50 protein-coding genes, 3 tRNA genes and 1 pseudogene (2 of these 54 running past the window's edge) are annotated in these 56,130 nt (G+C 70.6%); 17 read left to right on the top strand and 37 right to left on the bottom strand.

Features of this window, described 5'->3' with window-relative positions; genetic code table 11:
- Positions 1-479, top strand: a pseudogene (locus MQN93_RS06735) (long-chain-fatty-acid--CoA ligase) (it extends 1,259 nt beyond the left edge of the window).
- Between the two features lie 221 nt (positions 480-700).
- Here the strand turns inward: MQN93_RS06735 and MQN93_RS06730 are convergent.
- From MQN93_RS06730 to ehuB, 6 genes are all read right to left on the bottom strand, one after another.
- Positions 701-774: transfer RNA gene (locus MQN93_RS06730), tRNA-Lys, on the bottom strand.
- Between the two features lie 82 nt (positions 775-856).
- Positions 857-1,615 carry an IclR family transcriptional regulator gene (locus MQN93_RS06725; RefSeq protein ID WP_016434953.1) on the bottom strand — a complete coding sequence of 253 codons (759 nt, stop codon included), beginning with the start codon at positions 1,613-1,615 and terminating at the stop codon, positions 857-859.
- A gap of 233 nt (positions 1,616-1,848) precedes the next feature.
- A complete protein-coding gene (gene ehuA, locus MQN93_RS06720; RefSeq protein WP_242708728.1) occupies positions 1,849-2,625 on the bottom strand; it encodes an ectoine/hydroxyectoine ABC transporter ATP-binding protein EhuA in 777 nt (258 codons plus the stop codon).
- A 10-nt stretch (positions 2,626-2,635) separates the two neighbouring features.
- Entirely contained in the window at positions 2,636-3,286 is a 651-nt protein-coding gene (gene ehuD / locus MQN93_RS06715; protein WP_242708727.1) for an ectoine/hydroxyectoine ABC transporter permease subunit EhuD, read from the bottom strand.
- Complete coding sequence (gene ehuC / locus MQN93_RS06710) at positions 3,283-3,999, bottom strand: ectoine/hydroxyectoine ABC transporter permease subunit EhuC (protein WP_242708726.1); 717 nt, start codon at positions 3,997-3,999, stop codon at positions 3,283-3,285. Before ehuC ends, ehuD begins: the two co-directional genes overlap by 4 nt.
- Positions 3,996-4,901, bottom strand: coding sequence for an ectoine/hydroxyectoine ABC transporter substrate-binding protein EhuB (ehuB, locus tag MQN93_RS06705; RefSeq protein ID WP_242708725.1), 906 nt, complete (start codon positions 4,899-4,901; stop codon positions 3,996-3,998). The genes ehuC and ehuB overlap by 4 nt, the downstream gene beginning before the upstream one ends.
- A gap of 47 nt (positions 4,902-4,948) precedes the next feature.
- On the opposite strand from ehuB, the gene MQN93_RS06700 reads away from it, so the two are divergent.
- On the top strand, positions 4,949-5,443 hold the full coding sequence (locus tag MQN93_RS06700; protein ID WP_242708724.1) for a DUF3830 family protein: 495 nt from the start codon (positions 4,949-4,951) through the stop codon (positions 5,441-5,443).
- Here the strand turns inward: MQN93_RS06700 and MQN93_RS06695 are convergent.
- The gene (locus MQN93_RS06695; RefSeq protein WP_242708723.1) at positions 5,424-6,836 is read right to left on the bottom strand and encodes an amidase; all 1,413 of its coding nucleotides are present in this window, start codon (positions 6,834-6,836) and stop codon (positions 5,424-5,426) included. The genes MQN93_RS06700 and MQN93_RS06695 overlap by 20 nt on opposite strands.
- A 32-nt stretch (positions 6,837-6,868) precedes the next feature.
- Positions 6,869-7,816, bottom strand: a complete 948-nt coding sequence (locus tag MQN93_RS06690) for a D-2-hydroxyacid dehydrogenase (protein ID WP_242708722.1) — start codon at positions 7,814-7,816, stop codon at positions 6,869-6,871.
- 143 nt (positions 7,817-7,959) lie between these two features.
- Between MQN93_RS06690 and MQN93_RS06685 the strand changes: the two genes are divergently transcribed.
- The 3 genes from MQN93_RS06685 to MQN93_RS06675 all read left to right on the top strand — a co-directional run bounded on the left by MQN93_RS06685 (position 7,960) and on the right by MQN93_RS06675 (position 10,667).
- Positions 7,960-8,757, top strand: a complete 798-nt coding sequence (locus tag MQN93_RS06685) for a maleate cis-trans isomerase family protein (protein WP_016434961.1) — start codon at positions 7,960-7,962, stop codon at positions 8,755-8,757.
- Positions 8,754-9,485, top strand: coding sequence for a maleate cis-trans isomerase family protein (locus tag MQN93_RS06680; RefSeq protein WP_242708721.1), 732 nt, complete (start codon positions 8,754-8,756; stop codon positions 9,483-9,485). The genes MQN93_RS06685 and MQN93_RS06680 overlap by 4 nt, the downstream gene beginning before the upstream one ends.
- A 90-nt stretch (positions 9,486-9,575) precedes the next feature.
- On the top strand, positions 9,576-10,667 hold the full coding sequence (locus tag MQN93_RS06675) for an LLM class flavin-dependent oxidoreductase (RefSeq protein WP_242708720.1): 1,092 nt from the start codon (positions 9,576-9,578) through the stop codon (positions 10,665-10,667).
- Positions 10,668-10,828: 161 nt separating this feature from the next.
- Here MQN93_RS06675 and MQN93_RS06670 read toward each other — a convergent pair whose 3' ends face one another.
- On the bottom strand, positions 10,829-12,688 hold the full coding sequence (locus MQN93_RS06670; protein WP_016434964.1) for a putative bifunctional diguanylate cyclase/phosphodiesterase: 1,860 nt from the start codon (positions 12,686-12,688) through the stop codon (positions 10,829-10,831).
- 313 nt (positions 12,689-13,001) lie between these two features.
- Here MQN93_RS06670 and MQN93_RS06665 point away from each other — a divergent pair, with 313 nt between their 5' ends.
- The gene (locus MQN93_RS06665) at positions 13,002-14,288 is read left to right on the top strand and encodes a M6 family metalloprotease domain-containing protein (RefSeq protein WP_242708719.1); all 1,287 of its coding nucleotides are present in this window, start codon (positions 13,002-13,004) and stop codon (positions 14,286-14,288) included.
- A 660-nt stretch (positions 14,289-14,948) separates the two neighbouring features.
- Here MQN93_RS06665 and MQN93_RS06660 read toward each other — a convergent pair.
- The 7 genes from MQN93_RS06660 to MQN93_RS06630 all read right to left on the bottom strand — a co-directional run bounded on the left by MQN93_RS06660 (position 14,949) and on the right by MQN93_RS06630 (position 21,197).
- A tRNA-Lys gene (locus MQN93_RS06660) sits at positions 14,949-15,022 on the bottom strand.
- The gene (locus tag MQN93_RS06655; protein ID WP_242708718.1) at positions 15,013-15,606 is read right to left on the bottom strand and encodes a bifunctional DNA primase/polymerase; all 594 of its coding nucleotides are present in this window, start codon (positions 15,604-15,606) and stop codon (positions 15,013-15,015) included. The genes MQN93_RS06660 and MQN93_RS06655 overlap by 10 nt, the downstream gene beginning before the upstream one ends.
- Positions 15,607-15,727: 121 nt before the next feature.
- Complete coding sequence (locus MQN93_RS06650; protein ID WP_242708717.1) at positions 15,728-16,093, bottom strand: DUF8844 domain-containing protein; 366 nt, start codon at positions 16,091-16,093, stop codon at positions 15,728-15,730.
- Between the two features lie 110 nt (positions 16,094-16,203).
- Positions 16,204-17,541: an AAA domain-containing protein gene (locus MQN93_RS06645; protein ID WP_242708716.1), complete on the bottom strand. Its 1,338-nt coding sequence runs from the start codon at positions 17,539-17,541 to the stop codon at positions 16,204-16,206.
- The gene (locus MQN93_RS06640; protein ID WP_242708715.1) at positions 17,538-19,127 is read right to left on the bottom strand and encodes an amino acid adenylation domain-containing protein; all 1,590 of its coding nucleotides are present in this window, start codon (positions 19,125-19,127) and stop codon (positions 17,538-17,540) included. Before MQN93_RS06640 ends, MQN93_RS06645 begins: the two co-directional genes overlap by 4 nt.
- On the bottom strand, positions 19,118-20,302 hold the full coding sequence (locus MQN93_RS06635) for a hypothetical protein (protein WP_242708714.1): 1,185 nt from the start codon (positions 20,300-20,302) through the stop codon (positions 19,118-19,120). The genes MQN93_RS06640 and MQN93_RS06635 overlap by 10 nt, the downstream gene beginning before the upstream one ends.
- Positions 20,253-21,197, bottom strand: coding sequence for a phosphatase PAP2 family protein (locus MQN93_RS06630; RefSeq protein WP_016434971.1), 945 nt, complete (start codon positions 21,195-21,197; stop codon positions 20,253-20,255). Before MQN93_RS06630 ends, MQN93_RS06635 begins: the two co-directional genes overlap by 50 nt.
- A 207-nt stretch (positions 21,198-21,404) precedes the next feature.
- Between MQN93_RS06630 and MQN93_RS06625 the strand changes: the two genes are divergently transcribed.
- A complete protein-coding gene (locus MQN93_RS06625) occupies positions 21,405-22,001 on the top strand; it encodes a histidine phosphatase family protein (protein WP_242708713.1) in 597 nt (198 codons plus the stop codon).
- 19 nt (positions 22,002-22,020) lie between these two features.
- Here MQN93_RS06625 and MQN93_RS06620 read toward each other — a convergent pair whose 3' ends face one another.
- The gene (locus tag MQN93_RS06620) at positions 22,021-23,487 is read right to left on the bottom strand and encodes an NsdA family TPR-like regulatory protein (protein WP_242708712.1); all 1,467 of its coding nucleotides are present in this window, start codon (positions 23,485-23,487) and stop codon (positions 22,021-22,023) included.
- Between the two features lie 299 nt (positions 23,488-23,786).
- Here MQN93_RS06620 and MQN93_RS06615 point away from each other — a divergent pair, with 299 nt between their 5' ends.
- Positions 23,787-24,167: a hypothetical protein gene (locus tag MQN93_RS06615; protein WP_242708932.1), complete on the top strand. Its 381-nt coding sequence runs from the start codon at positions 23,787-23,789 to the stop codon at positions 24,165-24,167.
- A 47-nt stretch (positions 24,168-24,214) separates the two neighbouring features.
- Entirely contained in the window at positions 24,215-25,102 is an 888-nt protein-coding gene (locus MQN93_RS06610; RefSeq protein WP_242708711.1) for a spermidine synthase, read from the top strand.
- A gap of 32 nt (positions 25,103-25,134) precedes the next feature.
- On the opposite strand, the gene MQN93_RS06605 is transcribed toward MQN93_RS06610, so the two are convergent.
- Entirely contained in the window at positions 25,135-25,644 is a 510-nt protein-coding gene (locus MQN93_RS06605) for a hypothetical protein (RefSeq protein ID WP_242708710.1), read from the bottom strand.
- Positions 25,645-25,755: 111 nt separating this feature from the next.
- Here MQN93_RS06605 and MQN93_RS06600 point away from each other — a divergent pair, with 111 nt between their 5' ends.
- From MQN93_RS06600 to MQN93_RS06590, 3 genes are all read left to right on the top strand, one after another.
- Positions 25,756-26,460 carry a response regulator transcription factor gene (locus tag MQN93_RS06600; protein WP_016434977.1) on the top strand — a complete coding sequence of 235 codons (705 nt, stop codon included), beginning with the start codon at positions 25,756-25,758 and terminating at the stop codon, positions 26,458-26,460.
- A complete protein-coding gene (locus MQN93_RS06595; protein ID WP_016434978.1) occupies positions 26,457-27,833 on the top strand; it encodes a sensor histidine kinase in 1,377 nt (458 codons plus the stop codon). Before MQN93_RS06600 ends, MQN93_RS06595 begins: the two co-directional genes overlap by 4 nt.
- Positions 27,834-28,049: 216 nt before the next feature.
- Entirely contained in the window at positions 28,050-29,516 is a 1,467-nt protein-coding gene (locus MQN93_RS06590; protein ID WP_242708709.1) for a glycoside hydrolase family 18 protein, read from the top strand.
- 188 nt (positions 29,517-29,704) lie between these two features.
- On the opposite strand, the gene MQN93_RS06585 is transcribed toward MQN93_RS06590, so the two are convergent.
- From MQN93_RS06585 to MQN93_RS06570, 4 genes are all read right to left on the bottom strand, one after another.
- Positions 29,705-31,144, bottom strand: a complete 1,440-nt coding sequence (locus MQN93_RS06585; RefSeq protein WP_242708708.1) for a GH1 family beta-glucosidase — start codon at positions 31,142-31,144, stop codon at positions 29,705-29,707.
- A gap of 182 nt (positions 31,145-31,326) precedes the next feature.
- Entirely contained in the window at positions 31,327-32,220 is an 894-nt protein-coding gene (locus MQN93_RS06580) for a carbohydrate ABC transporter permease (protein WP_016434981.1), read from the bottom strand.
- A complete protein-coding gene (locus MQN93_RS06575; protein WP_242708707.1) occupies positions 32,217-33,245 on the bottom strand; it encodes a carbohydrate ABC transporter permease in 1,029 nt (342 codons plus the stop codon). The genes MQN93_RS06580 and MQN93_RS06575 overlap by 4 nt, the downstream gene beginning before the upstream one ends.
- Complete coding sequence (locus MQN93_RS06570; RefSeq protein ID WP_016434983.1) at positions 33,242-34,567, bottom strand: ABC transporter substrate-binding protein; 1,326 nt, start codon at positions 34,565-34,567, stop codon at positions 33,242-33,244. The genes MQN93_RS06575 and MQN93_RS06570 overlap by 4 nt, the downstream gene beginning before the upstream one ends.
- Positions 34,568-34,893: 326 nt before the next feature.
- Between MQN93_RS06570 and MQN93_RS06565 the strand changes: the two genes are divergently transcribed.
- On the top strand, positions 34,894-35,949 hold the full coding sequence (locus tag MQN93_RS06565; RefSeq protein WP_016434984.1) for a LacI family DNA-binding transcriptional regulator: 1,056 nt from the start codon (positions 34,894-34,896) through the stop codon (positions 35,947-35,949).
- 75 nt (positions 35,950-36,024) lie between these two features.
- On the opposite strand, the gene MQN93_RS06560 is transcribed toward MQN93_RS06565, so the two are convergent.
- The 5 genes from MQN93_RS06560 to MQN93_RS06540 form a co-directional block, all read right to left on the bottom strand.
- Positions 36,025-36,522, bottom strand: a complete 498-nt coding sequence (locus MQN93_RS06560) for a GNAT family N-acetyltransferase (RefSeq protein ID WP_242708706.1) — start codon at positions 36,520-36,522, stop codon at positions 36,025-36,027.
- A 76-nt stretch (positions 36,523-36,598) separates the two neighbouring features.
- Positions 36,599-36,671, bottom strand: a tRNA-His gene (locus MQN93_RS06555).
- 104 nt (positions 36,672-36,775) lie between these two features.
- Positions 36,776-37,378, bottom strand: a complete 603-nt coding sequence (gene orn, locus MQN93_RS06550; protein ID WP_016434986.1) for an oligoribonuclease — start codon at positions 37,376-37,378, stop codon at positions 36,776-36,778.
- Positions 37,379-37,486: 108 nt separating this feature from the next.
- Entirely contained in the window at positions 37,487-38,728 is a 1,242-nt protein-coding gene (locus tag MQN93_RS06545; protein WP_242708705.1) for a helix-turn-helix domain-containing protein, read from the bottom strand.
- 378 nt (positions 38,729-39,106) lie between these two features.
- The gene (locus MQN93_RS06540) at positions 39,107-39,439 is read right to left on the bottom strand and encodes a hypothetical protein (RefSeq protein ID WP_242708704.1); all 333 of its coding nucleotides are present in this window, start codon (positions 39,437-39,439) and stop codon (positions 39,107-39,109) included.
- A gap of 351 nt (positions 39,440-39,790) precedes the next feature.
- On the opposite strand from MQN93_RS06540, the gene MQN93_RS06535 reads away from it, so the two are divergent.
- On the top strand, positions 39,791-40,318 hold the full coding sequence (locus MQN93_RS06535) for a universal stress protein (RefSeq protein ID WP_016434989.1): 528 nt from the start codon (positions 39,791-39,793) through the stop codon (positions 40,316-40,318).
- A gap of 150 nt (positions 40,319-40,468) precedes the next feature.
- Positions 40,469-41,035, top strand: a complete 567-nt coding sequence (locus MQN93_RS06530; RefSeq protein WP_242708703.1) for a GPR1/FUN34/YaaH family transporter — start codon at positions 40,469-40,471, stop codon at positions 41,033-41,035.
- A gap of 124 nt (positions 41,036-41,159) precedes the next feature.
- On the opposite strand, the gene glmS is transcribed toward MQN93_RS06530, so the two are convergent.
- Together glmS and MQN93_RS06520 are read right to left on the bottom strand one after the other, a co-directional pair.
- Positions 41,160-42,977 carry a glutamine--fructose-6-phosphate transaminase (isomerizing) gene (gene glmS / locus MQN93_RS06525; protein ID WP_016434991.1) on the bottom strand — a complete coding sequence of 606 codons (1,818 nt, stop codon included), beginning with the start codon at positions 42,975-42,977 and terminating at the stop codon, positions 41,160-41,162.
- 30 nt (positions 42,978-43,007) lie between these two features.
- Positions 43,008-43,265: a hypothetical protein gene (locus MQN93_RS06520; RefSeq protein WP_016434992.1), complete on the bottom strand. Its 258-nt coding sequence runs from the start codon at positions 43,263-43,265 to the stop codon at positions 43,008-43,010.
- A gap of 174 nt (positions 43,266-43,439) precedes the next feature.
- Between MQN93_RS06520 and MQN93_RS06515 the strand changes: the two genes are divergently transcribed.
- Positions 43,440-45,005 carry a purple acid phosphatase family protein gene (locus MQN93_RS06515; RefSeq protein WP_242708702.1) on the top strand — a complete coding sequence of 522 codons (1,566 nt, stop codon included), beginning with the start codon at positions 43,440-43,442 and terminating at the stop codon, positions 45,003-45,005.
- A gap of 49 nt (positions 45,006-45,054) precedes the next feature.
- On the opposite strand, the gene MQN93_RS06510 is transcribed toward MQN93_RS06515, so the two are convergent.
- On the bottom strand, positions 45,055-45,939 hold the full coding sequence (locus MQN93_RS06510; protein ID WP_242708701.1) for a DUF4429 domain-containing protein: 885 nt from the start codon (positions 45,937-45,939) through the stop codon (positions 45,055-45,057).
- Positions 45,940-46,022: 83 nt separating this feature from the next.
- Between MQN93_RS06510 and MQN93_RS06505 the strand changes: the two genes are divergently transcribed.
- Positions 46,023-47,612 (top strand): beta-N-acetylhexosaminidase, encoded by a 1,590-nt coding sequence (locus MQN93_RS06505; RefSeq protein ID WP_372504295.1) that lies wholly within the window; start codon positions 46,023-46,025, stop codon positions 47,610-47,612.
- Positions 47,613-47,716: 104 nt separating this feature from the next.
- On the opposite strand, the gene MQN93_RS06500 is transcribed toward MQN93_RS06505, so the two are convergent.
- The 7 genes from MQN93_RS06500 to MQN93_RS06470 all read right to left on the bottom strand — a co-directional run.
- Entirely contained in the window at positions 47,717-49,489 is a 1,773-nt protein-coding gene (locus tag MQN93_RS06500; protein ID WP_242708699.1) for an IucA/IucC family protein, read from the bottom strand.
- Positions 49,486-50,016, bottom strand: a complete 531-nt coding sequence (locus tag MQN93_RS06495) for a GNAT family N-acetyltransferase (protein WP_242708698.1) — start codon at positions 50,014-50,016, stop codon at positions 49,486-49,488. Before MQN93_RS06495 ends, MQN93_RS06500 begins: the two co-directional genes overlap by 4 nt.
- Positions 50,013-51,299, bottom strand: coding sequence for a lysine N(6)-hydroxylase/L-ornithine N(5)-oxygenase family protein (locus MQN93_RS06490; RefSeq protein ID WP_242708697.1), 1,287 nt, complete (start codon positions 51,297-51,299; stop codon positions 50,013-50,015). Before MQN93_RS06490 ends, MQN93_RS06495 begins: the two co-directional genes overlap by 4 nt.
- A complete protein-coding gene (gene desA, locus MQN93_RS06485; protein WP_242708696.1) occupies positions 51,283-52,725 on the bottom strand; it encodes a lysine decarboxylase DesA in 1,443 nt (480 codons plus the stop codon). The genes MQN93_RS06490 and desA overlap by 17 nt, the downstream gene beginning before the upstream one ends.
- A 121-nt stretch (positions 52,726-52,846) precedes the next feature.
- Complete coding sequence (locus tag MQN93_RS06480) at positions 52,847-53,680, bottom strand: siderophore-interacting protein (RefSeq protein WP_242708695.1); 834 nt, start codon at positions 53,678-53,680, stop codon at positions 52,847-52,849.
- A gap of 100 nt (positions 53,681-53,780) precedes the next feature.
- Positions 53,781-54,824 (bottom strand): ABC transporter substrate-binding protein, encoded by a 1,044-nt coding sequence (locus tag MQN93_RS06475; RefSeq protein ID WP_242708694.1) that lies wholly within the window; start codon positions 54,822-54,824, stop codon positions 53,781-53,783.
- Positions 54,825-54,993: 169 nt separating this feature from the next.
- Positions 54,994-56,130 carry the 3' portion of an acyl-CoA dehydrogenase family protein gene (locus tag MQN93_RS06470; RefSeq protein ID WP_242708693.1) on the bottom strand. It continues 24 nt past the right edge of the window, so the window shows 1,137 of its 1,161 coding nt (coding positions 25-1,161); its start codon lies off the right edge, out of view; the stop codon is at positions 54,994-54,996.

Here is a 56,130-nt window from a genome sequence, read left to right as displayed (position 1 = left end):
CGGCCGCACCGACGACCGGCTCCGCGTCGACAGCGAGAACCTGGCGGCCGCGATGATCGAGAACATCCTCGCCCGCTACGAGGGGGCCGACGCCGTCGCGGTCTACGCGGTACCGGACCCGGTCACCGGCGACCAGGTGATGGCGACGATCGCCGGTACCTTCGACCCCGCGACCTTCACCACGTTCCTGTCCGCCCAACCGGACCTGGGCACCAAGATGACCCCGAGCTACGTACGAGTCGTGCAACACATGCCGGTCACGGCCACCAACAAAATCCACAGATCCCAACTAAGACGAGAGGGCCTGCACTGCACCTAAGACGAGAGGGCCTGCACTGCACCGACCCACTGTGGTGGCGCCCACCCGGAGAACAGACCTACCAACGCCTGAGGTGACAACGACAAAGGCCCCCCGCGCCTGCGAGGGACCTCTGTCAAAATGGTGCGCCGCCAAGGGACTCGAACCCCGGACCCGCTGATGCTGCGTTTTCTGGGGGATAACCCCCAGACCCCCAGCCGCCCCTGCCGAGCCGCGCGGGGTCCGGGCGCCGAGGAAGGGTCCCGTCATCGACGCGGGGGCCGACCCTCGCAGGGGGGTGTGGGTGGCGAAGCCCCCACCGTGCGCGGCGCAGCCGCGCAGAATACGACGATAGCGAGACCGGTTCGCGCTTTCCGCGAACATGCCTCGCCATCGTCATCGTGCGCCGCCAGGGACTCGAACCCCGGACCCGCTGATTAAGAGTCAGCTGCTCTAACCAACTGAGCTAGCGGCGCGTGACTCTCGCCGCCCGGTTGGGGCGACGGGGAAAATAGTACCTGGTCCGTGGGGGTGGTTCTGACCACCGGCCGGTTGCGGCTAGATCGCCAGGGAGAGCAGGACCGGGGTCGCGTTGCGGTTGAGGGTGTCGGCGGCCTGGCGCAGGCGGTGGGCGTGTTCGACGGGGAGGGAGAGGGCCAGGCAGCCGACCGAGGTGCCGGCGCTGACCGGGACGGCGGCGCAGACCGTGCCGACCGCGTACTCCTGGAGGTCGAGATGGGGCACCGTGGGCGGCTGGGTCTCCAGGCGGGACAGCAGGAGCTTGTCGCTGGTGATGGTCCGCGAGGTGAGCCGCGCCAGCTTGTGGCGGGAGAGGTGGTCGCGCCGGCCGTTGTGGTCGAGCTGGCCGAGCAGGCTCTTGCCGATCGCGGTGGCGTGCGCCGAGGAGCGGAAGTCCACCCACTCGTTGACCACCGGGGTCGTGGGCCCGTCCGCGTACTGGGCGATCCTGACCTCGCCGTCCACATACCGGCTGAGGTACACCGCCGCGCCCACCGAGTCCCGCAGCCGGTCCAGCGTCCGCTGCAGCTTCTCGCGCACCGCCTGCTCGCGCCCCTGCGCGGACCCGAGCCGGGAGAGGGCGTCACCGGTGACGTACGCCCCGTCGGTGATCTGCTCGACGTAGCCCTCGCGGCGCAGCATCCGCAGGAGGGTGGTCAGCCGCTCCGGGGCGAGTCCGGTGAGTCGGGCGAGCTCCGTGTCGGTGACACCTGTGGTGTGCCGCGCCACGGCCTCCAGGACGCGCAGGGCGTCCTGAGCCGAGTGGTACGGCGCGGTCGGCTCGTGCTTCAGCGCCACGGTGCTTCCCCCTGCGCTTGCTCGGTCGCTCAACTACTGGGCCGTAATCCGGACAGAGAACCGGTTCCACGATAACGGCCAAGAGGCTTGTTGTGAGCGGCTGTTGACGAGATTCGAACCCCGTCGCACCGCTCTCAACAGCGGCGCAGGCACTCTGGCACATGCCAACGGCACGATCCGACGCCCGGACCTCGGAGGTTGAACCGCGTTCAACCTCCGAAGCCGGAGACACGTCAGAGGACCGCGCTGAGAAATTCTCGCGTGCGGTCGTTCTCGGGCTCACTGAAGATCTTCTCCGGCGACCCCGACTCGATGACCCGCCCGGAATCGAACATCAGCACCTGGTCCGAGATGTCCCGAGCGAAGTTCATCTCGTGGGTCACACAGAGCATCGTGATGTCCGTGCTGCGGGCGATGTCACGCAGCACGTCGAGGACACCGGCGACCAGCTCCGGGTCGAGCGCGGAGGTCACCTCGTCCAGCAGCAGCACCTGCGGCCGCATCGCCAGCGCCCGCGCGATCGCCACCCGCTGCTGCTGACCACCGGAGAGCTGGGTCGGACGGGCGTCGCACTTGTCGGCGAGGCCCACCATCTCCAGCAGTTCGCGGGCCCGCGCCTCCGCCTCGTCCTTGGACATGCCGAGGACGGTGACCGGGGCCTCGGTGATGTTGCGCAGCACCGACATGTTCGGGAACAGGTTGAACTGCTGGAAGACCATCCCGATCTTCTTGCGGACCTCACGGACCTGCTTCTCCGGGGCCGGGAAGAGCTGGTCCCCGGCGACCGTGATCGTGCCCTCCTCCGGCTTGGTGAGGGTCATCAGCAGCCGCAGGATCGTCGTCTTGCCGGAGCCGGACGGTCCGATCAGGGTGACGTGCTTGCCGGAGTCGACGGAGAAGTTGAGCCGGTCGAGCACCGTGTTCGACCCGAACCGCTTGGTGACGTCGTCGAAGCGGATCAGCTCGCCGCCGTCCACCGGCGGGTTCGCGTCGGCGTCGGGTTCTTTCATCAAGGGCGTGTCAGCGGACAAGGCGTCGCTCCAGGGCTCGTACGAGAAGGGAGGCCGGATAGGCGATGACGATGAAGGCCACGCCGATCACCGTCAGGGGCTCGGTGAACTGGAAGTTCTGCTGCGAGAACAGCCGCGCCTGGCCGAGCATCTCCAGGACCGTGATCGTCATCAGGATCGGGGTGTCCTTGAGCATCGAGATGACGTAGTTGCCGAGCGCCGGGACCACCCGGCGGATCGCCTGCGGCAGGATCACCGCGGTCCAGGTGTGCCGCAGCGGCAGGTTCAGCGCCGTCGCGGCCTCCCACTGGCCGACGGGGACCGCCTCGATACCGGCCCGGTAGACCTGCATCGTGTACGTCGAGTAGTGCAGCCCGATCGCGCAGATACCGGTGGTCAGCGCCGACCAGGTCAGGCCCCACTCGGGCAGCACGTAGAAGAAGAAGAAAAGCTGGACGAGCAGCGGAGTGTTGCGGATGAACTCCGTGACCACCCCGACCGGCCAGCGCACGAAACGGGTCGGCGTCCGCATCAGCAGCGCCCACACCAGACCCAGCGCGAACGAGATCAGCGAGCCGAGGGCCAGGATCTGCAGGGTGACCAGCAGTCCGTCCCAGAACTTCGGCATGAAGTCGGCGACAACGCCCCAGTCCCAGGTCATGAGGTACCTCCCGCGCCCACGCCCGTCGGCTCGGGCCGCAGCTCCTGCTCGGGCGTGCGCCCGACCGGCTTTCCGAGTCCCGCCTTGAGCTTGCGTTCAAGGCCGCGCATCCCCCGCGTGAGCACGAAGGCGATGACGAAGTAGATCAGCAGGACGTACGTGTAGATCTCCGCGCTCTGCTGCAGCGCGAGACGTACCAGGTTGGCGCTGAAGGCGAGATCGCCCATGCCCATGATCGACACCAGCGCGGTGCCCTTCAGCAGCTCCACCAGGAGGTTGGAGAAGGGCGGGATCATCTCCGGCACGGCCTGCGGCAGCAGGACCAGCCGCATCCGCTGCCACGGCGTGAAGCTCAGGGCGATGCCGCCCTCGCGCTGTGCCGGGTCGACGGAGTTCAGCGCGCCGCGCACGATCTCGGCGCCGTAGGCACCGTAGGTCAGTCCGAGCGCGAGGGTGCCGGCCCACAGCGGGACCAGCTGCCAGCCGAAGGCGATCGGCAGCACGAAGAACACCCAGAAGATCATGATCAGCGCCGAGGTCCCGCGGAAGATCTCGGTGTAGAGGCCCGCGAGGAAGCGGACGATCCACAGCCGGTGGGTGCGGGCGATGCCGATGCCGAAGGCGACCGCCGTGGCCAGCAGGCCGCTGAGGACCAGCAGCTGGATCGTGACCCAGATGCCGTGCAGTACGAGTTCCCACAGTCCCGAGGTCATCCGCCGCACAGCTCCTTCGCGGTGAGGTCGGTCATCTCGGCCTTGGTGAAGCCGAAGGGCTTCAGGATGCGGAAGAGCTCCCCGCTCTTCTTCATCTTCCGCAGCTCGACGTTGAAGGCGTCGCGCAGGCCGGTCTCGGTGGGCCGGAAGGCGAAGGCGCCGCCGTCGACGTGCGGCTTGCCCTTGACGAGGGGCGCGAACGCCTTGGTGGACTCCGTCTTGCCGGACTTCTTGACCACCTCGCGGACGGTCAGCGCCGTACCGGCGAAGACGTCCACGCGTCCGGCCTCGACGGCGTTCAGCCCCGCGACCTGGTCCGGGACGATCAGGATGTCGCTCTCCTTGTACCCCGCGTCGACGGCGTACTGGATCTCCGCATAGCCCGTGCCGGTCGCGAACTTCGCCTTCTTCGCGACGATGTCCTTGTAGTTGTGCAGCCCCTTCGGATTGCCCTTGCGGACGATGAAGGCGTCGAGCATCTGGTAGTCGGGGTCGGCGAAGATGACCTGCTCACAGCGCTCGGCGTTGACGTACATCCCCGCCGCCACGACGTCGAACTGCTGCGAGTTCAGGCCCGGGATCAGCGAGCCGAACTCCGTCGGGACGGGCTGCACCTTGTCCACGCCGAGCCGCTTGAAGATGACCTTGGCCAGTTCCGGCGCCTCGCCGGTCAGATCGCCGTTCTTGTCGATGTACCCGAAGGGGATCTCGCCGGCGATGCCCAGCCGTACGACACCGGCTGCCTTGAGCCGGTCGAGAAGATCGCCGCCCTCCTTGGTCGAAGCGGTGGCCACGCGACTGCATCCGGCGGCGCCCAGCGCACCGAGCGCCGCCACCCCCGCGAGCAGCGTTCGGCGGGAGGGCCCGGGTGTGTGTCTGTCGTTCCCAAAAGGTGGAGCCATGGCGGCGCGGCTACCCGAGTTCATGCGATGTATGCACTATGGATTTCATGGCCGATCGATACATCGAAGTCTCCCTGGTCAAGCGTGGAATCACCTGCACGGCGCGGCTGCTGGACGACCGCGCGCCCGTCACCTGCGCGGCTGTGTGGGACGCCCTTCCACTGGGCAGCGACGTCTATCACGCAAAATACGCCCGAAATGAGATCTACGCCCTTTTCCCACCTTTCGCGGAGGCGGAGCCGCCCCTGGAGAATCCGACGGTCACGCCCATTCCCGGGGACCTCTGCTATTTCTCCTTCGCGGGGACGGAACTCGGCACCAAGTCCTACGGCTACGACCGCGAGGTCCGCTCGGGCACCACGGTCGTCGACCTCGCGCTGTTCTACGAGCGCAACAACCTCCTGCTGAACGCCGACGTGGGCTGGGTGCCCGGGATCGTCTGGGGTCAGGTGGTGGAGGGGCTCGCGGAGATGGCCGAGGGCTGCAACGATTTGTGGCGGTCGGGGGCGGCGGGGGAGACGCTCAGCTTCCGGCGGGCGTGAGGCCGGCCGCCCCGATGCCGGCTTCGTAGAGCGTGTGGGCCGCCCGCAGCACCAGATCGTCCCGGTGCCGGGCGGCCACCAGCTGCAGACCGATCGGCAGTCCGTCCCCGTCGGTGCCCACGGGCACGGTCGCCGCCGGCTGCTGGGTCATGTTGAACGGGTACGTGAACGGCGTCCATCCCGTCCAGCGCCGGTGCCCCGAGCCCTTCGGCACCTCCTCGCCCGCCTCGAACGCGGTGATCGGCAGCGTCGGCGTGACGAGCAGGTCGTAGGAGTCGTGGAAGCGGCCCATGCGGCGGCCGAGCTCCATGCGCACGTCCACCGCGGCGAGATAGTCGAGCGCGGAGCGACGGGCGCCCTGCCCGCAGATCTCCCGCAACCCCGGATCGAGCAACTTGCGCTGGTGCGCGCCGAGTTGCTGGGTCACCCGGGCGGCCCCCGCAAACCACAGGGTGTGGAAGGCCTGCACCGGGTCGGTGAAGTCGGGGTCGGTTTCCTCCACATACGCGCCGAGCCCGGCCAGCCGCTCCACCGCCCGCCGCACCGCGGCGGCGACCGCGGGACGCACCGCGACCTGGCCGCCGAGCGAGGGCGAGTAGGCGACCCGCAGGCCCTTCACCCCGCCGGACAGGCCCGTCGTGAAGGATCCGGGGGCGGCGGGCAGCCCGGACCAGTCACGGCTGTCGGGCGCGGCGATCACATCGAGCAGCAGCGCCGCGTCCGCAGCGTCCCGGGTCATCGGGCCGACGTGCGCGAGCGTCCCGAACGCGCTCGCCGGATAGAGCGGCACCCGGCCGTACGTCGGCTTCAGCGCGAAGATGCCGCAGAAGGCGGCCGGGATACGGACGCTGCCGCCGCCGTCCGTGCCGAGCGCGAGCGGGCCCGCACCCAGCGCCACGGCCGCCGCCGCGCCCCCGCTGGAGCCGCCCGCGGTGCGCGTCGGGTCGTACGGATTGCGGGTCACCCCGGACTGCGGCGAGTCCGTGACGCCCTTCCAGCCGAACTCCGGGGTCGTGGTCTTGCCGAGGAAGACGGCGCCCTGCTCGCGCAGCCGGGCGACCGAGGGGGCGTCCTCGTCCCAGCGGCCGTTCTCGGAGATCGTCTTCGAGCCCTTGAGCGTGGGCGCGCCGCGCAGCAGCAGGATGTCCTTGACCGTCGTGGGGACCCCGTCGACCGGTCCCAGCGGCGCACCGCGCCGCCAGCGCTCCGTCGACTCCCGGGCCTGCGTCAGCGCCTCGTCGGCCAGCAGCCGCACGAAGGCGTTCACATCCGGCTGGATCCGGTCGGCCCGTTCCAGCGCGGCCCGCGTCGCCTCCTCCGGACTGAACTCGCCCTTGCGGTAGCCCTCGACGAGTCGTACGGCGGTCAGTCCGGTGAGTTCGAGGTCCGTCATCTGCCCTCCAGCGTTGGGACCTGCCCGGCGGTTCAGCGTCCTGGTACGTACCCGCGTTTCTTGTCCACCACGTTGAGCAGAGGTCTGCCCGCCGCCCAGCGCTCGTACAACTCGACGAACTGAAGTCCGAGCTGATCACGCCAGCCGATCGTGTCGCCGCTCATGTGCGGGGACACGATCAGTCCCGGAACGTCCCACAACGGGCTGTCCGGCGTGAGGGGTTCGTGCTCGAAGACGTCCAGCGCGGCGCCCGCGATCCACCGCTTGGCCAGCGCCTCGGCGAGCGCGTCCTCGACGACGAGAGGGCCGCGCCCGATGTTGATGAAGCGCGCCGACGGCTGCATCACACCGAAGCGGCGCGCGTCGAACATGCCGTACGTCTGATCCGTCAGCGGCGCCGCCGCGATCACCCAGTCCGCGCGGGCGATCAGTCGGTCCAGCTCCTCCGGGCCGTGGACGCCGGTGCCCGCGGCGCGCCCGACGATCGCCGGCGTCACGTCGAGCGCCTGCAGCGTGCGGGCGATCGTACGGCCGATGGGCCCCGATCCGACGATGCACGCGCGCGTGCCCGCGACCCGCTGGGTCTCGCGGTGCCGCCAGGTCCGCTCCCGCTGCAGCTCCAGAGTGCGCGGCAGATCCTTGGCCATGGTCAGCACGAGGGCGGCGACGTACTCCGCGATGGGCTGGTCGAAGATGCCGCGCGCATTGGTCACCACCGTGTCCGAGGCGACGAGTTCCGGGCACATCAGATGGTCCACGCCCGCGCTCGCCGTGTGCACCCAGCGCGGCCGCGGGCCCTCGCCGGGCCAGGCCGAGCGCACGGCCCGGGAGGTGAAGTCCCACACCAGGAGTACGTCGGCGTGCGGCAGCCGCTCGGCGAGCGCCGCCTCGTCGGTGTGCTCGATACGGGCGCGTCCGGTGAGTCTGCCGAGGCGGGGGAGGGGATCGGCGTCCAGGACGAGAAGCGTCGGGGTGGTCATGCACAAGCCGTTTCTGAGGGCGGTGGCGGCCGTCTGACATGCGAGGTTTGACCACGCTCGCACCCGAACCTACCTTCGTCAACACGGGCGTTGCACACGGCCGGTTGCTCACCTCATCTCTCGCTGTGAGGGCGGTGCCCGTCATGGACGTTTCCTTCCTCGGTGGACCCCAGCCGCAGCGCGGCGTCGGGGTGGTCGCCCCCTTCGACTTCGCGCTGGACCGGGAGCTGTGGCGCTGGGTCCCGGACGACGTCTCCCTGCATCTGACCCGCACCCCGTTCGTGCCCGTCGAGGTGAGCCTCGACCTGGCCCGTCTGGTCAGCGAGCACGAGACGCTGGCGGACGCGGTCCGCACGCTGAACGCGGTCTCGCCCGAGGTCGTCGCCTACGCCTGCACCTCCGGCAGCTTCGTCGGCGGGATCGCCGGCGAGCGGGCGATGTGCGAGGCGATGACACGCGCCGGCGCGGTCCCCTCGGTCACCACCTCCGGTGCGCTCCTGGACGCACTGGCGGCGCTCGACGTACGGCGGGTGGCGCTCGTGACCCCGTACACCGTGTCCGTGACCCGCGCGCTGCAGGACTATGTCGCCGAGGCGGGCGTGAAGGTCACCGGCTGTGTGTACATGGGGCTGACCCGGCACATCTGGAAAGTGCCGTACCGCGACGTGGTCGCCATGGCGCGCCGGGCGGTGCGGCGCCCGGCGGACGCCCTCTTCATCAGCTGCACCAACCTTCCGACGTACGACGCCATCCCCCAGCTGGAGGCCGAGCTGCGCATGCCGGTGATCTCGGCCAACCAGGTGACGATGTGGGCTGCCCTCGCCCGGCTGGGTACCCGAGCGGTGGGGCCGTACCAGGCGCTGATCGATCCGGCGGCGCGCACCCGTCCCGTGCTGCCGGACCTCCCGAACGGTGAACAGCAGCAGGAAGGCAGGTCATGACCGCACTCGGATTCCTCTACCCGGGACACTCCGCCGAGGACGACTACCCGCGCATCGAGCAGCTGCTGGGCAGTGACATCCGCCTCGACGTCGTCCACACCGACATCGGTACGGACGCGCACCGGGTGGACGCGCTCCTCGAGATGGGCGCGGCCGACCGCCTCGCGGCAGGCGTCGAGGAACTGCGCATGGGCGGCGCGGACTCGGTGGTGTGGGCCTGCACCAGCGGCAGCTTCGTCTACGGCTGGGAGGGCGCCCACGAGCAGGTGCGCTCCCTCGCCGTCGCGGCCGGACTGCCGGCGTCGTCCACGTCCTTCGCCTTCGTGCACGCGCTGCGGGAGCTGGGCGTGCGCACGGTGGCGGTGGGCGCGACCTACCCCGAGGACGTGGCCGGGCTCTTCGCGGACTTCCTGCGGGCCGGCGGCATGGAGGTGACCTCGGTGCGCGGTGCCGGGATCATCACGGCGGCCGAGGTCGGCACCTGGGGCGAGGCGGAGGTGTTCAAGCTGGCGCGGGCGGCCGACCGGGCCGACGCGGAGGCGCTGCTGCTGCCGGACACGGCCCTGCACACCGCGGCCCACATCCCGGCCCTGGAGAAGGAGCTGGGCAAGCCGGTCCTGACCGCCAACCAGGTCACGGTCTGGGAGGCGCTGCGGCTCGCGGACCGCAGGGTGAACGCGCCGACGCTGGGCGCGCTGTTCAGCAGGGAGCCGCTCGTCCAGGTCTGAGGTGTCCTCCGGCGAACCGGGAATAAAGCGGAGAGTGCCTCCTGTTAATCGGCCAGGACAGCGCACGGCCGAATCCAGGAGGCACCCACCGTGACGGCAGACGACGAGATCCGGGGCACCGCACAGGGCACCGCGCCCGTACCCCTCTCCGTACTGGACCTGGTGACCGTCGGCGCGGGCCGCACCGCGAGCGACGCCCTGAGCACCAGCGTCGCCCTGTCCCGTCTCGCCGAGTCCCGCGGCTTCAACCGGTACTGGGTCGCCGAGCACCACTCGATGCCGGGAGTGGCCTCGTCCTCGCCCGCCGTGATCCTGGCCCACCTCGCCGCCCACACCGAGCGCATCCGGCTCGGCTCCGGCGGCGTCATGCTCCCCAACCACGCCCCGCTGGTCATCGCCGAGCAGTTCGGCACGCTGGAGGCGATGGCACCGGGGCGCGTCGACCTCGGGCTCGGCCGCGCGCCCGGCACCGACGGCGCCACGGCGGCGGCCCTGCGCCGCACCGACACCCTGAACGAGGGCGCCGACGACTTCCCGCAGCAGCTCGCCGAGCTCACCCGCTTCCTGGACGACGACTTCCCGGACGGCCACCCCTACCGCCGTATCCACGCCGTCCCCGGGCCGGTGCAGTCCACGGCGCCCGGCGGCGTCCAGTCCCCGCACCGCCCGCCGATCTGGCTGCTCGGCTCCTCCGGCTTCAGCGCGCGGCTGGCCGGCGTCCTCGGCCTGCCGTTCGCCTTCGCGCACCACTTCTCGGCGCAGAACACCGTCCCGGCGCTCGACCTGTACCGCGAGTCCTTCCGGCCGAGCGAGGTCCTGGACGCCCCGTACGCCCTCATCGGCGTCTCCGCCCTCGCCACCGACGAGGAGCGCGAGGCCCGCCGCCAGGTCCTGGCCGCCGCCCTCAACATGGTCCGGCTGCGCACCGGCCGCCCCGGCCTGGTCCCCACCCCCGAAGAGGCCGAGGCCTACGAATTCAGCCCCATGGAACGGGACTTCATCACCTCCTGGAACGCCAACGTCATCCACGGCACCCCGGACGAGGTCCGCTCCGGCCTCGACGACCTCCAAAAGCGCACCGGCGCCGACGAGTTGATGATCACAGCCAACGCCCACAGCGGAGAGATCCGACTGCGCTCGTACGAACTCATCGCAAACGCATACGGCCTGCCGGCAGCTTGACCGGACAACTGGCCGACCGACGCCAGGAGTTGCCGATCGCCGAGCGCTCGGGGTCGTTTTGAGCAGTTCGGAGCTATGCCGCGTTCGGCGCTGACGGCCGGGCCGAGGCGGTGAGTGAACGGCCGGCCGGCGGCCTGACCGGGACAACTGACCGACCGGCGTTACGGGTTGCCGATCACCGAGTCGCTCGGCTGTGGGGTGCGGAGTTCGGCGATGCGGTCCGGTGACACCGGGCGGGAGTAGAGCCAGCCCTGGCCGGTGTCGCAGCCGATGCGGCGGAGGCGGGTGGCCTGGGCGGAGGTTTCGACGCATTCCGCGGTGACCGTGAGGCCGAGGCGGTGGGCGAGTTGGATCATCGCCTCGACCACGACCTCGTCGGCCGGGTTCGGCGGGACGGAGTGTTCCTTGTCGCTCTCGTACTGGAAGCCGCGGACGAAGGAGCCGTCCAGCTTCAGGACCGACACCGGCAGCCGGCTGAGGTAGGCGAGGTTCGAGTAGCCCGTGCCGAAGTCGTCGATCGCGATGCCGACCCCCATGTCGCTGAGCGCCTGAAGGGCCTGCAGCGGGCGGCCTGCCGAGCCCATCACCGCCGACTCCGTCAGCTCCAGCTGCAGCAGGTGCGGCGCGAGGCCCGTCTCGGCGAGGGTCTCGGCCACGTCCGCGACCAGATCCGAGTCCCAGACCTGACGCACCGCCACATTGACGCTCACGAACAGCGGCGGCTCGTCCGGGTGGTCCAGCTGCCAGCGGCGCGCCTGCCGGCAGGCCGTGGTGAGCACCCAGCGGCCCAGCGGCACGATCGAACCGTCCTCCTCCGCCAGTCCGATGAACCGATTCGGCGTCAGCACACCGAACTGCGGATGGTTCCAGCGCACCAACGCCTCGACCCCGCGCAGCCTGCCGTCCTCCATGCCCACCAACGGCTGGTACTCCAGCACGAATTCCCCGCGCTCGATGGCCGGGCGGAGCGTGGAGGCGAGCGCCTGCCGGGTCATGCGGTGGGCGTTGCGCTCCGGGTCGAAGAGCGTCCAGCGTGCCTTGCCGTCCGCCTTCGCCCAGTAGAGCGTCGTATCAGCCGCCTGCATCAGGGCAGTTGGCGTCGTCCCGGCGGCACGCCGCTCCACGACGCCGATCGACGCCGACACCGACAGCCGCCGCCCCGAGAGGTCGAAGGGCGCCTGCACCGCCTCCAGCACCGACTCCGCAAGGTCCGCGAGCTGGTCCGTGCCCGTCGAGTCCTCCACCAGCAGGGCGAACTCGTCGCCGCCCAGTCTCGCCACCAGCGGCGCGCTCGCTCTGGCGTAACCCGCCTCGTCGGCACAGCGCGTGAGGCGCTCGGCGACGGCGGCCAGCAGCCCGTCGCCGACGCGGTGCCCGAGCGTGTCGTTGATGGCCTTGAAGCCGTCCAGGTCGAGATAGCACAACCCGATACGCCCGGTGCCGCTCTTCTCGTACGACTCCGCCTCCAGCGCGGTGGTCAGCCGCTCGAAGAAGAGCGTGCGGTTGGGCAGCCGGGTCACCGGGTCGTGCATCTGCAAGTGCCGCAGCCTGCCCTGGAGTTCGCGGTGGACGCTGATGTCGGTCAGCGACATCAGGACGCCCTCGTCCTGAGCCGACAGCGGCGAGACGGTGACCTCGACCCACACCGACTGACCGTCGCGGTGCTTGAGCCGGCGCGTGCAGCGCAGCGGTGCCTCGCGACCGCGCAGCACCTCGCGGTACGCGTGCCAGGTGCGGGCGTCGGACGACAGATCCACCAGATCGGCGGCGACCTTTCCGGCCAACGCGTCCGGGGAGCTCCCGAACAGCGTGCCGAACCCGTCGTTGGCGCTGACCACCAGACCCTCGCGGTCCACCACCGCCATCGCGAGCGGCGCAGCCGCGAACACCGAGCGGTACGCCGGCGGCTCCGTTCGAGTCGTCAGCGGCTCGGTACGAGGCGCCGCGTACGCGTCACTCTCTGTAACGGCGACCCGGTCGAGGTCTGCCGTGGGCGCCGGCCCTTCGGACGTTCCGCTCACCGCTCGCTCCCGCAGTGCACTCGATCTCTGTCCGTGCAGGAAAGTGTGCCGATCATAGAGGCAGAACCAGGGGCCTTCCAGCTACTCTCCAGTGTCCCGGATCGACCGGCACTTCAGACAGATCGTTTCTGCCCGCAGGTGGACGGCTTCTTGAGCCGCTCGATCACTTGTGACGTTCCGTGAGGGCTCCGGGGGTGTCGGCCCCGGTCGTCCGCCGGGCCCCTCACTCATCCGGGTCAGGCAAACAGGACGTAGTACTACAAATACACACAGGCTGGGTGCGGAGTCCCGCGTACCGCACCCGGAGGTCCCTGTGCCGCGTCCGTTTCCCCTCAAGGGGTGCAGGGGCCCCCGACTGCGCAGCACCGCCGCGGTGTTCAGCACCCTGTCCGCCGTCGCCGCGACCTCGCTGGTGACCGGACCGTCGGTGGCCGAACCGTTCTCGGCGGTGCCGTGCGCGCTGCAGCGCACCTCGGCTCATCACTCGGAGGGCCTCGACACCTGGAACGCCGCCTATCCGCGGCCGGCCCGTGCGCTGAACGCCGTGATGGTCTTCCTGTCCTTCCCGGACTCGGCTCCGCGGACGAAGCCCGCCCAGCTGGCCGCCGACCACTTCCCGGCCACCAGCCGCTTCTTCGAGCGTGCGTCGTACGGCAGGTTCACCCTGCACCCGCATCCGCTGAAGCACTGGATCCGGATGCCGCGGCCGTCAACGGCGTACGCCATACAGCGCGACTGGAGCGCGCGGAGCCGTGCCACGTATCTGCGCGACGCGCTCGCCGTGGCCGACCCGCAGGTCGACTTCTCCCGCTACGACGTCGTCTACTTCGTGGCCGACCCGGACGCGCCCGGGGTGGACTCGGACGCGACGAAGGTCGTCAATCTGGACACGCCGCTGCGGGCCGATGGCACCGATCTCCGCCGCATCGTCACCGTCTTCGAGAAGCATCCGCCGGACCGGCTGGTGCTCGCGCACGAGACGGGGCACGTCTTCGATCTGCCGGACCTCTATCACCGGCCGGACGACGGCAAGGGCGACTGGGACACCTACGTCGGCGACTGGGACCTGATGGGCAGCCAGTTCGGGCTGGCACCCGACTTGTTCGGCTGGCACAAGTGGAAGATGGGGTGGCTGGATCCGCGGCAGGTGGTGTGCGTACGGGAGTCCGGGGTCACGCGGCTGACGCTGGAGCCGCTGGGGGCCGGGCCGCCGTCGCCGGTGACGGGCGCGGCGGGGCCGCCGGCCCTCGGGCTCGGGCAGGGGGTGAAGCTCGCGGTGGTGCGGACCGGCCCCGACAGCGTGCTCGCCTTCGAGGCGCGTGCTCCGCTCGGCAACGACACGACGACCTGCCGCGCCGGCATCCTCGTCTACCGCGTCAAGAGCACCACCCAGTCCGGCACGGGCCCCATCCAGGTCCTCGACGCCCACCCCCACACCGAGGCCTGCTGGGAGAACTCGGTCTACCCACCCCTGGCAGACGCCCCGATCGCCTTGGGCGAAACCTTCACGGTGCCGAACGAGAACATCCGCATCCAGGTGAAGAGCCGAACGGCAACGGGAGCCTGGACCGTGAAGATCACAGCGGGCTCGCCGACCTGAACGACCGGGCATCTGACCAGTCGCGGTGCGTTGGGGTCCGCCGGTGCCCGGGCAGATGCGTCGGCGCCGAGATGGGTGCCGCAACCAACGCCACGGGCGACCGCCGCACGGGGTGCGGCTGACCAACCCTCCGCGGCAGTCGGGCACAGCCGCACAGTTCGGCCAGAGCGGCCGACGCCTCATCCATGGCGTGGCGTCGCGACCACAGGCGGGCGCGCAGCGCCGCGCGGGGTGCCGTCTTCACGCCGGGGCGTCTGTCGCAGGGGGGCGCGCCGCCAGGAACTCAAACCCCGGCCCCCAGCCGCCCCTGCCGAGCCGTGAGGGGGTTTCGGGCGCCGAGGGTGCCGTCATCAACACCGGCGCCGACCCTCGCAGGGGGGTGTGGGTGGCGAAGCCCCCACCGCGCGCGGCGTAGCCGCGAAGAGGCCGCGCACCGAAGGCAGGTGCCGTGACCAACGCCAGAGCGGCTGGGCCCGTGGGCAGCAGCAGTGCTTTGCGGCTGCGTAAGCGTCGAGAAGGGTGCCGTATCACCGCCGGCGCCGGCCCTCGCAGGGGGGTGTGGGTGGCGGAGCCCCCACTGCGCGCGGCGTAGCCGCGCAGAATACGACGATGGCGAGACCGGTTCGCGCGTTCCGCGAACATGTCTCGCCATCGTCATCGTGCGCCGCCAGGGACTCGAACCCCGGACCCGCTGATTAAGAGTCAGCTGCTCTAACCAACTGAGCTAGCGGCGCCTGCTGACGTCGTAGACCTTAGCATCCTGATCGGCCGGGGGAAAAATCGATATGCGCACCGCGGAGCGGGCCGCGCGGATGGCTGCCCAGATGAGGATCTCGGGGCCCGGCAGCCAGGGGTGGCGGGTGTCGGGGGCGACGAGCCAGCGGGAGTCGCCGGAGGTCGGGGGGTCGGTCGAGAGCAGGGGCGGGACGGTCACCGCGTCGCCGTTGCCGTGGCACAGCAGCGGCGGGATCGCGGCCGTACGACTCAACTCCTCCCAGCGCAGCAGCGAGGGCAGCCGCTGGGCCGTGCCGGGCGCGGCGAACAGCAGCATCCGGCCCCGGAACGCCGCCACCGGACCCGAACCCGGCCCCTCGTCCCACAGCCGGTCGACCATGCGGCGCCCGAACACCGCGGGGACGCTGACAACGTCGAAGGCGGCGCCGCAGGGGAGCACGACCGGGGCGTCGGGCCGCTCCCTCCAGAGGGTGAGCGTGGAGCGGGGGTACGTCCCTGCCGAGGCGAGCCAGGCGGCTCCGTCGGCGGTGACTCCGCTGACGTCGAAGCGGTCGGCGAAGGGCTCGTTCCGTGTGCGGCTCATGCCAACTACATCTACCGGCTGTGAACGTACCGTTTCGAGGAGTTGCCGGAATCCGGGACAGATATATGCGGGAAGGAGTATTTTGCTCGCCTGGCATATGCCAAAGCGAAGCGGCCCGTTTTCACACCGGGTCCGGGGACCCCGGCCCCTCGGCCCCGCTCATCAGGCCCCGCCCGAACTCCACCATCTTCTTGGCATAGTCCTCGGTCCACTCGGCCCGTTCCGCGATGTCCGCCGCGGTCAGCCGGTCGAACCGCCGCGGATCCGCCAGCTGTGCGGCCGCCATCGCCTGGAACTCCACCGCACGGTCCGCCGCCGCGCGGAACGCGTGCGTCAGCTCCGTCGCGCGCGCCAGCAGCGCCCGCGGATCGTCGATCGACTCCAGATCGAAGAAGTGCTCCGGGTCGGAGGCCGCCGCCGCGGGCTCGAAGAGCAGGGGCGCGGGGCGTAGCCGCGGTTCGTTCCGACGCGGCGTGGGCTCCGCCATGTCTTCTCCTCCTCGTACGTCGCACACGACCCGTCCCAGAAACGGGCCACCGTCCATTGTCCCGCGCCCGCGCAAGTGGGCCTGCGGCGTCCGGCGGGGGCACCCCCTTCTCAAGGCCGCCAGGACACCCGGTGTTCCCGGAGGCGGGCGAGGACCGCGTGATTCGCCTCCCAGCCGTCCGGGAACTTCACCAGCGTTCCCAGCTGGACCGGCTCCGTGGACGGGTAGTCGTCGAGGAGTTCGCTCACCCCCGCGCGGCAGACCACGATGCACGCGTGCCGGTGGCGCGAGGTGAGGACGCACAGGCGGCCCGTCTCCAGATGGAAGGCGGTGGCGTCGGGGCGGCCGGAGAGGGGATGCAGGACGACCGTGACGTCGTACTCCCGTCCCTGCAGACGGTTGGCCGTGTCGACGGTGACCTCCGTGACGCCCAGCTCCGCGAGCGCCGCGCGCACGGCCGCCGCCTGGTCGCGATGGGCCGTCCCGACGGCGATCCGGTCGGCCGTCAGCGGCTGCGGCTCCCCGGGCGCGCGCTCCGACGTCGCCGCCCCCACCCGGTCCAGCAGCCTCCGTACGATCGTCGCCACCGCCCGCACCGCCTCCGGATCCGTCCGCGGTGTGTGCCGCGCGGGCAGCTCCAGCAGGCCCCAGCCGGACTCCGCGGCCTCGTCGATGACCCGGTCGGGACCGCCGCCGTCGGACGGGACGGCGAAGGCCAGCCGGCGGTCGCCGTGGCCGGTGCCGCTGCGGAAGGGCGTGAACGGGTAGAAGGCGTCCGACACCAGCGGCGCCGCGGAGGCGGGCAGCCGCCAGGACACCGGCAGGCGGTGCTGCGGCAGCTCGGGGTTGTGGGCCAGGAGGGTGGTCACGGCCGAGGCCGAGGGGTCGTACGACAGCCCCGCCCACTGCTCGCTGCCCACGATGGAGAACGGGTCGAGCTGGCCCGGGTCGCCCACGAACAGGGCCCGCTCGAACAGCCCGGCCACGGTGAGCAGCGCGTCCGAGCGCATCTGGTACGCCTCGTCGACGATCGCGTGCCGCCACGGCTCGTCGACCTTCACATGCGCCCACTTCGCGGCCGTGGAGACGACGACCGGCAGGCCCGTCAGCTCGCCCGCCTTCGCCGCCTTGCGGACGTTCGGCAGGTCGTCGAGCGCCTTGTCGTACGGGTCGGCGTCACTGCTGTGCAGCCGGCCCACCGGCAGCTCGGGGCTCTTCTCCGCGAGGCGCAGGACGAGATCGTCGACCTGGGCGTTCGTCTGCGCGACGATCATCAGCGGGCGGCCCGCGTCGGCCAGTTCGAGCGCGGCCCGCACCACCAGCGTGGACTTGCCGGCGCCGGGCGGGGAGTCGACGACGACGCCGCGGTGGGCGCTGTGCAGGGTGTCGGCGAGGATCGCGCCGGTGGCCTCGGCGGCCGCGGCACCGGGGTCGAACACGGTGGTCACAGGACGTCCTCCGCGGTCAGGGGATCGGCGGCCTCGGGCACGGCCTCACCGGGCGGCCCGCCGTGGGTCCACGGTGTCGCCTCCGGGTCGGGCAGCTTCGGACCGCCCCGCTGCTCGTGCTCGAACGTCGTGAAGCACAGCAGATCGCCCTTCTCGGGGACCGAGCCGGCCTCGGGGACCTTGCCACGGCCCATCTTGTCGACGATGCGCAGGACGAACAGGTCGTCCGCCTCCCGCCCGACGAACTCCGCCGCCTGCGGCTTGCCGCCCAGCGAGCGGTACACCTTGGCGCGCTCGCCCAGGTGCGGGCGGTCCTGTGTCCGTACCGTGACCAGCGGGCGGGGGCTCGGCCGCTTGCCCTCGCTGTACGCCATGACGACGTCCGTCACCTCCCCGGCGAACGCCTCCCCGGACAGCCGCCGCGCCGCCATCACCAGCGGGTCGTCCAGGGCCTCCTGCGCCTCAAGCCGGGCCTGTTCGCGCTCGCGTGCGGCCAGCTTTCCGGCCGCCGTGACGGCGTCGTCGCGGCGCGGCTGCGGGGGCTCGCCCGCGGCGATCCGGTCGCGCTGGCCGGTGAACGACCAGCGGTCGCGCGTCCACCGCTCCTCGACATGCGCCCCCTCGGGCAGCGCACGCAGCAGGTCCAGGCCCCGCCAGACCTTCTCCCAGGTGGGCAGGGTGCGGCTCAGCACCAGCTCGCGGATCTCCCGCTCGGCGGCGGTGAGTTCACCGAGCCGGGTGTCCGCCTCCAGACCGTCCTGGGCGGCGGCCAGGGCGGTGCGCGCGCGGTCGTGGCGCTCGATGGCGGGAGCGAGCAGCTTGTTGTCGAACGCCGGGTCGGTGGCCGGTCCCGCGGGCGGGCACTCCAGCTGGCCGTGCGCGTCCCGGGCGAGCTCGGCCGCGCGGGCCGCGTCGGCGCCGGAGACGCCGTCCGGCGGGTCGATCCAGGCGAGCAGCGCCCCGAGGTGCTGGTCCTCCAGGGAGGACTGCCCGGTCGCCCAGTGCCGGGCCAGGACGTCCGTCGCCGCCAGCAGCAGCGACGAGCCGGGCACCCGGGCGCGCTCCCCGAAGTGCGTCAGCCAGCGCCCGAGCAGCGGCACGCGCGCAGGCGCCGGATACGGCGTCTCCGGGTCCTGCTCCGCCGTACGCCGAAAGCGCATGGAGCGGCCCAGCAGCCGTACGAAGTCGATGCCCGCGCGGCTCGGCACGATCAACTGCGGGGCGTCCGCGCACAGTTCGACCTCGACCTTGACCCGCTTGCCGCTCTCCGGGTCGGTCTCGGTGCGCTCCGCGGCCTCCACCTCGGCGCCGTACGCCTCCATGTACGGCAGGACGACGTCGGCCAGTTCGGCCAGGAAGGCGAATCTGAGGTCGCGGTCGCGCGGCTGCGGCACCGCCAGCAGACGCGGGGCGTCGCGGTCGGTGCCCACCAGCGCGCCGAGCGGGGCGCCGGCCTCGCCCGCGGTGGTCAGCGGCACGAAGACGAGAGGCCGCTCGGACAGATGCCGGTGCCGGACGGTGGCGGCCGGCTGGGCGTGGCCGGTGCTTACGGCCTCGAGACGGGCGAGGGTGGAGATCAGCGACACGGTGCGGCCTCCTCGCCGGAGGGCGCGGACGCGTGCGGGGCCGCCGCGACGGGCCGGTGCGGGACGGTCGCCAGGGCCTCCGCCCGCAGCCGGGCCGCCCTGCGCAGCGCCGCGACCGCCGGGTCGTCCGGGTCGCCGCTCATGCCCTCGGCCGCCGCCAGGACCTCGTCGACCGTCGTCAGAGAGCCCAGCTCGGCGCGGACCGGGCGGCCCAGGGACGTCACCGCCCCGGCCGCGCGGGACCGCTCCCGGCAGTGGAAGGCCAGCTCACAGGCGGACAGGCACTCGGGCGCATACGTCGCCGGGACCGACTCCACGGCCTCGGTCAGCTGCTCGGCGGGCAGCTCGGGGGAGAAGCAGACGCCCTCGGGCAGCGTGTCGGCGATGTCCTCGATGCGGGTCAGCCGCGTCAGCTGCCGGTCGGTGACGGCGCGCTGCTTGCGCACGTCGACGGCGGACGCGGTGGGCACGTTGGAGAAATCCCTGGGGCACACGAGCAGGATGCGGTGCCCCACCTCGGGCGCCGGATCGAGGCGGGCCGCGACCCGCTCCAGGGCCAGCACGTACACGGCGGCCTGGCGCGCCGCCGCGCCCACCTTCGCCGGGTCCGCGGAGCCGTCCAGCATCGGGAAGGACTTGATCTCGACGACCGTCCAGCGGCCGTCGGGGTGCACGACCACGGCGTCCGGCTCCAGGAACGCGGGCGAGCCGGCCACGTCGAGCGCGAGCATCGGGTGGTCGAGCAGGGTCCAGGTGCCCGGGGTGTCCGCGGCCTCGCGCAGGGCGAGCGCCGTGCGCGCCGCGCGTCCCTCGGGGCCGGTCGCGGCGAGGTCGGGCACCTGGGCCGCGGCAGCCGGGTCCGCGCGCGGGTCGAGCTTTTCGCGCACCAGCCGCAGCAGCTCCGCGCCGCCGTCCGCCTTGACCTTCGCCTCGAACGCGTTGCCCCGCATGAACGCGAACTGCGACTGCCCGAAGACCGACGGGGAGCCCAGCGCGTCCGCCAGCGCCGCCTTGTTCACCCCGGCGCCGTCCAGGATCGCGCGCCGTCTGCAGCCCGGGTTGGCGGCGAGCGCCGCGAGGGCGCGCGCGTCCAGCGCCTTGGCGGGTACGTCCGGTCCGCGCAGCTCAGCGAGCCGCTGCCGCAGCCCCTTCCCCGGCGTCCGTGGGAGAGGCACTCGGCTCTGCTCCGGATCCGGTCCGGGACTCGCGCTGCCGTGGAAATCGCTCACCCGCGGAAGTCTGGCATCCGGCACTGACAATCGAGGAACCCGCGTCCCGGGGGGCACCGGTGCCCCAGGAGATCTGCTCCCGGATCCGGTCCGCGCCCCGCATCACGTACGGCGCCAGGAGCAGGCCGACGCCCATCACCGCAGCGCCCGCGACCGCGTCGAGGAAGTAGTGGTTCGCGGTGCCCATGACCACGATCGTGGTCAGCAGCGGATAGGCGACGGCGACCACCTTGGTCGTACGCGTCCCGCCGTACCGCCACAGCATGACCCCGCACCACAGGGCCCAGCCCACGTGCAGGCTCGGCATGGCCGCGTACTGGTTGGTCATGCCGCCGAGCCCCTTCGGGGCGCTGGCCGCTCCGCCCCACCAGCCGTACGAGCTGTACTGCGCCATGGTGTCCACGAACCCGTGACCTGCCGAGAGCAGGCGGGGCGGGCAGGTCGGCAGCAGGGTGAAGCCGATCAGGCCGATGAAGGTGGACGTCATCAGCCAGGTGCGCGCGGCGCGGTAGTGCACGCTGCGCGACCGGAACAGCCAGACCAGGATCGCGGGCGTGATCAGGTAGTGCAGCGACGCGTACCAGAAGTCGGCCGGGACGCCGAGCCAGGTCTCGCGGGTGAAGAGGCGGTTGAGGGGATGCTCCGCGTTGATGTGGAGCCACTTCTCGATCCGCAGGATCACCAGACCGTGGTCCACGGCTCCTGCGGTGTCGCCGCGGGCGAGGAGCCGGCCTGCCGAGTAGCAGCCGTACACCAGGAGGATCAGCGGCAGCTCGGTCCACCAGCGCAGGCGGGTCCGCGGGGCTGCTGCCTCGATGCCTGGTGTCTCGGTCTTCGGCATCCGATCGCCTCCCCCTTCGTTCTCGAACCGCGCCCGCTGATGAGTCGGGCGTGCCACTTTACGGCGTACGTACGCGCCCGCCACGGGCGCCCCCGGCCCTCAAAGACGCAGAGATCGCCCCTCGGGTTGCCCGTCGGGCCATGGTCCAGGGTGCGCGATGATGGAGGGGTTCCGCCTGTTCTTTTGTTCCGGAAGGTCTTCCTCCTCATGGCACCGCGCATCCTGCTGGCCCGGCACGGACAGACCGAATGGTCGCTGTCCGGCAAGCACACCGGCAGGAGTGACGTGCCCCTCCTGGAGGAGGGCAGGCGCGGCGCCAAGCTGCTCGGCGAGCGGCTGCACCGGGCGCCGTTCGACGCCCTCCCGGGCGCCGAGGTGCGCACCAGCCCGCTGGCACGCGCGCGTGAGACGTGCAAACTGGCCGGGTTCGGGGAGCGGGCGGCCGTCTGGGACACGCTCGTGGAGTGGGACTACGGCGCCTACGAGGGCATGACGCCGAAGGACATCCAGGACGTCCGGCCGGGCTGGCTGATCTGGCGGGACGGCGTCCCCGAGGGGGAGTCACTCGCAGAGGTGACCGCCCGGGCCGACGAGGTGGTGACGTGGGCGCGCGAGGCCGACCGCGACGTGCTGGTGTTCGCACACGGCCACATCCTGCGCTCCATCGGGGCACGCTGGCTGGGCCTGCCGATCGGCTTCGCGGCCCGGCTACGGCTGAACCCGACGTCCCTGTCCGTGCTGGGCTGGGCCTACGGAGAGCCGGCGATCGAGAGCTGGAACGACTCGGGCCACCTCGCGGCCTGACCGTGCTGCCCCGCCCCGCTCACGCCGTGCGGGGCACCGAGGTGTGGCGGTCCAGGAAGCCCGAGACGCCCGACGCCCGCCGGTGCGGCAGCAGGACCCGGGCCGTTCCTGCCAGCATCGTCTGGATGCGGGACGACTGGACCTGGTCGAGCAGGTCGAGCACCCGCATCCCGGCCGCCGCCGCCTCGTCGGGGCGGCCGCCGCGTGCCAGGTCGTCCGCCAGTTCCGCGGTGTACAGGGCGATGTTCCGGGTGAAGTGCGGGTCCTGCAGATGTGCCGCACGCCGCGCGTGGCGGGCGGCACGCGACCAGTCGCCGAGCGTCGACCAGCACTGCGCCTCCAGGCCCTCCAGTTCGGCCTCCCCGTAGAAGCTCATCCACTCGGGGTCGGCGTCCGAGGGGCCGCGCTCGTAGAGGGTCTGGGCGCGCACCAGCGCCTGTTCGCAGCCGGTGCGGTCGGCGAGCCCCGCCCAGCCGCCCGCCTCGCGCAGGGCGAGCAGCGACATCAGGCGGTCCGATCCGAGGGACCGCCCGACGCGCTGCGCGGCCTGCGCCGCCCGTACCGCCTCGCGCGGACGCCCGGCGTCGCGCGCGAGGAACGCGGTGTTGCAGAAGGCGTGCGCCTCCAGGGCCTCGTCGCCGGTCAGTCGGGCGGTCGCCAGCGCCTCCGCATAGTGCGAGCGCGCGTCGTCGAAGCGTCCGGAGTCGTGCGCCAGCCAGCCGACGGAGATGGCGAGTTCACCGGCGCCCGAATGCAGCCGGTCGGCGGTCGCCTGCCGGGTCGCGCCCGCGTCCAGCAGCTCGTAGGCGGCGCGCAAGGGGGCCGACGCGCGCCGGTAGAGCCCGTCCGCGCCGTGCCGGTCGTCGAGCACCCGGATTCTGCGTACGGCCTCTTCGAGTGCGTACGCGTCGCTCGTCCCGGGGCGGCGGACGGGGCGTCCCGCCGCCGCTGCGTCCAGGGCGAGCCCGATCTGGCCCAGCGAGGCGGCGGCCACCGTGGCACTGCCGCCGGTCATGAATGCGCGACGTAGCACGTCGCTCTCCTCGTAGCTCTCGTGAAGCGCATGGCTCTCGTGGTGAGCATGCGGGTCGTGCGGGTCGTGCCGGTCCTCCCGGCGGTGCGGGTCCTGAGGGTTCGGTGTGTCATACGGCTCGTGGGCCCCATGCGTCTCACCGGGCGCGCCGGCCCGGCGGCCGCGTACGGACGCGCGGGGCGCGAAGCCCAGGTCGGTGAGGGTACGGCCGGGGAACATGTGCAGGAACACCCGTTCGTATGCGTAGTTGGGGCAGCGGATCTCGCCCGCCTCGACCCGCCCGACGTAGCGCGCGTCGCAGCTGACCCGCTCGCCGATCTCGCGCGCGGCCCGACGGACCGCCGCGGCGAACTCGGCCGGTGAGCGCTGTCCGCGCAGCTCCCGGAAGACGAGGTTCGGCCGCGGTGGCCGTGGGGGCGTGGGCTGAGACGAGGTCACCTGTGACGACGCCATGGCCGGGTCCTCTCGTGCGAACCGTCGAACCATGCCGGATTCAGGGTGAGTTGACTGGGTTGTTCGTTATGTACCCGCCCTGTCCCGGCGGCCACGAACGTACCCGCTGTGCCGGACCGGCCACGCAGGGTTTGGCTACAAAACGGATATCTCATGCGGGATCTGCCATGAACTGCCATCCTTTGTGGCTGACTTCCGCCGTAGCCGTTGACGCGGCGGCGCGTTGAACCCTGTGGACCGGGAGCCGCCCGACTCCCGACCCGCTTTGTTCAAGGAGGGGTTCCGTGGTGGAGACCGGGATGGAGACCAGGCAGAGCGACATTCCTCGTGCACAGGGTGCGTGCGATCTCGTCACCGTGCCCGCCCGCCAGGGCCTGGAGGCCGTCGACATCCTGCGCCGCGGGCCGGGCGAGGCGGTCGGCCCCGTTCTGCACGACGACGACGGCGAGACCCTGGGCTTCGTGGTGCCGCCGGGCACGGCCGCCGCCTGGGACGTCCCGGGCAGCACCTGCACGGAGACCGACGGCCGCGGGACGAGCCTGCACCCCGAGCCGCCCGTTGAGGGCTCCGACTGGCTGCTGCCGCCCGGCGAGGCCGACCTCGCGACCGACCCCGCGGTGCTGCGCGCGGCGCTCGGCGAGGCGGCCCGGATCATCAAGGCCGCCGACAGCTGCCGCTGACCCACCCTGCGCGGGCGTGGCCGTCCGGGGCCACTGATAATGGCGCGATGGGAAGGTCCAGGAACCCGCGGCGATCCAAGGGCGGTGCCCGATCCAGGGGCGGTGCCGAAGCCGTCGTCGAGACCGTCGACGGCGGACTCGCCCAACTCCTGCCCGACCCCGACCGGCCCCAGGGGTGGACCCTGCTGATCGACGGGGCGCCGCAGTCCTACGTCGACCTGGACGACCCGTCCCATCTCTCCTTCGAGTACCAGCGCAGGCTCGGGCACGTCATCGACCTCGCCGCGCCGGCCGGCAAACCCGTGCACGCCGTGCATCTGGGCGGCGGAGCCCTCACCCTCGCCCGCTACGTCGCCGTCACCCGCCCCCGCTCCACCCAGCAGGTCGTCGAGCGGGATGCAGCACTGGTGCAACTGGTGCGCCGGGAGCTGCCGTTGGACACGAACGCCCGGATACGGGTGCGCGGCACCGACGCCCGCGAAGGGCTCGGCAGGATGCCCGACGGCTGGGCCGACCTCGTCATCGCCGATGTGTTCAGCGGGGCCCGCACGCCCGCCCATCTCACCTCGACCGAGTTCCTTGACGAGGTCCGCAGGGTCCTCAGGCTGGGCGGCTGCTACGCCGCGAACCTCGCCGACGGGCCGCCGCTCGCCCATCTGCGCGGCCAGATCGCCACCGCGGCCGCCCGGTTCGCGGAACTCGCGCTGATCGCCGACCCGGCCGTGCTGCGCGGCAAGCGCTTCGGCAACGCGGTCCTCGTCGCCTCCGACAGCGCCCTCCCGGTCGCCGAACTGACGCGCCGCGCCGCCTCCGACCCACACCCGGGCCGCGTCGAACACGGCCGCCCGCTCATGGACTTCACCGGCGGTGCGCCGGCCGTGACGGACGACGCGGCAACCGCCTCACCGGCCCCGCCGCCGTCGGTGTTCCGTTAGACAAGGGTCCAGAAGGATCCAGCCAGGGACGGTCAGTAATTGCCGATCTCGACGTGCGGCGGCCCGTCGTGCCAGGTGCAGAACACCGACACCCGGTCCGCTCCGGAGGTGAACTCCACCCGGATCCACGACTCCGTCTTCCACACCTGCATCGACCAGCCCGCGCCCGGTGTCGCCGACACCAGCGTCGCGTCCGCCGCGCCGAGTGAGAACACCGCGCGTCCGCCGTCCGTGTCGTAGCCCTTGATCTGGCCGGACGCGGTGGGGGTGGGCGTGGGGGTCGGGGTCGGCTTCGCCGACGGTGTGCGGGTCGGGGAGGGCTTGACGGGCTTGCTCTTCGAGGGGGTGGGGGAGGGGCGCTTCGTCGACGACGCCAGCGGCTTCGAATCCTGTGTCGTCGCGTCCGCAGCCGTGATGGGCAGGGCGCGCGGCGGGTCGTACGCCGTGCCCGCCATCACCGTGTGGACACCCCACCACGACAGCGTGACCGCCGCGCCCGTGGCGAGCGACCACGCGAGTACGTGTACGAGTCCTTTGCCCATCGCGGGCCATACTGCCTCACGCGTCCCACCGGTGTCCCGCCCGTTGTCCACAAGAGCGGAGTTGTCCACAGGCTCCGACCCGCTTCCTCCGCATGGCGTACGGTGCCGCGCATGGCAAGTGTGCTCGTGGTCGAGGACGACCAGTTCGTGCGTTCGGCGCTGATCCGGCACCTGACCGATGCCGCGCACACCGTGCGCAGTGTCGGGACGGCGCTGGAGGCGCTGCGCGAGGTCGCCCATTTCGCTTTCGACGTCGTCATCCTGGACCTCGGACTGCCCGATCTGGACGGGTCCGAGGCGCTGAAGATGCTGCGCGGCATCACCGACGTGCCGGTGATCATCGCCACCGCGCGGGACGACGAGACGGAGATCGTCCGGCTGCTGAACGCCGGCGCGGACGACTATCTGACCAAGCCCTTCTCGGTCGAGCACCTGTCCGCGCGGATGGCCGCGGTCCTGCGCCGGGCCCGCACCGCCCCCGTGGACGCCCCGCCGTCCACCGTCCTGCGGGTCGGCGGCCTGACCGTCGACCCGCTGCGCCGCCAGGCCGAGCTTGACGGCGCCCAACTCGACCTCACCCGCCGCGAGTTCGACCTGCTGGCCTTCCTGGCCGGACGGCCGGGCGTCGTCGTCCCGCGCAAGGAGCTGCTCGCCGAGGTGTGGCAGCAGTCGTACGGCGACGACCAGACCATCGACGTCCATCTGTCCTGGCTGCGGCGCAAGCTGGGCGAGACGGCGGCCCGCCCCCGCTATCTGCACACCCTGCGGGGCGTCGGCGTGAAGCTGGAACCACCGGGTGGGGAGCCGCCGCGATGAGATGGGCACTGGTCAAGGTCTGCCTGGCGGTCACCGCCATGGTCGTGGTCGCCTTCGCGGTGCCGCTCGGGCTCGTCATCAAGGAGATGGCCCGCGACCGCGCGTTCTCCAACGCCGAGCGGGAGGCCGCCGCGGTCGCCCCGGCGCTGTCCATCACCACCGAGCGCGACCAGCTGGAGCGGGTCGTCGCCTCCGCCGGCTCGGACTCCGGGATGGCCGTGCACATCCCCGCGGCCGCCGGGCAGCCGGCCCTCGACCTCGGACGGCAGCGCGCCGCCGACAAGGACATCGCGACCGTGCGCAAGCTCGGCCGCGCCTCCACCACCGAGGTCTCCGGCGGCTCCACCCTGCTGCAGCCCGTCGCGCTGAGCTCCGGTGCGATCGCCGTCGTCGAGGTCTACGTCCCCGAGTCCGAGGTCACCAACGGCGTCGGCACGGCGTGGGCGGTGCTCGCGGGCGTCGGCGTCGCGCTGATCGTCGGCTCCGTCGCCGTCGCGGACCGGCTGGGCGGGCGCATGGTGCAGCCCGCGCAGCGGCTGGTCGAGGGTGCGCACGAGCTCGGCGAGGGCAAGCTCGGCGCGCGGGTGCCGGAGGAGGGCCCGACCGAACTGCGCCTGGCCGCCGTCGCGTTCAACTCCATGGCCGACCAGGTCGTACAACTCCTGGCGAACGAACGGGAGTTGGCGGCCGATCTGTCGCACCGTCTGCGCACCCCGCTGACCGTGCTGAGGCTGAACGCCGCCTCCCTCGGCGACGGCCCGGCAGCCGACCAGACCCGGGCCGCCGTCGCCCAGCTGGAGCGCGAGGTCGACACCATCATCCGTACGGCCCGCGACGCCAAGCCGCAGACCGCGGCGGCCGGGCCCGGCGCCGGATGCGACGCCGCCGAGGTGGTCCGCGAGCGGATGGGGTTCTGGTCGGCGCTCGCGGAGGACGAGGGCCGCAAGTGGCGGGTGGCCGGCGCCGACCGGCCGGTGCGCATACCGGTGGCCCGGGCGGACCTCGCCGCCGCGCTGGACGCCCTGCTCGGCAATGTCTTCCGGCACACGGCCGAGGGCACGGCCTTCGCGGTCGACGTGCACAACGGCGAGGACGCGGTGATCGTGCTCGTCTCGGACGCGGGCCCCGGCATACCCGATCCCGAGGCGGCGATGGCGCGCGGCCGGGGCTCCGGCAGCGACGGCTCGACCGGCCTCGGGCTGGACATCGTGCGCCGGCTCGCGGAGTCGACCGGCGGTGACGTGCGGATCGGCTCGTCGGTGCTGGGCGGCACCGAGGTGCGGATCTGGATCCAGCTGGACGGGCGGGAGCGGACGCCCGGCGGGCGGGGGCACCGCTCGGTGCGGCGCCGCAGGAAGGCGCTCGCCAGGTGAGCTCGAACGGCAGGTGGTCATGGGTGTCAGGTGACCGTGGGTGTCGGCGCGAACGCCCGCGGGAGTCGGACTGGTCTTGACCTTTAACCGTCCCCGATCCCTTCCTTAAGCGCACCCTAAGATCCTCAACTGCCGTCCGGATCAATCCCTTTGCCCGATTCCGGATCGCTAGCGTGCTGCCGCACCCACCCCCCGTCACAGCGAAGGCAGGCACGGATGAGCACGCACCGGCGCAAGGTCAGCGGCAGAAGCAAGGCGATAGGCGCAGTGGTCGCCGCGGCCGTCGTGGGCGGTGGCGCTTTCGCGCTGACAGGCGTCGCGCAGGCGGCCGGCGTGGGCGCCGCGTACACCAAGACCAGTGACTGGTCGACGGGTTACACCGCGCAGTACGTCGTCACGAACAACACCGGCAGCACCGAGAAGGACTGGAAGCTGGAGTTCGACCTGCCCGCGGGCGCGAAGCTGAGCTCGCTGTGGAACGCCGAGTCGAGCGTCAGCGGACAGCACGTCACCGTGACGTCGGCCAAGTGGGACACCGACGGCCTCGCGCCCGGCAAGTCCGTCACCGTCGGCTTCGTCGTCAACGGCAGCGCCGATCCGAAGAGCTGTCTCATCGACGGCGCCAAGTGCTCCGCCGACGACGGCGCCACGCCCGAGCCGAGCGGCCGCCCCACCGAGTCCGCGACGCCGACGCAGAAGCCGACCGCGACCCCCACACCGACCAAGACGTCGACGCCCACCTCGACCCCGACGGCCACCCCCTCGCAGAGCAGCGGCACCGGCACCAAGGCGAGCGCCGGCTTCTCGCCGTACGTCGACACCTCGCTCTACCCGGCCTTCGACCTGGTCGCGAGCGCCGACGCGACCGGCGTGAAGAACTACAACCTCGCCTTCATCACCGACGGCGGCGGCTGCACGCCCAAGTGGGGCGGCGTCACCGACCTCGGCAGCGACGGCGTGGCCTCGCAGATCGGCGCGCTGCGCGCCAAGGGCGGCGACGTGCGCGTCTCCTTCGGCGGCGCCTCCGGCTCCGAGCTGGCGACGACCTGCTCCTCGGCGGACGCGCTGGCGGCGGCGTACGGCAAGGCCGTGGACCAGTTCAAGCTGACCAAGGTCGACTTCGACATCGAGGGCGGCGCGCTGCCCAACACCACGGCGAACACCAACCGCGCCAAGGCCATCGCCAAGCTCCAGCAGCAGCACCCGGACCTGGACGTCTCCTTCACCCTCCCGGTCATGCCCGAGGGCCTCACCCAGGACGGCGTGAACCTGCTGTCCAACGCCAAGTCCAACGGCGTGAAGATCAACGCCGTCAACATCATGGCGATGGACTACGGCGCCTCGTACAGCGGTGACATGGGCACCTACGCCGAGCAGGCGGCCACCGCCACCCAGGCGCAGATCAAGGGCGTGCTCGGGCTGTCCGACGCGGACGCCTGGAAGACGGTCGCGGTCACCCCGATGCTCGGCGTCAACGACGTCTCGTCGGAGATCTTCAAGGTCGACGACGCCACCCAGCTGGTGAACTTCGCCAAGTCCAAGGGTCTGGGCTGGCTGTCCATGTGGTCGGCCACCCGTGACAAGCAGTGCGACGGCGGCGCCAAGCCCACCGCCGACGCCACCTGCAGCTCGATCGTCCAGGACAAGTTCGCCTTCTCGAAGGCCTTCGCCGCCTTCAACTGACCACCGCGAAACGGGGGCCGTTGCGTCCCGGCCGGACATTCCCCCCACCCGGCCGGGGCGCACACGTATGCCGGGGCGCACGCGCAGGAAGAGCGGGGCGCGGCGCCCCCCTCGGGCGCCGCGCCCCTCCCCCGCCATGGGGTCCCCCCGTCGGACCGGTTCGGCGGACCGGAATCGGCCGACCGGAATCAGTCGACCGGAACCGCCGGCAGCGTCCCCGTGCGCGCCGCCTGTCCGTACCAGTGGGCGCTGGACTTCGGGGTGCGGGCCAGGGACGCGTAGTCCACGTACACCGCGCCGAACCGCTTCTCGTAGCCGTACGCCCACTCGAAGTTGTCCAGCAGGGACCACAGGTAGTACCCGCGGACGTTCGCGCCGTCGGTGATCGCGCGGCGGACCGCCGAGAGATGGCCGTGCAGGTAGGCGATGCGCTCCGGGTCGTGCACACGGCCGTCGGGGTCGGGCTTGTCGTCGTAGGCGGCGCCGTTCTCGGTGATGTAGAGGGGCAGCCCCGGGGCCTCCCGCGTGTAGCGCATGATCAGCTCGTGCAGACCGGTCGGGTCGATCGTCCAGCCCATCTCGGTGCGCTCGCCCGGGGTCTGGTGGAAGGCGACGTCGTCCGCGCCGGGCCAGGGGGAGTGGTCGCTGGCGCCGTGGCCGTCGCTGCGCGGGCCGGTCTGCGCGGGGTCCGCCGCCGAAACGAGCGTCGGCGTGTAGTAGTTGAGGCCCAGCGCGTCCAGCGGCTGGTGGATCGCCTGCAGATCGCCGTCGAGGACGTACGACCAGTCGGTGATCAGCTCGGTCGCGGCGAACAGCGACTCCGGATACGCCCCGTGCAGCATCGGACCGTGGAAGACGCCGTTGGCGAGGTCGTCGATCCTGCGCGCGGCCGCCAGGTCCGCCGGGTCCTGCGGGGAAAGGGGCCTGACCACCGAGGAGTTGAGGCTGATCGCCACCGAGTTGCGGGCCGGCATCACCGAGCGGAGGGCCGAAGTGCCCAGGCCGTGCGCCAGGTTCAGATGGTGGGCGGCCCGCAGCGTCGCCTCCGGGTCCGTCCGGCCCGGTGCGTGCACTCCGGAGCCGTAGCCCAGAAAGGCGCTGCACCACGGCTCGTTCAGCGTGATCCACTGCTCCACCCGGTCGCCGAGCGCCTCGCCGACGATCTGCGCGTACTCGGCGAAGCGGTACGCCGTGTCCCGCTCCGGCCAGCCGCCCGCGTCCTCGAGCTCCTGCGGCAGGTCCCAGTGGTAGAGCGTGATCGCCGGCTTGATGCCGTGCGCGAGCAGCTCGTCCACGAGGCGCCGGTAGAAGTCCAGGCCCACCTGCACGGCCGGCCCCCGCCCGGTCGGCTGCACCCGCGGCCACGAGACCGAGAACCGGTAGGCGCCCAGGCCCAGGTCGGCCATCAGCGCCACGTCCTCGCGGTAGCGGTGGTAGTGGTCGACAGCGATGTCACCGTGCTCGCCGCCGACGGTTTTGCCCGGCGTATGGCTGAAGGTGTCCCAGATCGAGGGCGTACGGCCGCCCTCCCGCACCGCCCCCTCGATCTGGTACGCGGAGGTCGCGGCGCCCCAGAGGAAGGGGGAAGGAAAGGTCACCGGGGTCGCGGAGGGTGCTGACTCAAGCATGGAAGCGCTCCCATAAGTGGTCGTTCAGACCGAAGAGTTGGAGGGGGAGGGGGAGAGGGGCCGAAGCGGCGGTGACCCGGCCCCGGGACGTCTACGGCGGGAGAGGTGGGAAGGCGGAAAGGCGGAAAGGTGGAAAAGGGGAAGGGGAAAGGGGCCACGAAGGGAGGGCGCGCCCGGGGCCGTCAGCCCTTGATCGCGCCCTGCATGATGCCCCCCACGATCTGCTTGCCGAACAGGATGAACGCGATCAGCAGCGGCAGCGTGCCCAGCAGCGCGCCCGCCATGATCACGGCCTGGTCGGGGACATAGCCCGTGCCGAGCGAGTTGAGGGCGACCTGCACCGTGGGGTTCTGCTGGTTCAGGGCGATGATCGGCCACAGGAAGTCGTTCCAGGCGAACACGAAGGTCAGCAGGCCGAGCACGGCCATGGCCGGCCGGGCCGCCGGGAAGACCACGTGCCAGACCACTCTGAGACTGCTCGCCCCGTCCACCCGGGCCGCCTCGATCAGCTCGGTGGGCAGCGCCTGCACCAGATACTGCCGCATGAAGAACGTGCCGAAGGCCGTCACCAGCGTCGGCAGGATGACCGTCTGCAGCTGGTTCGACCAGCCGAGGTCGCTCATCCACAGATAGAGCGGTACGACGGCCAGCTGCGGCGGGATCATCATCGTGCCGATCGTCAGCAGCAGCAGGAAGCCGGAGAACTTGAACCGCAGCTTGGCGAAGGCGAATCCGGCGAGCGTGGAGAACAGCACCGTACTGACGGTGATGGTGCCCGCGACGATCACGCTGTTGAGCATCGCGGTGCCGAGTCCGGCCTGGTCCCAGGCGCTCTGCAGGTTCTTGAACAGATTCCCGCCGAACCACAGCGGCGGCGGCGTCTCGGCCAGCCGGCGGTCGGTGCGGGAGGCCGCGATCGCCGTCCACACCAGGGGCGCCAGCGATACCAGGGCGAAGACCGTCAGGACGATGTACGTCACCGGGCCCGCGTGCAGCTGCTTGCCCGCGCCCATCACCCGACGGGACGGGCCCTTCTTCTCCCGCGTCTGAGGCAGCGTCAGTTCACTGGTGGTCATTGGGACTTCCTCATGCGTCGGGTCACCAGCATGTTGATCACGGCAATGATCAACAGGATCAGGAACATCGACCAGGCGATCGCGGACGCCTTGCCGAGGTTGCCGATGATCCAGCCCTGGTCGTACATGTACAGGCCGAGCGTCTGGTACTGGTGCTCGGAGCCGCCCTTGGAGCCGCTGACCCCGCCGAACAGCAGGGGCTCACCGAAGAGCTGCGTCGCGCCGATGGTGGAGACCACGACGGTGAACAGGATCGTCGGGCGCAGCTGGGGGATCGTCACATGCCGGAACTGCTGCCAGCGGTTGGCCCCGTCGATCGCCGCCGACTCGTACAGGTCGGTCGGGATCGCCTGCATCGCCGCCAGATAGATCAGCGCGTTGTAGCCGGTCCACCGCCAGATCACGATCGACGACACGGCGAACTGCGAACCCCAGTCGGACTCCCGCCAGTTGATGGGGTCGATGCCCACGAAGTGCAGGAACCAGTTGATCATGCCGCCGTCCCACGAGTACAGCAGCGTGAAGACGAGGGTCGCGGCCGCCACCGAGGTGGCGTACGGGGTGAGCATCACGACGCGCCACACGGTCGAGCCGCGCAGCCGGTAGTTGAGCAGGTGCGCCAGGCCGATCGCCGCCATCAGCTGCGGGACGGTCGAGATCACACCGATGGTGAAGGTGTTCTTCAGCGCGTTCCAGAAGAAGTCCGAGCTGAGCAGGTTCTTGTAGTTGTCCAGCCCGGCCCAGGTCTGGGTGTCCAGCGAGGACAGCTGCACGTTGTGCAGCGAGTACCAGGCCGTGTACAGCAGCGGGATCAGGGAGAACGCCCCGAAGATGATGAAGAAGGGGGAGATGAACGCGTACGGCGACGCCTTCATGTCCCAGCGGTACAGCCGGCTGCGCCAGGAGCCCTGGTCCGGCGGCTTCGTACCGCTACCGTGAGCGCCCCGGGCCGCGCCCGGCTGTGAGCCGGACGCGGCCTCGGCGCTCGACGCGGGGTGCGCGAGAGCCTGCTTGGAGCTGGTCACTGGCCGAGCACGTCCTTGATCTCCTTGGTGGCCGCGCTCCAGCCCTCGTCGGGCGACTTGCCCTTCTGCTCGACCTGGAGGATGCCGACGTCGGTGATGGCCGTGTTGATCGGCTGGTCCTTGATGCCGAAGTACTGGACCGGGATGGTCTCGGCCGAGTCGGCGAAGATCTGGGTGATCGGCGCGTTCGAGAAGTAGGCCGTGGTGTCGGCGGCCGGCTTCAGGGTGGAGAACGCCGACGGGGTCGACGGGAAGCTGGCCTGCTTGGCGAAGACCTTCGCCTGCTGCTCGGGCGCGGTCAGCCACTTCGCCAGGGCGACGGCCTCCTTCTGGTGCTTGCTCGCGGTCGGCACGCCGAGGAAGGAACCGCCCCAGTTGGACGCGGTCGGGGCCGCGGCGACGTCCCACTTGCCCTTGCCGGAGTCACCGGACTTCTGCTCGATGTAGCCGATCATCCACGCCGGGCAGGCGACCGTGGCGAAGGTGCCGTTGGCGTAGCCCTGGTCCCACGGCTTGTCGAACTGCTTCAGCTTCGCCGACATGTTGCTGGTCGCCACCGACATCGCGACGTCCCAGGCCTTGGACACGCCGTCGGACTTGTCCCAGATGACGTTGCCGTCCTTGTCGTAGTACCGCTCCTTGCCGCCGCCGAGGGCCGCGTTGTAGACGGAGGAGGCGGAGTCCACGAACTTGGTGCCCTTGGGCGCCTTCTTCATGTAGTCCTTGCCGACGTCGACGTACTTCGCCCAGTCGCCCTTCCACATGTCGGCGAGCTTGTTGCGGTCGGTCGGCAGGCCGGCCTTCTGGAACAGGTCCTTGCGGTAGCAGATCGCCATCGGGCCGGTGTCGGTGCCGAGCCCGATCAGCTTGCCGTCCTTGGTGGTGGCCTGGGCGTTCTTCCAGTCCAGCCACTGGGACTTGTCGACGTCCTTGCCGAGGTCGACGAACTTGGCCGCCTGCGTCTGGACGGCCTCGGTGATGTTGCCGACCTCGATGGCCTGGATGTCGTCGGTGCCGGAACCGGCCTGCAGCCGGGTGAGCACCTTCGGCCAGTACACGTCGGTACGGGTGGTGACGTTCTCCTTGATGGAGATGTCGGGGTGCAGCTTCATGTATTCGTCGTAGAGGCCGGCCTGCTTGTAGCCGAAGACGCCGAAGGTGCCGACGGTCAGCGTGGTCTTGCCCTTGGCGTTGCCGCCGCCGTCGTTCGAGCCCGACGAGTCGTCGTCGTCACTGGCGCAGCCGGCCAGCAGCCCCGTGGCCAGCGCGGCGACGGCCGCGAAGGCCACCACCCGGTGGGACCGGCGGGTACTCGTGCGCATTGGGTCCTCCTGTTGCCTGACGTGCCGACCCCCCGGCCAACTGCATAGGTTGGGCCCGTTCGTACTCGCTGCGGCTCGGGCGGGGAACGTGCGGGATGTGTATGTGTCAGGTACTGTGGGAGCGCTCCCACAAGTGATGTGTTGAAGGTTCGTCGGTTCCGGCGGGGGTGTCAAGGGTGGAAGCCGGGCTAGATGCGTTCAGTTATCGGGCTGTTAAGTGGACTTGACGGGTCCGGTACAGGGTGGCCCACAGCGAAGGTCACTCCAGCAGACGGGGCTGTTAGATTCCAGCCCGGCAGCGAAAACGGCGGAAGGCGGCGGAGCCCATGGCAGGCCACGGAGGTCGGAGCCGGAGCGGGGGCCGGCCCACCCTCGAAGAGGTCGCCGCGCGCGCCGGCGTCGGACGCGGCACCGTCTCACGCGTGATCAACGGCTCGCCCCGGGTCAGCGACGCGACCCGCGCCGCGGTCGAGGCGGCGGTCGCGGAGCTCGGCTACGTCCCGAACACGGCCGCCCGCGCGCTCGCTGCCAACCGCACCGACTCGATCGCCCTGGTCGTCCCCGAGCCGGAGACCCGCTTCTTCGCGGAGCCGTACTTCTCGGACATGCTCCGGGGAGTGGGGGCCGAACTCTCCGACACCGAGATGCAGTTGCTGCTGATATTCGCGGGCAGCGACCGCGAGCGCCGGCGGCTCGCCCAGTATCTGGCCGCGCACCGGGTGGACGGCGTGCTGCTGGTCTCCGTCCATGCGGACGACCCGCTCCCCGACCTGCTGGCCCAGTTGGAGATCCCGGCGGTGATCAGCGGTCCCCGCTCGGCCGCGGAGACGCTGACCTCGGTGGACTCCGACAACTACGGCGGCGGCCGCTCGGCGGTCGAGCATCTCATCCAGCGGGGCCGCCGCAAGATCGCGCACATCACCGGCCGCCTCGACGTCTACGGCGCCCAGCGCCGCGTCGACGGCTACCGCGACGCGCTGCGCGACGCGGGCCACAGGGCCGACGACCAGCTGATCGAACCGGGTGACTTCACCGAGGAGGGCGGCCGCCGGGCGATGGCGACGCTGCTCTCCCGCCGCCCCGACCTGGACGCGGTCTTCGCCGGCTCCGACGTGATGGCGGCCGGCGCCCGCCAGATCCTGCGCAAGGAGGGGCGCCGCATCCCCGACGACGTGGCGCTGGTCGGCTACGACGACTCGGCCATAGCCCGCCACATGGACCCGCCGCTCACCAGCGTCCGCCAGCCCATCGAGGAGATGGGCCGCCGCATGATCGACCTCCTCCTGACCGAGATCGCCGACCGCCGCCCGCCCACCTCCCGAGACCTGGACCGCCGCCAGATGGTGTTGGCGACGGAACTGGTGCCGCGCACCTCGTCCTGATCCGGTGGCGGCGCCTGCAGGCGGGCTGTGCGCGGCGGCCCAACGCGGCGCTCACGCACAGGAGTTGACGGTACGTCACGCACGCAGCGAGCGGCGCCAGCGTACCTCGCCGTCCTGCATCTCGGCCGTCGGCGCCAGGCCGGCCGCGCGGGCGACCGCCGCCGAGGCGAGGTGGTCCGGGTGGATGTGGGCGATGACCGTGTGGAGGGACCGCCCGCTCAGGTGGTCCACGAGGGCGCGAGCCGCCTCCGAGGCGTAGCCGCGGCCCTGCCAGGGGGTGCCGACGACCCAGGCGATCTCCGCGGTCGGGCCCATCACCGTCGCCTGGACGGTTCCCACGAGTCGGGACTCCGACGTCTCCCGCAGCACCCAGTTGCACCAGGAGACGGCCGGGTCGGGGCTGCCGGCGACCAGGCGTTCGTAGCGTTGGCGCAGGGCCTCGGCAGTGCTGGGGCTGCCGCCGATGAAGGTGTGCAGGGCGGGATCGGAGAGGACGACGGCCATCTCGGCGGCGTGCGAGACCTGAAGGGGGAGGAGGTCGAGGCGGGTGGTGCGGATGGTGCCGATGTCCATGTGCCGCCCCTGCGGAGCCCGGAGAACGAAGCAGCCGGTGACCCCGATCCTTCAAGGTCACCGGCTGACTACTCAGGGTGAGTGACGGGACTCGAACCCGCGACATCCTGGACCACAACCAGGTGCTCTACCAGCTGAGCTACACCCACCACGACCGGCGGTTGACTTCGTGGTTCTCCGACCGGCCGAGAAAAAGTGTACAGGGTCCGAAGGGGTGCTCGCGCCCAGCTTTTCCGGCGTCCCCTCCGGCCTCCTACTGCGCAGGCAGGACGTGCTTCGCGGCGATCGACCTGGCCGTGTCGGAGTCGGGCCCTGGCTGCGGCACGAAGATCGCCTCGCGGTAGTAGCGCAGCTCCGCGATGGACTCGCGGATGTCGGCGAGCGCGCGGTGGTTGCCGTTCTTCTCGGGGCTGTTGAAGTACGCCCGCGGATACCAGCGCCGCGCCAGCTCCTTGATGCTGGAGACGTCGACGATGCGGTAGTGGAGGTAGCCCTCGAGCGTCGCCATGTCCCGGAGCAGGAAACCGCGGTCCGTGCCGACGGAGTTGCCGCACAGCGGAGCCTTCCCGGCCTCCTTGACGTGCTCGCGGACATAGGAGAGGACCTGCTCCTCGGCGTCGGCCAGGGTCGTGCCCCCGGCCAGCTCCTCCAGCAGCCCGGACGCGGTGTGCATCTGACGCACCACCTCCGGCATCGTCTCCAGGGCCTGGTCCGGCGGGCGGATGACGATGTCCACACCCTCACCGAGGATGTTCAGTTCGGAGTCGGTGACGAGGGCGGCAACCTCGATGAGCGCGTCGTCGGACAGCGAGAGGCCGGTCATCTCGCAGTCGATCCACACCATGCGATCGTTCATGCGACCACCCTAAAGCTGGCGTGCGCTTTTGGGTGCCCCGCGGTCCGGGCGGTGTACCGGTGCACCGGGGGCGGACCCCCGGTACACCGCTCACCTCTCGTCCTCACGTCAGGTACCGCTGCGCTGTCCCGGCACGCTCGCGCGGCTGGTGACGTACGACTCGCGGCCGTTGTCCGCGGACGCGGCCGCCGTCGTCGACAGCGCGGGACCCGAGCCGAGCGCCGAGGCCGCCGCGCGCCGGCTCTGCAGCGGGACCGGGCTCTCCGGGTGCAGGGACGGGCCCGGCAGCACGGGTCCTGCCGAGCCCTCCAGGTCGGCCGGCTTGTCGCCCTGCGGACGGCGGGCGCGGTACGCGGCGCGGTAGGCGGCCGGCGACGAGCCCAGCTGACGGCGGAAGTGGCCGCGCAGCGCCACCGGCGAGCGGAAGCCGCAGCGGCCCGCGACCTCGTCCACCGAGTAGTCCGACGTCTCCAGCAGCCGCTGCGCCTGCAGCACCCGCTGGGTGATCAGCCACTGCAGCGGGGCGCTGCCCGTCAGCGAGCGGAAGCGGCGGTCGAAGGTGCGGCGGCTCATGTACGCGCGTGCCGCCAGCGTCTCGACGTCGAACTGCTCGTGCAGGTGCTCCAGCGCCCAGGCGACGACCTCGGCGAGCGGGTCGGCGCCGATCTCCTCTGGTAAAGAGCGGTCCAGGTAGCGCTCCTGGCCTCCTGTCCGGCGCGGTGGGACGACCAGTCGGCGGGCCAGCGCACCGGCCGCCTCGTTGCCGTGGTCCGTCCGCACGATGTGCAGACAGAGGTCGATTCCGGCCGCCGTACCGGCCGATGTCAGTACGTCTCCGTCGTCGACGAAGAGTTCTCTCGGATCCACGTGCACCGACGGGTAGCGCTTGGCCAGCGTCGGTGCGTACATCCAGTGCGTGGTCGCGGGTCGGCCGTCCAGCAGGCCCGCCGCCGCCAGGACGAAGGCGCCGGTGCACAGCCCGACGATCCGGGCGCCTTCCTCGTGCGCCCGGCGCAGTGCGTCGAGCGCCTCCTCCGGTGGCGGAGAAGTGATCGAGCGCCAGGCCGGTACGACGACCGTGCCCGCGCGTGAGATCGCTTCCAGGCCATGCGGCGCGGTGAGTTCCAGGCCCCCTGTGGTCCGCAGCGGGCCTTCCTCGCCTCCGCACACCAGCAGTCGGTAGCGCGGCACGCCGGCGTCCTGGCGGTCGATCCCGAACACCGACAGCGGTATGGAACTCTCGAAGATGGGGCCGCCGCTGAACAGCAGCACCGCGACGATCTCCTTGCGGCGTCGCCCGGAAAGCTTCCGGGCCGCGGCTTCCGGCGCGGCAGTGGAGTCGTGGCTCATACTGCTAAGCCCCCCTCGGTGGTCGCGGCTCCTCGGTTGTGTCGCTCCTGCACGTTTCCCCTCGGTCCTGCACGAGTCCCCCGCCGTAAGACGTCAAGATCGAATCTACTGTGTCCCGTGGTGCCGGGGTGACCCAGTTCGGGAACCGGCACATTGTCGACATGGCAACTTGGCGTGAAGCATTCGATCACGAAGCGTTGCACTCGCGGGCCGTGCAGGGAAGTGCGCCTTGTCGCAGTGGCCAATCCACATAGGGTGCGCGGGGCCTGTGAGCCCCTGTTCGTGCAGGTGGAACGGGGGTTGGGGGGTGGTGGGGGCAAGGAATGCACGGTGGCCGGAAGTTGGCTGAAAAGCGTCGTGCGCGTGCGCGGAAACCGGTCAGCCGACCGGTGTGTTTCCCCCGGTGCGTCGTCCGCCTCTGTGAGCACCCGTGCCGCTTCTGTGACGACGGCCGCCCCCGGCGGCGGCCTCCTCGGGCGCGCGGCCGGCCGCGCCGCGCTCCGACTGGCGCAGCAGCAGACGGCACACGGCGGTGACGGCGGCGAGACCGAGGGCCGTGCCCGCGGCGCCGGCGAGCGAGGTGCCGTACCAAAGGAGTACCACCGGAACCAGCACGCAGCTGAACGCCGCCCAGCGGACCACGTCGGTCACGGCGTCCTGGGGCGGATTGCTCGCGTGGGGAGGTTCGGGGGTGGGGTGCGGTACGGGCATGCGTGCTCCCTGGGGCCGGGTCACGGTGTTCAACGCCTGTTCGACCGGTCGGTCACTGTACGCTCCCGCCGGCGCCGCGCGCCGCACCGGTCGGGGCCGTGTCCGTGCCGTCCCGGAGCCGCCCCGATAAGTGAATCCTGTGCAAACCGCCTGTACAGCGCAGCAACCATTGCGTTACGGGCGCCCCCTCGTGCATGCTCCCTGGAACCCCCACGGACCGTGGGCGGGATCTGGGCTAAGGAGGCGTGCCGCCGTACCCTTGGGGGTATGGGGTTGGGAAGATGATTCCCGGACACAGCTCCGCCGCACACTGTTGTCCCTCCCATAAAGGATCAAAACGCCGAGACAGCCATGGCCGGTCACGAATTCTTCGAACCCGCGGACCGCAAGCGGCCCGTCGCCGATCCCACGGCGGCCGAGCCCGAGGCGGCGGAAGAACCACGCCACTCCTGCGATCCAGCCTTCAAGCACGGCGTCGTCGTCGGCTTCGACGGCTCCATGTCCAGTGAACGCGCCCTCGCGTACGCGATCGGCATGGCCAACCGCATCCGGTCGGGCCTGATCATCGTTCATGTCGCCAACCGGCTGCCCACCACGGTGTGGGCCGGCTGTGAGCCACCGGTCTTCGTCGACGTGCCGGACCATCGCACCGAGGTCCTCGGCCTCGAACTCGCCTGCGCGGAGTACCTCTCCGAGGTGCCCTGGATCCTGGTCGAGCGCGGCGGCGACATCTGCCACGAACTGGAAGAGGTCGGGCGGGAGTACGAGGCGGACGCGATCGTCGTCGGCTCCACGCACGGTCTCGTCGGACGTCTCTTCGGCTCCGTCGCGGGACGGCTCGCCAAGCGGGCCAAGCGTCCCGTCGTTGTCATTCCGTAACTCGCCGTTCTCCCTGGTGAGATGCGATCCGGGAACGGCGGCCCTTCTTGGTGCACCGTGCGAACCTACTGGCGCGTAGAGGTGTTTGTGCCCTTGTGAAGGGCATATAAAGCTCACCGCACAACTGCACATGCATGAAGGGAGCCCGCTGTGGACAACGACGTCTCCGCGGGAAGCGGAACCACCACCGTGGTCGGCCGACTCGCCCTGGGAATCACCCTGTTGGCGTTCGGCCTCGGACACACCGACGTGATCAACGGCGTGTCGGCCGCTGACGCCGTCTCACTGGCCCACTACGTAGGCGGCGTTGCGCTCTTCGTCGCCGGACTCTTCGCCTTCCGTGACGGCGACTCCGTCAACGGCACGGCGTTCTCGGTGCTCGGCGCGCTCTGGTTCACCTGGGCCGTGACCGCCGGCGACTCGATGTCCGCCAATGCGGCAGGGCTGTTCCTGGCGCTGTTCGCCCTCGTGACCCTGTCGCTCACCCTCGCGGGCGGGGACCAACTCACCCAGGGCACCTACGGGTTGTTCTTCGTCTCTCTCGTGCTGCTCGCCATCGGGCAGTTCGCCACCAGTGACTCCCTGGCCAAGGTCGGCGGCTGGTTCGCCGTCGCCGCCGGTGCGGTGGCGTGGTACGCGGCCACGGCCGCGCTGGCCCACTGGCGGACGGTTCTTCCTCGGCGTGCTGCCGGCCGGGGGGTGACGGCCACCGGCTGAATGGCAGCCGTCGTCGGGGTATTGGGCGGCCCCGGCGATCCGAATGGACCCCCGCGTGCCTGGTGGCAGCACGTGGGGGTCCGTTCTGTGCCTGGGCCTCAGCGGATCGGAGGCCGGCTGCCGTCTACTCCACCGTCACCGACTTCGCCAGGTTCCGCGGCTTGTCGATGTCCCGTCCGAGCGCCAGGGCCGTGTGGTAGGCGAGGAGTTGGAGCGGGATGCCCATCAGGATCGGGTCGAGTTCGTCCTCGTTCTTGGGGACGACGATCGTCTCGTCGGCCTTCGGCTCGTGCTGATGGGCGACCGCGAGGATCCGGCCGCTGCGGGCCTTGATCTCCTCCATGGCGGCGCGGTTCTTCTCCAGCAGGTCGTCGTCGGGGACGATCGCGACCGTGGGGAGGGCCGGCTCGATCAGGGCGAGGGGGCCGTGCTTGAGCTCGGAGGCCGGGTAGGCCTCGGCGTGGATGTACGAGACCTCCTTGAGCTTGAGGGAGGCCTCGCGCGCGACGGGGTAGCCCCGGACGCGGCCGATGAAGAGCATCGAGCGGGCGTCGGCGTACTGCTCGGCCAGCCGCTTGATCTCCTCCTCCTGCTTGAGGACCTCGGTGATCTGCTCGGGCAGCTTGCGCAGGCCCTCGATGATCCGCTTGCCGTCGCGGACCGAGAGGTCACGGGTGCGGCCCAGGTGCAGGGCGAGCAGCGCGAAGGCGACCGTGGTGTTGGTGAAGCACTTGGTGGAGACGACGCAGACCTCGGGGCCGGCGTGGACGTAGATGCCGGCGTCCGCCTCGCGGGCGATCGCCGAGCCGACCACGTTGACGACGCCGAAGACCCGCGCGCCCTTGCGCTTGAGCTCCTGGACGGCGGCGAGCACGTCGTAGGTCTCGCCGGACTGGGAGACGGCGACGTAGAGGGTGTCGGGGTCGACGACCGCGTTGCGGTAGCGGAACTCGGAGGCCGGCTCGGCGTCCGCGGGGATGCGGGCCAGCTCCTCGATCATCTGGGCGCCGATCTGGCCCGCGTGGTACGAGGTGCCGCAGCCGAGGATCTTCACCCGGCGGATCTGCCGGGCCTCACGGGCGTCGAGGTTCAGGCCGCCGAGGTGCACAGTGGAGAAGCGGTCGTCGATACGGCCGCGCAGCACGCGGTCGACGGCGTCGGCCTGCTCGTGGATCTCCTTGTGCATGTACGTGTCGTGGCCGCCCATGTCGTAGGAGGCGGCCTCCCACTCGACGGTGGTGGGCTCCGCCGTGGTGCGGGTGCCCTCCGTCGTGTACGTGCGGAAGTCGTCGGCCTTGAGGGTGGCCATCTCGCCGTCGTCGAGCGTCACTATCTGCCGCGTGTGGGCGACCAGCGCGGCGATGTCGGAGGCGACGAACATCTCCTTCTCGCCGATGCCGAGGACCACCGGGGAGCCGTTGCGGGCGACCACGATCCGGTCGGGGAAGTCGGCGTGCATGACGGCGATGCCGTACGTGCCCTCGATGACCCGCAGGGTCTCGCGGACCTTCTCCTCCAGCTTCTCGGCCTGGGAGCGGGCGATGAGGTGGACGAGGACCTCGGTGTCGGTCTCGGAGAGGAACTCGACGCCGTCCGCCTCCAGCTTGCGGCGCAGGTCGGCGGCGTTGTCGATGATGCCGTTGTGGACGACGGCGACCTTGCCCTCGGCGTCCAAGTGCGGGTGGGCGTTCGCGTCGGAGGGGGCGCCGTGGGTAGCCCAGCGGGTGTGGGCGATACCGGTCGTGCCCTTGAAGCGGGCCGGGACCTTGGCCTCCAGGTCGCGTACGCGCCCCTTGGCCTTGACCATCTTCAGACCGGCCGTCTTCGGGGCGGCGACGACGATGCCCGCCGAGTCGTAGCCGCGGTACTCCAGGCGCTGCAGTCCCTCCAGCAGAAGGGGTGCGACGTCACGCTTCCCGACGTATCCGACGATTCCGCACATATATACGTATCCCGTTCCCGGCCTTGCGACTCAGCCGTAGACGATGCGGCGCAGCTGCCTGAGCGTAAGCTCCGGCGGCGCGACCGCCCGGTATTTCAGGTCCGCCTCGATCCGCTCGAAGATCGTCGCGTTCACCAGGCCCTGGGCCTGCAGCTCGCGGTGGCGGCGACGGACGTATTCCTCGGTCGTCTCGTCGAAGTAGGCGAGCACGTCCTGGATCACCCGCAGTGCCTCGCCCCTGCTGAGGGGTGAGGACCGGGCCAGATGATCAACAAGTTCGTCGTGCACCCGATGATCCTGGGGTACATGGAGGCGTTTCGCAAGAATCCTGCCCGATTTCGGGCAGGCTGCTGTGAACGATCTTTGGTCTTCTCATGGGCACCTGTTTGCGAGCCGTCCATGCTGCGTCCGGTGCCCCGTCGCCCATGTGGACGAGTTTCAGTCGCCATGGACATTCCTCGTATGGGCGTACCTGAGCAGCTCGCCGACCGCATGAGCATGGCCGAGCAGCACGAGTACCTGCGCGCGAAGTTCTCGCGGCGCAACCTGATGAGAGGCGGCGCCGTCACGCTCGGCGCCGTCGCCGGTGGCGCGTTCGTGCCGGGTGCGGTGGCGCAGGCCGCCGTTCCGACCCGGCGCACCTCGCCCGCGACCGAGCAGGTCGACGGCTCGCTCGTCGCCCCCTTCGGCCGTCACCTCGCCTACGGCAACGACCCGCGCACCGAGATGACCGTCTCCTGGCAGGTCCCGGTCGCGGTGAAGAAGCCCTTCATCCGCATCGGCGCCCACCCCTGGGACCTCTCGCGCAAGATCGAGGCCGAGGTCCGCACGCTCTACACGCCGGCCGGCGTCGGCGCGAGCGGCGACCACACGCAGTACTACGTGCACGCCAAGCTGACCCATCTGCGCCCGGGCCGCACCTACTACTACGGCGTCGGCCACCAGGGCTTCGACCCCGCCCAGCCGCATCTGCTCGGCACGCTCGGCACCTTCACCACCGCGCCCGACCGCAAGGAGCCGTTCACCTTCACGGCCTTCGGCGACCAGGGCGTCAGCTACCACGGTCTGGCCAACGACAGCCTGATCCTCGGCCAGAACCCGACCTTCCATCTGCACGCCGGCGACATCGCCTACGCCGACCCGGCCGGCGCGGGCAAGACCGCCGACAGCGGCTTCGACTCACGGGTGTGGGACCAGTTCCTCGCGCAGACCGAGTCGGTCGCCAAGTCCGTGCCGTGGATGGTCAGTTACGGCAACCACGACATGGAGGCCTGGTACTCGCCCAACGGCTACGGCGGCGAGGAGGCGCGCTTCACGCTGCCCGACAACGGGCCGGACAAGGCGCATCTGCCGGGCGTCTACTCCTTCGTGCACGGCAACACGGCGATCATCTCGCTGGACCCGAACGACGTCTCCTTCGAGATCCCGGCCAACCTCGGCATCTCGGGCGGCACCCAGACCACGTGGTTCGAGGCGCAGCTGAAGAAGTACCGCGCCGCGAAGGACATCGACTTCATCGTGGTGTTCTTCCATCACTGCGCCTACTGCACCTCCACCTCGCACGCCTCGGAGGGGGGCGTGCGCCAGGAGTGGGTGCCGCTGTTCGAGAAGTACACGGTGGACCTGGTCATCAACGGCCACAACCACCAGTACGAGCGCACCGACGTCATCAAGGGGAACAAGGTCGCCAAGAAGCTGGCGATCGGTGACACCGCCTACCCCGAGACCGAGGGCGTCGTCTATGTGACGGCGGGCGCCGCGGGCCGCAGCCTGTACGCGTTCAGCGCGCCGGACTCCTACGAGGGGCATCTCAACGAGCGCGACGCGGTGGCCTCCTTCGTCAACACCAAGGACGGCAAGGTCGACGAGACCGTCGCCTGGTCCCGGGTGCGCTACCTCAACTACTCCTTCCTGCGCGTGGACGTGGAGCCCGCCCCGCGCGGCCACTACGCGAAGCTGAAGGTGTCGGGCATCGCCGAGACGGGCGACCGCATCGACCACTTCACGGTCGCCCGCAGGGCCAAGTAGGGCGACACCTGACGGACGCGGCACACGCAGCGCAGGCGGTCCTCAGGCACTACATGCGCTTGAGGATCGCCTGTTTGGCCAGCTGGAACTCCTCGTCGGTGAGCACGCCCGTGCGGTGCAGTTCGCCGAGTTCGCGCAGCCGCCGCAGCAGCGCGTCGTGCTCGTCCTCGCGCCGTTCGGCGGGGGCGAGCTGCTTGGGCGCGCGGGGCTCCTCGGGCGGTACGCCCGCCGCGGCCGAGGGGTGCGGCAGCCGCGCCTGCACGGCCGCGGCGAGCAGCGCCATCAGCGGGTCCTTCTTGAAGCCCCACAGCTCCACGGAGTTGGGGTCGTACTTGGGCGGTGCCTTGGTGGGCGCATTGCGCACGGTGAAGCGCAGATAGCCGTTCTCCAGGCCGGCCGCGGGATGCCACTCCACCGCGATCAGGTCCGTGACGGCCAGCGTACGGGCGCCCGCGGCGGCCTTGGCGTCCTCGGTCTTCCAGTTCCACTCCAGCCGGACGTGCTCGCCGTCGAAGGTCGCGGTGCCGTCCCCGGCGGAGACGGAGAGCGGCAGGGGCGGGCCCGGCAGCAGATACTCGGTCACCGGGTCCGAGGGGACCTCGTCGAGGAGCAGGGCGTCGCGCACCTCGTCGACGAAGTACTCGGCGACGCCGTAGCGGTCGGACTCGACGATCAGCTGGTAGGGGTCGTTGGGCTCGGTGAGCCGGCCGCCGGAGGCGTGCAGCAGCGGGTCGGCGCCGTCGCGCAGCCGCAGTCTGAGCCGCCCGGATTTGCGGCCCTGCTCGAACGAGATCCCCGCCAACGCCCCCAGGGGCACCACGAGTTCACCCAGCGTGCGGCGGAGCAGGCTGACGTTCTTGTCCCGCCCCGGCGTCAGTCGAAGGGCATCGCCGTCGAAGGCCCAGGTGCCGTCCTTCTGGATGATTTCCGCCATGGAGGGATTGTTTCATCGGATCTGCGAGAGAGTGGTCTCTACCATTCGTGGTCCCTGAGGGGTACCCGTCGAAGGGAGCGCATGTGAGACAGCACCACAGAACGACTCCCCGTATGGCCCGTGTCCTCGGATCGTTGCTGCTCGTCGCGGCGGCCGGCGTCTTCACCGTCGGCGCGGCTCCGGCGCCACCGGCGAAGGCGACCCCGCTCGACCGGGTGATCCCGGCACCCGCGTCGGTCACCCCGGGCGCAGCCCCGTACCGCATCACCCGCGACACCCGCATCCGCGTGGCCGGCTCGCCCGCGGCCCGACGGGTCGGCGAGTACCTCGCCGGGGTCCTGCGGCCGTCCACCGGCTACCGGCTGCCCGTCACCGCGCACGGCGGTGGTGGCATCCAACTGCGGCTGGCCAAGGGGCCGTTCGGCGCCGAGGGCTACCGGCTCGACAGCGGCGGCAAGGGCGTCACCATCACCGCCGCCGAGCCCGCCGGCCTCTTCCACGGCGTGCAGACCCTGCGCCAGCTGCTCCCGGCGGCCGTGGAGAAGGACTCCGTGCAGCCCGGTCCGTGGCTCGTGGCGGGCGGCACCGTCAAGGACAGCCCGCGCTACGCCTACCGCGGTGCGATGCTCGACGTCTCCCGCCACTTCTTCACCGTCGGGCAAGTCAAGCACTACATCGACGAGTTGGCCCTCTACAAGATCAACAAGCTGCATCTGCACCTCAGCGACGACCAGGGCTGGCGCATCGCGATCGACTCCTGGCCACGGCTCGCGACCTACGGCGGCTCGACACAGGTCGGCGGCGGCAAGGGCGGTTACTACACCAAGGCCGACTACCAGGAGATCGTCCGGTACGCCGCCTCCCGCTATCTGGAGGTCGTCCCCGAGATCGACATGCCGGGCCACACCAACGCGGCCCTCGCCTCGTACGCGGAGCTGAACTGCGACGGCAAGGCGCCCCCGCTCTACACCGGCACCGAGGTCGGCTTCAGCTCGCTGTGCGCGGGCAAGGAGGTCACCTACGACTTCGTGGACGACGTGATCCGTGAGCTGGCCGCGATCACCCCGGGCCGCTATCTGCACATCGGCGGCGACGAGGCGCACTCCACCAGCCACGAGGACTACGTCACGTTCATGGACCGGGTGCAGCCCGTCGTCGCGAAGTACGGCAAGACGGTGATCGGCTGGCACCAGCTGACCGGCGCGCACCCGGTCAAGGGCGCGATCGCGCAGTACTGGGGCCTGGACGACACCGACGCGGCGGAGAAGGCACAGGTCGCCCAGGCCGCGCGGAACGGCACGCGGCTGATCTTCTCGCCCGCCGACCGGCTCTACCTCGACATGAAGTACACCGAGGACACCCCGCTCGGCCAGGACTGGGCCGGGCTGGTCGAGGTGCAGCGGTCGTACGACTGGGATCCGGGCACCTACCTTGCCGGAGCGCCCGGTTCGGCCGTCATGGGCGTCGAGGCGCCGCTGTGGACCGAGACGATCCGGACGAACGCCGACATCGACTTCATGGCCTTCCCGCGGCTGCCCGGTGCCGCGGAGCTCGGCTGGTCGCCCGCGTCCACGCACGACTGGGACGCCTACAAGGTGCGGCTTGCTGCGCAGGCTTCGCGGTGGGAGGCGCTGGGGATCAGGTACTACCGATCGCCGCAGGTGCCTTGGTGATTCGTCTGACCGCCGGTGGGGGCTGGTCGCGCAGTTCCCCGCGCCCCTAGGGCGTCGACGGGCGCCCCCGGAGGACCGTACTCCGGGGGCGCCCGCCGCGGTGATCAGAACCCCGCGACGGGATTACTGAGGGTTCCGATCAGCTGGAGGGCGCCCGCCGGATCGGCCAGGTCGACCATCTGCCGGTTGTTGCGCAGCTGCAGCCGGTTGAGACACGACAGCGCGAACCGGGGGGCGAACAGGTCGTACCGCTCGAACTTCTCGGCGAGTTCGGGCACCGACTGCTGGTACTCCCGGATGACCTCGGCGACCGTACGCCAGAAGTCGTCCTCCATAAGGATCCCCTCGGCCGCGAGATTGGCGGCCAGGAAGCGGAAGAAGCAGTCGAAGACGTCCGTGAAGAGCGACAGCAGCTTCTTGTCCTCGGGGACCCCCACGCGCAGCCGCTCGACCGCCGGCGGCAGCACCGCGTCCGGGTCCATGACGGCGATCTCCTCCGCGATGTCCTTGAAGACCGCGCGCTGGACGACGCCGTCCTTCAGCACCAGGATCACGTTCTCGCCGTGCGGCATGAACACCAGGTCGTAGGCGTAGAAGCTGTGCAGCAGCGGGGTGAGGTAGGCGCGCAGATAGTGCCGCAGCCACTGCGTCGGCGTGAGGCCCGACTGCTCGATCAGGGCGCCCGCGAAGGACGCGCCCTCGTGGTCGACATGGACGAGCGAGGCCATGGTGGCCAGGGACTCGCCGTCCTTGAGGGAGGCGACCGGGCTCTCGCGCCACAGGGCGGCGAGCATCTTGCGGTACGGCGAGTAGCGGTCCGTCGCCTTCTCGTACTCCAGGTGCCGGTAGCCGACGGCGGCGCGCTCGCGGATGATCGTCAGGCGGGTCGCTCTCAGGACCGGGTCGCCCTCGATGAGCTGGGCCAGCCAGTCGTTGATGGCGGGGGTGGCCTCCATGTAGGCGGCCGAAAGTCCGCGCATGAAGCCCATGTTGAGGACGGACAGGGCCGTCTTCACATAGTGCTTCTCGGGGTGCGAGCGGTTGAAGAAGGTACGGATGGACTGCTGGGCCAGATACTCGTCGTCGCCCTCGCCCAGGCACACCAGGTGCCGGCGCGCGACCTCGGCGGCGAAGGTGACGGTGAGCTTGTTCCACCACTGCCAGGGGTGGACGGGGATCAGGAGATAGTCGGCCGGGTCCAGGTCCTGCGCCCGCAGCACGCCGTGGAAGCGCTCGACGGTCGCCTCGCCCAACTCCTCGCGTACGAAGGACTCGTACTCGATGCCGGCGCCCGCGGTGAACGCGGCGCGCGAGCGGTGCGCGGCCAGCCACACCAGGCGCACCGGGCTCGCGGTCTCGGGCGCGTAGGAGAGGTACTCGTGGACGCCGAAGCCGAGCCGTCCGTTGTTGGCCACGAAGCAGGGGTGGCCCTCGGTCATGCCGGTCTCGATGTCCTGGAAGCCGGAGCGGGCGAGCTCCGCGGCCGGGATCTGCGGCTTGGTGAGCTTGTAGCAGATGCCGGAGAGGGTGGAGGAGATCTCCTCCAGATAGACCGGCAGCACCTCGTCGCTCAGGCCGAGCGACTTCTGCAGCTCGATGAAGAAGTCCAGGGCGTCGAGGGGGACTTCGGTGCCGTCGCGGTGGCGGGTGATCGAGTCGGCGTCGACCTGCCAGTGGTCGAGCGCGCGGAGCACGGCTGTGAAGGTGTAGCGGGTCAGGCCGTCGTCGCTGTGGACGACGTACGCGCCGCCGCCGTCGGTCTGCGGCGTGATCAGCCGCTCGTGGGCGAACTCGGCGAGTGCCTTGCGGATCAGGAGGCGGTTGGCCCGCGCCCAGCGGTGGGGGGACAGATGCGCTACGGCGTCGGACAGAGTCATACGGCGGCTCCTGTGGCGGCGAAGAACTGTTCACGCGTGCAGAAGCTGAGCAGCGCCTTCTTCTCCGGCTTCTGGATCTCGCGCTCGGGCACGAAGCCGACGGCTTCGTTGAGGGCGTGCACGGCCTTGTTGGCGACGTCCGGCTCGACGACGACACGGCGTACCGCGGGGTCCTCGAAGAGGCGGGCCATGACGGCCGTGATCACGGACCTGGTGAACCCGTGCACGGGGGTGTCGGTCGCGGGGGTCAGGAAGTGCATGCCGACGTCGCCGGGCTGCGGCTCGTACAGGCCGACCAGTTCGACGTACCGGGGGTCGTACTGCTCCATCAGGAAGGCCGGTTCGCCGCCCAGCAGGCCGAGGTACGCGTGGTGGTGCTCGTGCGCCGCGATGCGCATGTACTCGCGCTCGACGTCCTGCAGTCGCGCGTCCTGCATCATCCAGAAGGCCGCCTTGGGGTGGGTGACCCAGCCGTGCAGCAGCTCGGCGTCCTTGAGGGGATCGAGCGGGCGGAACGTGAACGTCATACGGCGAACTCCTGGAACGCGATGCTCTTCTCGACCGGGTAGTACTCGGCGCCGAGCAGCTCGCGGATGATGTAGCTGTTGCGGTACGCGCCCATGCCCAGGTCGGGGCTGGTGATGCTGTGGGTGTGCACGCCGGCGTTCTGCAGGAAGACGCCGCGGCCGGTGACGTCGACGGCGTAGTTGCGGCCCACGTCGAAGCGGCCGTGGCCGTCGAGACGCAGCCGGTCCTTCACGGGGGCGAGGAAGGCCGGGGGCTCGTAGTGGTAGCCGGTGGCGAGGACGAGGCCCTCCGTGCGGATCTCGAACTCCTTGTCCTGCTCGTCCTGGTGGAAGCCGAGCTGGTAGGCGCCGTCGGTCCAACGGGCGCTCACCAGGGAGGAGTTGGTCAGCAGCCGGGTGGGCACGGGCCGCCCGGCGCTCTCGACGTTCTTCTGGTACAGCAGGTCGTAGATCGCGTCGATGAGGTCGGAGTTGATGCCCTTGAAGAGGCCCTTCTGCTGCTTCTCCAGCCGGTAGCGGGTCTCCTCGGGCAGCGCACGGAAGTAGTCGATGTAGTCCGGGGAGGTCATCTCCAGGGTCAGTTTGGTGTACTCCAGCGGGAAGAACCGCGGTGAGCGGGTGACCCAGTTGAGCTGGTAGCCGTGGACGTCGATCTCGGCGAGCAGCTCGTGGTAGATCTCGGCGGCGCTCTGGCCGCTGCCCACGACGGTGATCGACTTCTTCGAGCGGAGCTCGTCCTTGCGGTGCATGTACTGGGAGTTGTGGAAGAGGCCGCCGGCAAGGCCCCGGCACGGCTCGGGCACGAAGGGCACCGTCCCGGTGCCGAGGACGAGGTGCCGGGCGCGGTGGACGTCACCGGCCGCCGTGTGCACGAGGTAGTGACCGTCCTCGTAGGTCACCTCGGTGACCGTCGTGCCGAAGCGGACACTGCTCAGCCGGTTCGCCGCCCAGCGGCAGTAGTCGTCGTACTCGACCCGCAGCGGATAGAAGTTCTCGCGGATGTAGAACGAGTACAGCCGGCCCTTCTCCTTCAGATAGTTGAGGAAGGAGTACGGCGACGTCGGGTCGGCGAGGGTGACCAGGTCCGACATGAACGGGGTCTGCAGATGGGCGCCGTCCAGGAACATGCCGGCGTGCCACTCGAAGTCGGGCTTCGACTCCAGGAAGAGGCCGTCGAGTTCGGCGATCGGCTCGGTCAGACAGGCCAGGCCGAGGTTGAACGGGCCGAGCCCGATCCCCACGAAGTCGTAGGTGGTGGTCGGGTGTTCAGGACGCGCGGTCAAGGGAGTCTCCCAGGTACTGCTCGGCGTGGCCGGCGATCAGATCGAGGACGGCGGCGATGTCGGCCGTCGTGGTCTCGGGGTTGAGCAGGGTGAACTTCAGATAGTGGCGGCCGCCCACCTTGGTGCCCGCGACCACGGCGTCGCCTGAGGCGAACAGGGCCTTGCGGGCGTAGAGGTTGGCGCGGTCGATCTCGGCCGGGTCGGTGACGGCGGCCGGGATGTGGCGGAAGACGAGGGTGGAGAGCGTGGGCTCGACGACGACGTCGAAGCGCGGGTCGGCGGCGAGCATCCGCCAGCCGTCGGACGCCAGGTCGCAGACCTGGTCGAAGAGTTCGCCGATGCCGTCGGCGCCCATCACCCGCAGCGTCATCCACAGCTTGAGGGCGTCGAAGCGGCGGGTGGTCTGCAGGGACTTGTCGACCTGGTTGGGGATGCGCTCGGTGACCATGCGGCGCGGGTTGAGGTACTCGGCGTGGTAGGTGGCGTGGCGCAGGGTGGAGGCGTCGCGGACCAGTACGGCGGACGAACTCACCGGCTGGAAGAAGGACTTGTGGTAGTCGACGGTGACCGAGTCGGCGCGTTCGATGCCGTCGATGCGGTCGCGGTACTTCAACGAGGCGAGCAGCCCGCAGCCGTAGGCCGCGTCGACGTGCAGCCAGGTGCCGTACTGGGCGCACAACTCGGCGATCTCGGGCAGCGGGTCGATGGAGCCGAAGTCGGTGGTGCCCGCGGTGGCGACGACGGCCATCGGCACCAGGCCGTCCTTCCGGCAGCGCTCCAGCTCACGGGCGAGGGCGACGGTCTGCATCCGCTTGTCGTGGTCGACGGGTATCGGGACCACCGCGTCCTGGCCGAGGCCGAGCAGCTTCGCGGACTTCTTCACGCTGAAGTGGCTCACCTCGGAGGCGAAGACGCGCAGTTTGGCCAGGGTGTCGGTCTTGGCCTCCTCGCGCGCCAGCAGCAGTGCCTGCAGATTGGACTGCGTACCGCCGGAGGTGAACACACCGTCGGCGTTCTCGCCGAGGCCGATCCGGGCGGCGGTCCAGTCGATGAGCCTGCGCTCGATCAGGGTGCCGCCGGCCGACTGGTCCCAGGTGTCGAGGGAGGAGTTGACGGCGGACAGGACGGCCTCGCCGAGCACCGCCGGGATGACGACCGGGCAGTTGAGGTGGGCGAGATAGCGGGGGTGGTGGAAGTAGATCGCGTCGCGGAGGTAGACCTCCTCCAGCTCGTCGAGCACGGCGGTGGTGTCGTGCAGCGGCCGGTCGAGGTCGATCCGCTCGATGCGCGGCGCGAGGGCGTCGACCGTGACGCCGGTGAACGGACGCCTGGTGGCGCCGAGTTTGGCGGCCACCCGCTCGACGCCTTCGGTCACGGAACGGCGGTACTGCTCCGCGGTCGTGTCATTGAGCAGGTGCGAGCGCATGGGGGATGTCCTCCGGTGGGGCTGCAACTTCGCTGGCGCGTTACTTAGGTTAGCCTAACCTAAGTAACGCGAACGAAGACCAGCCTCGGCCGTGACTGTGATCACTTCGGTCGCAGGGGTGCTACGCGGTCTCGCGCAGCTGTTCCTCGGTCATGCCGCGCCGCCAGTACCCGACGAAGGTCACCCGCCTGCGGTCGATCCCGCGTTCACCGACGAGATGCCGGCGCAGCTGCTTCACCATCCCGCTCTCGCCCGCGATCCAGGCGTACGGGCGCTGTGCGTCGGGCAGTTGGGCCTCGCGCAGGGCGTCGAGGGCCATGGGGGACCCCTCGACGGCGCTCCTGTCCCGGACCAGCCAGGTGATCTCGGCGTCGGCCGCGGTCATCAGATCCTGGATGTCGCCGGGGTCCCGCACCTCCAGCCAGACCCGGGCGCGGGCGTCGGGCGGCAGTGCTTCGAGGATGGCCGAGACGGCCGGTACGGCGGTCTCGTCGCCCCAGATCAGCGTCAGATCGGTGTCGGCCGGCGGCCGGAAGCGGATCGCGCGGTTGTCCGCGAGGGCGGGACCCAGCAGGACGACACGGTCACCCGCGCAGGCCCGCGCGGCCCAGGACGAGGCGGGTCCCGCCGGGGTGTGCAGCACGAAGTCGATGTCGATCTCGTCGGGGTCGCGCCGCAGCGCCCGCAGCGTGTACGAGCGCATCACCGCCCGTACACCGTCCGGCAGTTCACGCCAGGCCTGCCACCAGCCGTCACCGAGTTCATACGGCACCGCGGGCTCGCTCTGGCCCGGGTGAGGCAGGAAGAGCGACAGGGACTGGTCACACCCGTCGGACTGGAAGTACCGCAGATCCTCCCCCGCAAAGGTCACCCGGACCAGAGACGGCCCGAGCCGCCGAGCCCGTACAACCTGCAGGGCGAAAAACCGGAACGGGACGGCAACGGCCGTAGTCATAGGGAACTCCTGAAACGACGTCAGGGAATACATGCCTCAGGGGCGCGAGGAACTGCGCGACCAGCCGCGACGGACCCGCACTCACCCACAACCCGAACTGTCAGCTGACTTTCTTCGCCTTCTCCAGCGCCTCGGCAAGGCTCGTGAGAAGGGGCGTGCACTTGTCGTAGGACAGGATCGGCTCGGGAGAGCGCGAAATGACCTGCCCCGCCTTCACCGCCGGCAGCTTCTTCCACGTCGGCTTGGTGATGTCGGCCGGCTGGATCGCCGAGGTGCGGTCGTCCATCATGATGATGTCCGCCGGGTACTTGTCGACGTTCTCCCAGCTCAGCGACTCGTACCAGCCGCCGCCCTTGGCCTTCGCCTTCTCCGGGGGCTCGACGAAGTTCACGCCGAGCGCCTTGAAGTACTCCAGGTCGATGGAGAGGTTGGTGCCGGAGACGTAGAAGAGGGTGTCGGCGGCGGAGGCGGCCATCACCTTGATCTCCGGCTTGGCCTTCGCGGCCTTGCGCAGCCGGGCGGCGGCCTCCTCGAACCTCTTCTTGGCGTCGGTGACCTTCGCTGCCTTCATGTTCGCCCCGAGCGACTCGGCCAGCGCCCACATGCGCTGCAGCGGCTCGGTCAGCTGGCGGTCGTAGACGGAGATGCCGACGCTGGGGGCCAGCTGGGCGATCTTGTCCTTGGAGGCCTCGGGGACGTACCAGAGGGTGCCGGCGCCGTCGAACATCGTGCTGATGAGCACGTCGGGCGCGAGGGCCGCGTACTTCTCGACGTTGAACTGGTCCCAGACGTTGCCGAGGATCGTGACCTTGCTGATGTCCATGTCGCCGGCCTGGACGTCGGGCTTGCCGTCCTTGGTCTTCGTGGGGCCGAACACGCCCTTGACGCCGATGCCGTAGTCGTAGAGGGCTGCGGCGACACCGGTGAACGCGACGATGTTCTTGGGCGTCTCGTCGAGCTTCACCGTCTTGCCGCGGTCGTCCTTGAAGGACCAGGGGCCGGACTTGGCGGCCGTCGTCGCGTCGGAGCCGCCGCTTTTCGCGTCGTCGTCCCCGCAGGCGGCCAGCGCGGCACCGAGGCCGAGGGCGCCGCCGGCGGCCAGGATGCCGCGTCGGGTGAGATGGGTGGCTCTGGCGTTGGACATGGTGTGGCTGCTTTCGAACGGGGCGGAACGCCCGCCGGACAAGTCGAACGTAGGTTAGCCTAACCTCAGTCGATGTCCAGGGGTGGGGGCGTTCCGCGCCCGTTTCCCCGGCCGGCCTGTGAGCTGCGTCTCCACGGCCGGCCCCAGCCCGTCAGGTCCGGCTCGGGTCTCAGCCCGCCAGGCCCAACTCCCGGGCGATCAGCATCCGTTGCACCTCGCTCGTGCCCTCGCCGATCTCCAGGATCTTGGAGTCGCGCCACATACGGGCCACCGGGTACTCGTTCATGAAGCCGTAGCCGCCGTGGATCTGGGTGGCGTCCCGGGCGTTGTCGACGGCGACGGTGGAGGAGTGCAGCTTGGCGAGGGCGGCCTCCTTCTTGAAGGGGGCGCCGCTCACCAGCCGGGCGGCCGCGTCGCGCCACGCCAGACGGGCCGTGTGGGCCTTCATCTCCATGTCGGCGATCTTGAACTGGATGGCCTGGTTGGCGCCGATGGGCCGGCCGAAGGCGTGCCGCTCCTTGGCGTACTTCACCGACTCGTCCACACAGCCCTGCGCGAGACCGGTCGCGAGGGCGGCGATGGCGACACGGCCCTCGTCCAGGATCCGCAGGAACTGGGCGTAGCCCCGGCCCTGTTCACCGAGGAGGTTGGCAGCGGGGACCCGCACGTCCTGGAAGGACAGCTCGCGGGTGTCCGAGGCGTTCCAGCCCACCTTCGAATACGGCGCCGTCACCGTGAAGCCGGGTGTGCCGGACGGGACGATGATCGACGAGATCAGCGGCTTGCCGTCCGGCTTGCGGCCGGTGACCGCGGTGACCGTGACCAGGCCCGTGATGTCCGTGCCGGAGTTGGTGATGAAGCACTTGGTGCCGTTGATCACCCATTCGCCCGTCGACTCGTCGAGAGCGGCCGTGGTGCGGGTCGCGCCCGCGTCCGAGCCGCCGTCGGGCTCGGTGAGGCCGAACGCGCCGAGCATCTCACCCGCGCACAGCCGCGGCAGCCACGTGCGCTTCTGCTCCTCGGTGCCGAAGAGATGGATCGGCATGGCGCCCAGCGAGACACCGGCCTCCAGGGTGATGGCCACCGAGGAGTCGACGCGGGCCAGCTCCTCCAGCGCGACGCCGAGCGCCAGATAGTCGCCGCCCATGCCGCCGTACTCCTCGGGGAACGGCAGTCCGAACAGGCCCATGCGGCCCATCTCGCGGACGATCTCGTAGGGGAACTCGTGGTGCTCGTAGAACTCGCCGATCTTGGGCGCCACCACGTCGTGCGCGAACGCCTCGACGGTGCGGCGGAGTTCTTCGAG

Origin of the sequence: Streptomyces spinosisporus (assembly GCF_022698145.1) — a bacterium.
Taxonomy (GTDB): domain Bacteria; phylum Actinomycetota; class Actinomycetes; order Streptomycetales; family Streptomycetaceae; genus Streptomyces; species Streptomyces spinosisporus.
The sequence above is the reverse complement of the archived record's forward strand: the minus strand, read 5'-3'. Positions and strand labels throughout refer to the sequence as shown.

Coding starts and splice junctions, on each gene's coding strand:
- ehuA (WP_242708728.1), bottom strand. CDS start 2,625: ATGAAAGAACCCGACGCCGACGCGAACCCGCCGGTGGACGGCGGCGAG.
- ehuD (WP_242708727.1), bottom strand. CDS start 3,286: ATGACCTGGGACTGGGGCGTTGTCGCCGACTTCATGCCGAAGTTCTGG.
- ehuC (WP_242708726.1), bottom strand. CDS start 3,999: ATGACCTCGGGACTGTGGGAACTCGTACTGCACGGCATCTGGGTCACG.
- ehuB (WP_242708725.1), bottom strand. CDS start 4,901: ATGGCTCCACCTTTTGGGAACGACAGACACACACCCGGGCCCTCCCGC.
- MQN93_RS06700 (WP_242708724.1), top strand. CDS start 4,949: ATGGCCGATCGATACATCGAAGTCTCCCTGGTCAAGCGTGGAATCACC.
- MQN93_RS06695 (WP_242708723.1), bottom strand. CDS start 6,836: ATGACGGACCTCGAACTCACCGGACTGACCGCCGTACGACTCGTCGAG.
- MQN93_RS06690 (WP_242708722.1), bottom strand. CDS start 7,816: ATGACCACCCCGACGCTTCTCGTCCTGGACGCCGATCCCCTCCCCCGC.
- MQN93_RS06685 (WP_016434961.1), top strand. CDS start 7,960: ATGGACGTTTCCTTCCTCGGTGGACCCCAGCCGCAGCGCGGCGTCGGG.
- MQN93_RS06680 (WP_242708721.1), top strand. CDS start 8,754: ATGACCGCACTCGGATTCCTCTACCCGGGACACTCCGCCGAGGACGAC.
- MQN93_RS06655 (WP_242708718.1), bottom strand. CDS start 15,606: ATGAGCCGCACACGGAACGAGCCCTTCGCCGACCGCTTCGACGTCAGC.
- MQN93_RS06650 (WP_242708717.1), bottom strand. CDS start 16,093: ATGGCGGAGCCCACGCCGCGTCGGAACGAACCGCGGCTACGCCCCGCG.
- MQN93_RS06630 (WP_016434971.1), bottom strand. CDS start 21,197: ATGCCGAAGACCGAGACACCAGGCATCGAGGCAGCAGCCCCGCGGACC.
- MQN93_RS06625 (WP_242708713.1), top strand. CDS start 21,405: ATGGCACCGCGCATCCTGCTGGCCCGGCACGGACAGACCGAATGGTCG.
- MQN93_RS06620 (WP_242708712.1), bottom strand. CDS start 23,487: ATGGCGTCGTCACAGGTGACCTCGTCTCAGCCCACGCCCCCACGGCCA.
- MQN93_RS06615 (WP_242708932.1), top strand. CDS start 23,787: ATGGAGACCAGGCAGAGCGACATTCCTCGTGCACAGGGTGCGTGCGAT.
- MQN93_RS06610 (WP_242708711.1), top strand. CDS start 24,215: ATGGGAAGGTCCAGGAACCCGCGGCGATCCAAGGGCGGTGCCCGATCC.
- MQN93_RS06605 (WP_242708710.1), bottom strand. CDS start 25,644: ATGGGCAAAGGACTCGTACACGTACTCGCGTGGTCGCTCGCCACGGGC.
- MQN93_RS06600 (WP_016434977.1), top strand. CDS start 25,756: ATGGCAAGTGTGCTCGTGGTCGAGGACGACCAGTTCGTGCGTTCGGCG.
- MQN93_RS06595 (WP_016434978.1), top strand. CDS start 26,457: ATGAGATGGGCACTGGTCAAGGTCTGCCTGGCGGTCACCGCCATGGTC.
- MQN93_RS06590 (WP_242708709.1), top strand. CDS start 28,050: ATGAGCACGCACCGGCGCAAGGTCAGCGGCAGAAGCAAGGCGATAGGC.
- MQN93_RS06585 (WP_242708708.1), bottom strand. CDS start 31,144: ATGCTTGAGTCAGCACCCTCCGCGACCCCGGTGACCTTTCCTTCCCCC.
- MQN93_RS06580 (WP_016434981.1), bottom strand. CDS start 32,220: ATGACCACCAGTGAACTGACGCTGCCTCAGACGCGGGAGAAGAAGGGC.
- MQN93_RS06570 (WP_016434983.1), bottom strand. CDS start 34,567: ATGCGCACGAGTACCCGCCGGTCCCACCGGGTGGTGGCCTTCGCGGCC.
- MQN93_RS06565 (WP_016434984.1), top strand. CDS start 34,894: ATGGCAGGCCACGGAGGTCGGAGCCGGAGCGGGGGCCGGCCCACCCTC.
- MQN93_RS06560 (WP_242708706.1), bottom strand. CDS start 36,522: ATGGACATCGGCACCATCCGCACCACCCGCCTCGACCTCCTCCCCCTT.
- orn (WP_016434986.1), bottom strand. CDS start 37,378: ATGAACGATCGCATGGTGTGGATCGACTGCGAGATGACCGGCCTCTCG.
- MQN93_RS06545 (WP_242708705.1), bottom strand. CDS start 38,728: ATGAGCCACGACTCCACTGCCGCGCCGGAAGCCGCGGCCCGGAAGCTT.
- MQN93_RS06540 (WP_242708704.1), bottom strand. CDS start 39,439: ATGCCCGTACCGCACCCCACCCCCGAACCTCCCCACGCGAGCAATCCG.
- MQN93_RS06535 (WP_016434989.1), top strand. CDS start 39,791: ATGGCCGGTCACGAATTCTTCGAACCCGCGGACCGCAAGCGGCCCGTC.
- glmS (WP_016434991.1), bottom strand. CDS start 42,977: ATGTGCGGAATCGTCGGATACGTCGGGAAGCGTGACGTCGCACCCCTT.
- MQN93_RS06515 (WP_242708702.1), top strand. CDS start 43,440: ATGGGCGTACCTGAGCAGCTCGCCGACCGCATGAGCATGGCCGAGCAG.
- MQN93_RS06510 (WP_242708701.1), bottom strand. CDS start 45,939: ATGGCGGAAATCATCCAGAAGGACGGCACCTGGGCCTTCGACGGCGAT.
- MQN93_RS06500 (WP_242708699.1), bottom strand. CDS start 49,489: ATGACTCTGTCCGACGCCGTAGCGCATCTGTCCCCCCACCGCTGGGCG.
- MQN93_RS06495 (WP_242708698.1), bottom strand. CDS start 50,016: ATGACGTTCACGTTCCGCCCGCTCGATCCCCTCAAGGACGCCGAGCTG.
- desA (WP_242708696.1), bottom strand. CDS start 52,725: ATGCGCTCGCACCTGCTCAATGACACGACCGCGGAGCAGTACCGCCGT.
- MQN93_RS06480 (WP_242708695.1), bottom strand. CDS start 53,680: ATGACTACGGCCGTTGCCGTCCCGTTCCGGTTTTTCGCCCTGCAGGTT.
- MQN93_RS06475 (WP_242708694.1), bottom strand. CDS start 54,824: ATGTCCAACGCCAGAGCCACCCATCTCACCCGACGCGGCATCCTGGCC.